The 56045-nt window shown below is 62.4% G+C and carries 60 protein-coding genes (2 of these 60 only partly in view); 27 read left to right on the forward strand and 33 right to left on the reverse strand.

The annotated features are described in order from the left end of the window. The 10 genes from mdh to ACESNB_RS11310 form a co-directional block, all read left to right on the forward strand. Window positions 1-924: the 3' portion of a malate dehydrogenase gene (mdh, locus tag ACESNB_RS11265; RefSeq protein ID WP_373007310.1), read on the forward strand. 39 nt of this gene lie to the left of the window's left edge; 924 of the gene's 963 nt are visible here — the last part of the coding sequence; the start codon falls outside the window, past its left edge; the stop codon is at window positions 922-924. Between the two features lie 9 nt (window positions 925-933). Continuing rightward, on the forward strand, window positions 934-1482 hold the full coding sequence (locus ACESNB_RS11270) for a GNAT family N-acetyltransferase (RefSeq protein ID WP_373007312.1): 549 nt from the start codon (window positions 934-936) through the stop codon (window positions 1480-1482). Window positions 1483-1556: 74 nt separating this feature from the next. Beyond that, window positions 1557-2177, forward strand: a complete 621-nt coding sequence (locus ACESNB_RS11275) for a peroxiredoxin family protein (RefSeq protein WP_373007314.1) — start codon at window positions 1557-1559, stop codon at window positions 2175-2177. Window positions 2178-2254: 77 nt separating this feature from the next. Further along, on the forward strand, window positions 2255-3673 hold the full coding sequence (locus ACESNB_RS11280) for a M28 family peptidase (RefSeq protein WP_373007316.1): 1419 nt from the start codon (window positions 2255-2257) through the stop codon (window positions 3671-3673). 2 nt (window positions 3674-3675) lie between these two features. Next, window positions 3676-4209, forward strand: coding sequence for a hypothetical protein (locus ACESNB_RS11285; RefSeq protein ID WP_373007318.1), 534 nt, complete (start codon window positions 3676-3678; stop codon window positions 4207-4209). Between the two features lie 36 nt (window positions 4210-4245). Next, a complete protein-coding gene (locus ACESNB_RS11290; protein WP_373007320.1) occupies window positions 4246-5469 on the forward strand; it encodes a murein hydrolase activator EnvC in 1224 nt (407 codons plus the stop codon). Window positions 5470-5496: 27 nt separating this feature from the next. Further along, window positions 5497-6819 carry a S41 family peptidase gene (locus ACESNB_RS11295; RefSeq protein WP_373007322.1) on the forward strand — a complete coding sequence of 441 codons (1323 nt, stop codon included), beginning with the start codon at window positions 5497-5499 and terminating at the stop codon, window positions 6817-6819. 81 nt (window positions 6820-6900) lie between these two features. Then, entirely contained in the window at window positions 6901-8211 is a 1311-nt protein-coding gene (locus tag ACESNB_RS11300) for a divergent polysaccharide deacetylase family protein (RefSeq protein WP_373007324.1), read from the forward strand. Next, a complete protein-coding gene (locus ACESNB_RS11305) occupies window positions 8208-8723 on the forward strand; it encodes an RNA pyrophosphohydrolase (protein ID WP_373007326.1) in 516 nt (171 codons plus the stop codon). Before ACESNB_RS11300 ends, ACESNB_RS11305 begins: the two co-directional genes overlap by 4 nt. A 29-nt stretch (window positions 8724-8752) precedes the next feature. Next, window positions 8753-9508 carry an alpha/beta hydrolase gene (locus ACESNB_RS11310; protein ID WP_373007328.1) on the forward strand — a complete coding sequence of 252 codons (756 nt, stop codon included), beginning with the start codon at window positions 8753-8755 and terminating at the stop codon, window positions 9506-9508. Between the two features lie 78 nt (window positions 9509-9586). Here the strand turns inward: ACESNB_RS11310 and ACESNB_RS11315 are convergent, their stop codons facing one another. The 3 genes from ACESNB_RS11315 to folE form a co-directional block, all read right to left on the reverse strand. Further along, window positions 9587-9913: a hypothetical protein gene (locus ACESNB_RS11315; RefSeq protein ID WP_373007330.1), complete on the reverse strand. Its 327-nt coding sequence runs from the start codon at window positions 9911-9913 to the stop codon at window positions 9587-9589. Between the two features lie 166 nt (window positions 9914-10079). Beyond that, the gene (locus ACESNB_RS11320; RefSeq protein ID WP_373007332.1) at window positions 10080-10325 is read right to left on the reverse strand and encodes a hypothetical protein; all 246 of its coding nucleotides are present in this window, start codon (window positions 10323-10325) and stop codon (window positions 10080-10082) included. A gap of 251 nt (window positions 10326-10576) precedes the next feature. Continuing rightward, window positions 10577-11191 carry a GTP cyclohydrolase I FolE gene (gene folE / locus ACESNB_RS11325; protein WP_373007444.1) on the reverse strand — a complete coding sequence of 205 codons (615 nt, stop codon included), beginning with the start codon at window positions 11189-11191 and terminating at the stop codon, window positions 10577-10579. Window positions 11192-11559: 368 nt separating this feature from the next. Between folE and cysS the strand changes: the two genes are divergently transcribed. From cysS to ACESNB_RS11355, 6 genes are all read left to right on the forward strand, one after another. After that, on the forward strand, window positions 11560-12945 hold the full coding sequence (gene cysS, locus ACESNB_RS11330; protein WP_373007334.1) for a cysteine--tRNA ligase: 1386 nt from the start codon (window positions 11560-11562) through the stop codon (window positions 12943-12945). 313 nt (window positions 12946-13258) lie between these two features. Beyond that, window positions 13259-13777, forward strand: coding sequence for an iron-sulfur cluster assembly scaffold protein (locus ACESNB_RS11335; RefSeq protein WP_373007336.1), 519 nt, complete (start codon window positions 13259-13261; stop codon window positions 13775-13777). A 2-nt stretch (window positions 13778-13779) separates the two neighbouring features. Further along, a complete protein-coding gene (gene yidD / locus ACESNB_RS11340) occupies window positions 13780-14118 on the forward strand; it encodes a membrane protein insertion efficiency factor YidD (protein WP_373007338.1) in 339 nt (112 codons plus the stop codon). A gap of 281 nt (window positions 14119-14399) precedes the next feature. After that, complete coding sequence (gene thrS / locus ACESNB_RS11345) at window positions 14400-16370, forward strand: threonine--tRNA ligase (RefSeq protein ID WP_373007340.1); 1971 nt, start codon at window positions 14400-14402, stop codon at window positions 16368-16370. Window positions 16371-16416: 46 nt separating this feature from the next. Then, entirely contained in the window at window positions 16417-17661 is a 1245-nt protein-coding gene (locus ACESNB_RS11350) for an O-antigen ligase family protein (protein WP_373007342.1), read from the forward strand. Further along, complete coding sequence (locus tag ACESNB_RS11355; RefSeq protein ID WP_373007344.1) at window positions 17616-18470, forward strand: glycosyltransferase family 2 protein; 855 nt, start codon at window positions 17616-17618, stop codon at window positions 18468-18470. Before ACESNB_RS11350 ends, ACESNB_RS11355 begins: the two co-directional genes overlap by 46 nt. On the opposite strand, the gene ACESNB_RS11360 is transcribed toward ACESNB_RS11355, so the two are convergent. Continuing rightward, on the reverse strand, window positions 18467-19453 hold the full coding sequence (locus ACESNB_RS11360) for a 2-hydroxyacid dehydrogenase (RefSeq protein WP_373007346.1): 987 nt from the start codon (window positions 19451-19453) through the stop codon (window positions 18467-18469). The two genes, ACESNB_RS11355 and ACESNB_RS11360, sit on opposite strands and share 4 nt — an antisense overlap. Before the next feature lie 130 nt (window positions 19454-19583). Here ACESNB_RS11360 and ACESNB_RS11365 point away from each other — a divergent pair, with 130 nt between their 5' ends. The 4 genes from ACESNB_RS11365 (at window position 19584) to ACESNB_RS11380 (ending at window position 22277) form a co-directional block, all read left to right on the forward strand. Further along, entirely contained in the window at window positions 19584-20087 is a 504-nt protein-coding gene (locus ACESNB_RS11365) for an SH3 domain-containing protein (protein ID WP_373007348.1), read from the forward strand. Window positions 20088-20168: 81 nt separating this feature from the next. Continuing rightward, window positions 20169-20699 (forward strand): bifunctional 3-hydroxydecanoyl-ACP dehydratase/trans-2-decenoyl-ACP isomerase, encoded by a 531-nt coding sequence (gene fabA / locus ACESNB_RS11370; RefSeq protein ID WP_340692217.1) that lies wholly within the window; start codon window positions 20169-20171, stop codon window positions 20697-20699. Window positions 20700-20777: 78 nt separating this feature from the next. Continuing rightward, the gene (locus tag ACESNB_RS11375) at window positions 20778-21593 is read left to right on the forward strand and encodes an enoyl-ACP reductase (protein ID WP_373007350.1); all 816 of its coding nucleotides are present in this window, start codon (window positions 20778-20780) and stop codon (window positions 21591-21593) included. Between the two features lie 102 nt (window positions 21594-21695). Continuing rightward, entirely contained in the window at window positions 21696-22277 is a 582-nt protein-coding gene (locus ACESNB_RS11380) for a nitroreductase family protein (RefSeq protein WP_373007352.1), read from the forward strand. 6 nt (window positions 22278-22283) lie between these two features. On the opposite strand, the gene ACESNB_RS11385 is transcribed toward ACESNB_RS11380, so the two are convergent. Beyond that, on the reverse strand, window positions 22284-23138 hold the full coding sequence (locus tag ACESNB_RS11385; RefSeq protein ID WP_373007354.1) for a CAP domain-containing protein: 855 nt from the start codon (window positions 23136-23138) through the stop codon (window positions 22284-22286). A gap of 112 nt (window positions 23139-23250) precedes the next feature. Between ACESNB_RS11385 and ACESNB_RS11390 the strand changes: the two genes are divergently transcribed. Together ACESNB_RS11390 and ACESNB_RS11395 are read left to right on the forward strand one after the other, a co-directional pair. Continuing rightward, window positions 23251-23505, forward strand: a complete 255-nt coding sequence (locus ACESNB_RS11390) for a hypothetical protein (RefSeq protein ID WP_373007356.1) — start codon at window positions 23251-23253, stop codon at window positions 23503-23505. 51 nt (window positions 23506-23556) lie between these two features. Continuing rightward, window positions 23557-23949 (forward strand): hypothetical protein, encoded by a 393-nt coding sequence (locus ACESNB_RS11395; protein WP_373007358.1) that lies wholly within the window; start codon window positions 23557-23559, stop codon window positions 23947-23949. Here ACESNB_RS11395 and udk read toward each other — a convergent pair. Then, window positions 23946-24653: a uridine kinase gene (gene udk / locus ACESNB_RS11400; protein ID WP_373007360.1), complete on the reverse strand. Its 708-nt coding sequence runs from the start codon at window positions 24651-24653 to the stop codon at window positions 23946-23948. The two genes, ACESNB_RS11395 and udk, sit on opposite strands and share 4 nt — an antisense overlap. A 141-nt stretch (window positions 24654-24794) precedes the next feature. On the opposite strand from udk, the gene ACESNB_RS11405 reads away from it, so the two are divergent. Then, window positions 24795-26189 carry an aspartate aminotransferase family protein gene (locus ACESNB_RS11405; protein WP_373007362.1) on the forward strand — a complete coding sequence of 465 codons (1395 nt, stop codon included), beginning with the start codon at window positions 24795-24797 and terminating at the stop codon, window positions 26187-26189. Window positions 26190-26244: 55 nt separating this feature from the next. Here ACESNB_RS11405 and ACESNB_RS11410 read toward each other — a convergent pair whose 3' ends face one another. From ACESNB_RS11410 to miaB, 19 genes are all read right to left on the reverse strand, one after another. Continuing rightward, window positions 26245-27039 (reverse strand): CAP domain-containing protein, encoded by a 795-nt coding sequence (locus tag ACESNB_RS11410; RefSeq protein WP_373007364.1) that lies wholly within the window; start codon window positions 27037-27039, stop codon window positions 26245-26247. 183 nt (window positions 27040-27222) lie between these two features. Next, complete coding sequence (gene pnp / locus ACESNB_RS11415; RefSeq protein ID WP_373007366.1) at window positions 27223-29352, reverse strand: polyribonucleotide nucleotidyltransferase; 2130 nt, start codon at window positions 29350-29352, stop codon at window positions 27223-27225. A gap of 72 nt (window positions 29353-29424) precedes the next feature. After that, window positions 29425-29694: a 30S ribosomal protein S15 gene (gene rpsO, locus ACESNB_RS11420; RefSeq protein ID WP_373007368.1), complete on the reverse strand. Its 270-nt coding sequence runs from the start codon at window positions 29692-29694 to the stop codon at window positions 29425-29427. Window positions 29695-29942: 248 nt separating this feature from the next. Then, window positions 29943-30905 carry a tRNA pseudouridine(55) synthase TruB gene (truB, locus tag ACESNB_RS11425; protein ID WP_373007370.1) on the reverse strand — a complete coding sequence of 321 codons (963 nt, stop codon included), beginning with the start codon at window positions 30903-30905 and terminating at the stop codon, window positions 29943-29945. Between the two features lie 120 nt (window positions 30906-31025). After that, window positions 31026-31682 carry a hypothetical protein gene (locus tag ACESNB_RS11430; protein ID WP_373007372.1) on the reverse strand — a complete coding sequence of 219 codons (657 nt, stop codon included), beginning with the start codon at window positions 31680-31682 and terminating at the stop codon, window positions 31026-31028. Between the two features lie 93 nt (window positions 31683-31775). Further along, complete coding sequence (gene rbfA, locus ACESNB_RS11435) at window positions 31776-32180, reverse strand: 30S ribosome-binding factor RbfA (RefSeq protein ID WP_373007374.1); 405 nt, start codon at window positions 32178-32180, stop codon at window positions 31776-31778. After that, on the reverse strand, window positions 32180-32707 hold the full coding sequence (locus ACESNB_RS11440; RefSeq protein ID WP_373007376.1) for a YcxB family protein: 528 nt from the start codon (window positions 32705-32707) through the stop codon (window positions 32180-32182). Before ACESNB_RS11440 ends, rbfA begins: the two co-directional genes overlap by 1 nt. 11 nt (window positions 32708-32718) lie before the next feature. Then, the gene (gene infB, locus ACESNB_RS11445; RefSeq protein ID WP_373007378.1) at window positions 32719-35289 is read right to left on the reverse strand and encodes a translation initiation factor IF-2; all 2571 of its coding nucleotides are present in this window, start codon (window positions 35287-35289) and stop codon (window positions 32719-32721) included. Window positions 35290-35342: 53 nt separating this feature from the next. After that, a complete protein-coding gene (locus tag ACESNB_RS11450; RefSeq protein ID WP_373007380.1) occupies window positions 35343-36020 on the reverse strand; it encodes an RNA-binding protein in 678 nt (225 codons plus the stop codon). Beyond that, the gene (gene nusA, locus ACESNB_RS11455) at window positions 35995-37758 is read right to left on the reverse strand and encodes a transcription termination factor NusA (RefSeq protein WP_373007382.1); all 1764 of its coding nucleotides are present in this window, start codon (window positions 37756-37758) and stop codon (window positions 35995-35997) included. The genes ACESNB_RS11450 and nusA overlap by 26 nt, the downstream gene beginning before the upstream one ends. Continuing rightward, a complete protein-coding gene (gene rimP, locus ACESNB_RS11460) occupies window positions 37755-38354 on the reverse strand; it encodes a ribosome maturation factor RimP (RefSeq protein ID WP_373007384.1) in 600 nt (199 codons plus the stop codon). The genes nusA and rimP overlap by 4 nt, the downstream gene beginning before the upstream one ends. Window positions 38355-38553: 199 nt before the next feature. Then, window positions 38554-38763, reverse strand: a complete 210-nt coding sequence (locus ACESNB_RS11465) for a cold-shock protein (RefSeq protein ID WP_373007386.1) — start codon at window positions 38761-38763, stop codon at window positions 38554-38556. A 189-nt stretch (window positions 38764-38952) separates the two neighbouring features. Beyond that, the gene (gene trmB, locus ACESNB_RS11470) at window positions 38953-39648 is read right to left on the reverse strand and encodes a tRNA (guanosine(46)-N7)-methyltransferase TrmB (RefSeq protein WP_373007388.1); all 696 of its coding nucleotides are present in this window, start codon (window positions 39646-39648) and stop codon (window positions 38953-38955) included. 33 nt (window positions 39649-39681) lie between these two features. Beyond that, window positions 39682-40098, reverse strand: a complete 417-nt coding sequence (locus tag ACESNB_RS11475) for a helix-turn-helix domain-containing protein (RefSeq protein ID WP_373007390.1) — start codon at window positions 40096-40098, stop codon at window positions 39682-39684. 41 nt (window positions 40099-40139) lie between these two features. Continuing rightward, the gene (lnt, locus tag ACESNB_RS11480) at window positions 40140-41783 is read right to left on the reverse strand and encodes an apolipoprotein N-acyltransferase (protein WP_373007392.1); all 1644 of its coding nucleotides are present in this window, start codon (window positions 41781-41783) and stop codon (window positions 40140-40142) included. 3 nt (window positions 41784-41786) lie between these two features. Then, window positions 41787-42650 (reverse strand): transporter associated domain-containing protein, encoded by an 864-nt coding sequence (locus ACESNB_RS11485; RefSeq protein ID WP_373007394.1) that lies wholly within the window; start codon window positions 42648-42650, stop codon window positions 41787-41789. A 12-nt stretch (window positions 42651-42662) separates the two neighbouring features. Further along, on the reverse strand, window positions 42663-43112 hold the full coding sequence (gene ybeY / locus ACESNB_RS11490) for an rRNA maturation RNase YbeY (protein WP_373007396.1): 450 nt from the start codon (window positions 43110-43112) through the stop codon (window positions 42663-42665). 8 nt (window positions 43113-43120) lie between these two features. Continuing rightward, window positions 43121-44098, reverse strand: coding sequence for a PhoH family protein (locus tag ACESNB_RS11495; RefSeq protein ID WP_373007446.1), 978 nt, complete (start codon window positions 44096-44098; stop codon window positions 43121-43123). 2 nt (window positions 44099-44100) lie between these two features. Continuing rightward, window positions 44101-45477: a tRNA (N6-isopentenyl adenosine(37)-C2)-methylthiotransferase MiaB gene (gene miaB, locus ACESNB_RS11500; RefSeq protein WP_373007398.1), complete on the reverse strand. Its 1377-nt coding sequence runs from the start codon at window positions 45475-45477 to the stop codon at window positions 44101-44103. Window positions 45478-45637: 160 nt separating this feature from the next. Here miaB and ACESNB_RS11505 point away from each other — a divergent pair, with 160 nt between their 5' ends. The 3 genes from ACESNB_RS11505 (at window position 45638) to ACESNB_RS11515 (ending at window position 48676) form a co-directional block, all read left to right on the forward strand. Then, on the forward strand, window positions 45638-47386 hold the full coding sequence (locus tag ACESNB_RS11505; RefSeq protein ID WP_373007400.1) for an alanine/glycine:cation symporter family protein: 1749 nt from the start codon (window positions 45638-45640) through the stop codon (window positions 47384-47386). A 144-nt stretch (window positions 47387-47530) separates the two neighbouring features. Continuing rightward, the gene (locus ACESNB_RS11510) at window positions 47531-48412 is read left to right on the forward strand and encodes a caspase family protein (protein WP_373007402.1); all 882 of its coding nucleotides are present in this window, start codon (window positions 47531-47533) and stop codon (window positions 48410-48412) included. A 42-nt stretch (window positions 48413-48454) separates the two neighbouring features. Beyond that, window positions 48455-48676: a hypothetical protein gene (locus tag ACESNB_RS11515; RefSeq protein WP_373007404.1), complete on the forward strand. Its 222-nt coding sequence runs from the start codon at window positions 48455-48457 to the stop codon at window positions 48674-48676. Between the two features lie 260 nt (window positions 48677-48936). Here ACESNB_RS11515 and rpmE read toward each other — a convergent pair whose 3' ends face one another. Continuing rightward, the gene (rpmE, locus tag ACESNB_RS11520) at window positions 48937-49155 is read right to left on the reverse strand and encodes a 50S ribosomal protein L31 (RefSeq protein ID WP_373007406.1); all 219 of its coding nucleotides are present in this window, start codon (window positions 49153-49155) and stop codon (window positions 48937-48939) included. Window positions 49156-49317: 162 nt separating this feature from the next. Between rpmE and ACESNB_RS11525 the strand changes: the two genes are divergently transcribed. Continuing rightward, on the forward strand, window positions 49318-51156 hold the full coding sequence (locus tag ACESNB_RS11525; protein WP_373007408.1) for an ABC transporter transmembrane domain-containing protein: 1839 nt from the start codon (window positions 49318-49320) through the stop codon (window positions 51154-51156). A 31-nt stretch (window positions 51157-51187) separates the two neighbouring features. On the opposite strand, the gene ACESNB_RS11530 is transcribed toward ACESNB_RS11525, so the two are convergent. The 7 genes from ACESNB_RS11530 to ACESNB_RS11560 all read right to left on the reverse strand — a co-directional run. Next, window positions 51188-51910, reverse strand: a complete 723-nt coding sequence (locus tag ACESNB_RS11530) for a DUF6624 domain-containing protein (RefSeq protein ID WP_373007410.1) — start codon at window positions 51908-51910, stop codon at window positions 51188-51190. 62 nt (window positions 51911-51972) lie between these two features. Then, entirely contained in the window at window positions 51973-52131 is a 159-nt protein-coding gene (locus ACESNB_RS11535; protein WP_373007412.1) for a hypothetical protein, read from the reverse strand. A gap of 76 nt (window positions 52132-52207) precedes the next feature. Next, the gene (locus ACESNB_RS11540) at window positions 52208-53695 is read right to left on the reverse strand and encodes a flavin-containing monooxygenase (RefSeq protein ID WP_373007414.1); all 1488 of its coding nucleotides are present in this window, start codon (window positions 53693-53695) and stop codon (window positions 52208-52210) included. Between the two features lie 73 nt (window positions 53696-53768). Then, window positions 53769-54593 (reverse strand): inositol monophosphatase, encoded by an 825-nt coding sequence (locus ACESNB_RS11545; protein ID WP_373007416.1) that lies wholly within the window; start codon window positions 54591-54593, stop codon window positions 53769-53771. Between the two features lie 12 nt (window positions 54594-54605). Next, on the reverse strand, window positions 54606-55172 hold the full coding sequence (gene efp, locus ACESNB_RS11550) for an elongation factor P (RefSeq protein WP_373007418.1): 567 nt from the start codon (window positions 55170-55172) through the stop codon (window positions 54606-54608). Window positions 55173-55240: 68 nt separating this feature from the next. Continuing rightward, entirely contained in the window at window positions 55241-55912 is a 672-nt protein-coding gene (gene thiE, locus ACESNB_RS11555) for a thiamine phosphate synthase (protein WP_373007420.1), read from the reverse strand. A 51-nt stretch (window positions 55913-55963) separates the two neighbouring features. Then, a protein-coding gene (locus ACESNB_RS11560; protein ID WP_373007422.1) for a DUF1272 domain-containing protein crosses the window boundary here: on the reverse strand, window positions 55964-56045 show its end. It continues 146 nt past the right edge of the window; only the last 82 of its 228 coding nucleotides appear in the window; its start codon lies off the right edge, out of view; it ends in the stop codon at window positions 55964-55966.

The raw sequence follows: 56045 nt of genomic DNA on the forward strand, positions 1-56045 counted from the left end.
ATTGGCGGCACGCTCGCCCATATCGCAGCCCGCGAGGAGCTTGGTGATGTCATCCTGTTCGACATTTTCGAGGGCCTGCCACAGGGCAAGGCGCTGGATATTGCCGAGTCGACCCCCGTGTTCAACGGCTCCGTCAGCCTGAAGGGCGCGAACGATTACGCCGATATCGCTGGTGCCGATGTCTGCATCGTGACCGCGGGCTTCCCGCGCAAGCCGGGCATGAGCCGCGATGACCTCGTCTCCAAGAATCTCGGTGTGATGAAATCGGTCGGCGAAGGCATCAAGGCGAACTGCCCGAACGCATTCGTGATCTGTATCACCAACCCGCTTGATGCGATGGTCTGGGCGCTGCAGCAATTCTCCGGCCTGCCCACCAATATGGTCGTCGGCATGGCGGGCGTGCTGGACAGCTCGCGCTTTGCTTACTTCCTGTCGGAAGCTACCGGCGTGTCGGTGGCCGACATTCACGCATGGACGCTGGCCGGGCATGGCGACAGCATGGTGCCGATGGTGCGCCACTCGACCGTGGGCGGCCTGCCTTTGCCGCAGCTGGTCAAGCAGGGTTGGCTGACCCAGGAGAAACTGGACGCCATCGTTGACCGGACCCGCAAGGGCGGCGGCGAGATCGTGGCCCTGCTGAAGACCGGTTCGGCTTTCTACGCGCCTGCCGAGGCAGCGATTGCGATGGCGAAGTCCTTCCTCAATGACCAGAAACGCGTCCTGCCGGCGGCCAGCTGGTGTGACGGCGAATATGGCGTGAACGGCATGTATGTCGGCGTGCCGACCCTGATCGGCGCCGGTGGCACCGAGAAGGTCGTCGAGTTCGATTTCACTGATGCTGAGCAAGCCATGTTCACTGCATCGGTCGCCGAAGTCCAGAAACTGATCGATGATTGCAAAGGGCTTGAGCCCTCGCTCGCCTAGGAGCCCGTCATGGCCATTGGGCCAAGCATAGAAACAGACCGCCTGATCCTCCGCCCGCCATGGGCGGAGGATTTTGATTCATGGGTGGCGTTTCACGCAGACGCCGATGTGATGACCCATCTGGGCGGCGTGCAGGGGCCGGAGCTGACCTGGCGCTCGATGTGCACGATGACCGGTGCCTGGACGATCCGGGGGTTCTCGATGTTCTCGGTGATCGAGAAGGCGAGCGGCGACTGGGTCGGGCGCCTCGGCCCGTGGCAGCCTGAGGGCTGGCCGGGCACGGAAGTCGGCTGGGGACTCGCCCGGGACGCCTGGGGCAAGGGTTATGCGACCGAAGGGGCTTCGGCAGCGATTGACTATGCCGTGGACATCCTCGGCTGGGACGAGGTGATCCACACGATAGACCCGGCGAATGCGGGTTCGATCAGGGTTGCCGAGCGGCTCGGCAGCCGGGTGCTGCGCCAGGCCAAGGCGCCGCCACCCTATGAAGGCACGCATTGGGATGTCTACGGCCAGAGCGCCGATGACTGGCGGTCACGCCGGATCAAAGACGCGTGAGGCAGGCCTGAATCGACTCGCCGGGCAGTTGATTTGCGGTTAGCATGCCTCTCAACTGTTCAAGGAGACTGCCCGTGTTGCGCACGCTTTCCCTCGCTTCCGTGATTGCCCTCTTGCCTGCCGCCGTTGGCGCGCAGGCCGGGACAGACACCGATCTGCACACAAAATCCGTCGAAGCGGACAAGGCTGTTGCGGAGTTGGCAGAGACGCCAGCAATCGGGCTCGCTGACGGCGTTCAGGCGCCGGCAGTTGCGCTGGTCGATACCAGCGGCGCGCAGCAAACGTTCGAAACGCTCGCGGGCACCAAGGGCACGGTCGTGGCGTTTGTACGCTCCGCCGACTGGTGCCCCTTCTGCAAGAAGCAGCTGATTGACCTCGAAGCAGCAGCCGCGCCACTGGCTGCGGCAGGCTGGACGCTGGTGGCTGTGTCCTACGACCCGGTCGAAACGCTGGCCGGCTACAAGGCGGACAAGGCCCTGTCATACGAGCTCCTGTCGGATGAAGGCTCGGTGGTGATCAAGGCATTCAACCTGCTGAACACGGACATGAAGCCCGGCTCGCGCTATGACGGCATTCCGCACCCGGCTATCGTGTTCATCGGTGCCGATGGCACGATCAAGCAGACGCTGCGCGAGGACGGCTTCAAGACGCGTCCGGCGGTCGACCTTGTGATCGAGACGGCTGAAGGCTTGTAGGTTTTCATGGTGGCCGTCCTTTCATGGGGCGGCGGGGTGGCTTAGCGTACCGGCATCAGACAGCCGGAGATAAAGCCATGTTGAGATCCCTGACCCCATTCGCGCTTGCAGCCATTGTCGCTGCAATGCCAGCCACTGCCGACCAAGCCGAAATCCTGGATCCGGCTATCAGGGCGCAGGCCGTGGCGTTGATGGAATCGGGGCTTCAGGACGATATCGGACTTGAGTTCACCGAAAGCCTGACGACCGAGATCGGCCCGCGAATGGCCGGTTCCGACGCCGAATGGCGTGCCCGGCAATGGGCCATGATCAAGCTGAAGGACCTGAACTTCCAGCAGGCCTATATCGAAGATTTCAACATTCCCTTTTGGGAGCGGGTGACGGAGACAGCGTCTGTGGTGGGACCGAACCCGCAGAAACTCGTCGTGACGGCACTGGGCGGATCGAAGGCAACTCCGAAAGGCGGGCTGGAAGCCGAAATTGTCCGGTTTGCGAGCCTTGCTGACCTGCAGGCTGCGCCAATGGACTCGCTAACGGGCAAGATCGCTTTCATCGACGAGCGCATGGTGCGTAGCCAGGACGGGTCCCGCGATGGGGCGGCAGTGGCGAAGCGCGGGGGATGTTCGGAGGTGGCCGCAGCCATCGGTGCCGTCGCATGCCTCATCCGCTCGGTTGGTGCTGATGATCATCGCATGCCGCACACGGGCGGCATGCGGCGGGACGGTGCCTCGGGTGCGCTGCCGACGGCTGCCCTGTCACCGCCGGACGCAGACCAGCTGGCGCGCCTTCTGGAACGCGGGCCGGTGACGGTCAACCTGAACATCCAGGTGAAGACATCCGCCTCGGCGGCCTCCGGCAATGTGATCGCGGAAGTGGAGGGCGCCAGCCTCAAGGACGAGATTGTTCTGATCGGCTGCCATCTGGATAGCTGGGACCTTGGCACAGGCGCAATCGATGACGCGGCCGGGTGCGGAATCGTCGTCGCTGCGGCGAACCTGATCCAGCAATTGCCGCTGAAGCCCAAGCGGACGATCCGGGTCGTGCTCTATGGTTCGGAAGAAGTCGGCCTGTTCGGGGGTCGCGCCTATGCCACAGCCCATGCAGACGAATTGGACAAGCATGTGCTGGCCGCTGAAAGCGACTTTGGTGCCGGGCGTATCTGGCGTCTGACAAGTGGAGTCGGGGAGGGCGCGCTGGAGTATGTCGCTGCGATGCAAGGCGTTGTCGCGCCGCTTGGTATTATTCCGGCCGACAACAATTCGACGGGCGGTCCGGATATCATGGTTCTGAGTGCATCAGGCGTGCCGGTTCTGGACCCCGGACAGGACGGAACAGACTATTTCGACCTGCATCACACGCCGGACGACACGTTCGACAAGATTGATCCGGCTGCTTTCCGGCAGAACGTCGCGGCCTATGCGGCACTGACATATATTGCTGCGCAGACGGATTGGGATTTCCGCAAGGCGGCGGCGCCAGCGAGCGAAGACCAGTAGGGATGACGGACCGGCGGGGACGGATCGCCGCCAGCCTGGACTCCGTCCACGAGGCCGTTCGCATGGCTCGGCGGGAATTGTCGGGTGGGGACGAGGATACAGCGCGGTGGCGCTGGGTGTCGGTGGGGCTGGTGATCGCGCTTCAGGGCGCGCTTGTCGCGGCGCTGAGCGGATACGAGACGGCGGCAGACGCAGATGTGGTCGATCCCTCCAATACGGAGCGGTATGCGCCGGTCACGCTGCTTTTGCGGCGGGCCCGGTCGACGGACTATCTCAATACACCGGAACGCGTTGAAATGACCGGTTCGACCCTCAACCAGATCGAGCGCCTGATCGCCTACCGCAATGCTGTCGTGCACGGGCTGGGCGCCGGTGACGCCGAGGGCGTGGCCAAGGGATGCCGGAAGGTGCTGGGCGTTGTGCGCCATCTGGTATTGTTGCATCCCGCGTTCGACGCATCGCCACATCACCTTGTTTGTACCCTGATCTCAGACGAGGTTTCGGGGATCGAGCGGCTGCTCGCGGACAGGTGTTAATATCCGGGTCATGCCGGCATGGCATGAATGCCGGTCATGCGACCTCTTCTGCGCCCGCTTCTTTTGTCATGTGCCGCCTTCGCGCTGATCGCGGCGGCACCGGACACCTTCACGCGCGAACAACTCGAAGCGCTGGAGGCCGAGCGGCAGGCTGCAGTGACCAGGATGGCGGCCCTGGAGGCCGCGGGTGAGGAGACCGAGACAGACCTTCGGCAGATCGACAGCAAGCTGATTTCCGCCGCGATGGAGTCGCGCCGCCGGGAAGAACAGGCTTCAGCATCCGAAAAGGCGTTGATCGATCTCGGCACACGACGCGCGGTCGCGCAGGAAAGCCTGCTAGTGGACCGCCAGGCGCTGGAAGACCTGCTGGCGGCACTCGCGGCCTCGAACCGCCGCAAGCCGCCGGCGCTGATCGTTTCGCCGGGCAAGGCGAATACAGCCGTGCGCCGGGCGATCCTGATGAGCCAGACGACACCGCGACTGGCGGCGCGCGCAAACGACCTGTCAGGCGAGATCGACGAGCTTAACCTGCTCGAACGCCAGATTCGGGGCGAACGCGCGCGGCTGGAAGCGGCCGAAGCGACGCTGGCGTTGAAGCGGGTGGAGATCGAACGGCTCGCAGCGGCCAAGCGCGGTAGTTTCGAAGATATTGCCGGCGACATTGATGTATTGCGCGCCCGGGCCGATACGCTGGGCCGTGAGGCGAAAACATTGCGCGACCTGCTGGCGGCCCTCGAGTCGGATGCGCCGTCCGCGCCAGGGATGAAGCCCACCCTGCGGCCGAAGCTCGCCTCGGCCTCTGTACCGTCTTCGCGACCGAAATCACCCGCTTCGACCGTGCGACGCACGCCGGTCTCGCGCCCGCTCGGCAAGGCAGCCCTAGGCGGCCTGATGCAGCCGACGGCCGGCAATATCGTGTATGGATTCGGCGACAAGATGCCGACCGGCGGCAAGACGGAATGGATCACGTTTTCGACACGGCAGGCTGCGCAAGTGGTGGCGCCGATCGACGGTACCGTCGAGTATGCGCGACCATTTCGCAGCTATGGATCAATGTTAATTTTGCGCACAAGCGACGGATACCATGTTATTCTTACCGGTATGAGCCGGATCTATGTCACCGAAGGCCAGACAGTGTCAGCGAAAGAGCCAGTTGGGCGCATGCCAGACCGTGCAGACCCGCCTCCGCAGCTCAATATGGAATTAAGGCTTGGCGACAAGGTAATGAATCCGGCACAGTGGTTGCCGAGTGACAAATAGAGGTCACGCATGACGGAGGATTGGAATATGCGTTCACTGCTGACAGGAGCCGCACTCGGGATTGTGCTGGGTGGCGCAGCGGTCGGGTTTTCCGCCCTTGCATGGCCCCAGGAAAAACCTGCCGATCCGCGCATGGTGACCTACCAGCAGCTGGAACTGTTCGCCGAAATCCTCGCGCGTGCCCGTCAGGACTATGTCGTCGAAGTTGACGAGAGCGCCGCAATGGAAGCGGCCATCAATGGCATGCTGACCTCGCTGGACCCGCATTCGGGCTATCTCAACCCCGACGATTTCCGCTCGATGCAGGTGCAGACTTCCGGCGAATATGGCGGTCTTGGCATCGAAGTGACGATGGAAGATGGTTTCGTCAAAGTCATCTCGCCGATGGACAATACCCCTGCCAGCCGCGCCGGCATTGAGAGCGGTGACTTGATCACCGCCATCAATGGCAAGCCGATCATCGGCCAGACCCTGAACGACGCCGTCAAGGAGATGCGCGGCGACAAGGGCACGGACATCCTGATCACCATCCTGCGCGTCGGGGAAGACCCGTTCGACGTGACGCTGACCCGCGAAGTGATCGAGCAGAAATCGGTCACGTGGAAGATGCAGAAGAACGATGTCGGCTACCTGCGGATATCCAGCTTCAACGAGCGCACGACCTTGCTGCTCGAAGAGGGGACCGAAGGTATTTCCAAAGCGACCGGCGGTCGTCCGAAAGGCCTGATTGTCGACCTGCGCAACAATGGCGGCGGATTGCTGGACCAGGCCGTGTCGGTGTCCGACATGTTCCTGTCGGGTGGTGAAGTCGTCTCCACGCAAGGTCGGCGCGCGTCTGACATCGAGCGCTACAACGCCCGCACGGGCGAGGTCTTCAAGGGCGTGCCAGTCGTCGTCCTGATCAATGGCGGGTCCGCGTCTGCATCCGAAATCGTTGCCGGCGCCCTGAAGGACCGGGGCCGCGCAACGATTGTTGGCACGACCAGCTTCGGCAAGGGATCGGTCCAGACTGTTATTCCGCTGGGCGCTGATCGCGGTGCCATTCGCCTGACGACAGCGCGCTATTACACGCCGTCCGGCCGCTCGATCCAGGCGCTGGGTATCGACCCGGACATCGAGATCGCCCAGTCGCGCCTGACCGAGGAAGAACTGGCCAAGATCAAGCGCTGGTCGGAAGCTGACCTGCCGCATGCCCTGGCCAATGAAGACGGTGAGCAGCGCCACGAAATGACGATGCCTGACGAGCAGCCGCCTGAAGACTACAAGGGCGAGGATTTCCAACTGGAACGCGCTGTTCAGATGTTGAACGAAGGCACTGGAACTGCCAGTGCATTTCGCCGCGCAGGTTAAGGTCTGTTTGCGACCTGTTAACCAGATTGCCGCATTCAAGGTCGTTCAGGATTCCACTTGTTGATCACATGAGGTCGCCGCATGCCGTACCGGAGAGACGTTGAACCGTCTCCCCTTCGAACCGGAATTGTCCATGCAGGCCTGAGCCTGCTGGTGTTCGGCGGTGTGGCGGGAGCTCTCGGCGTGGGTATCCAGTTTTCTGGTGACCCGTCCGCAGCAGGCCCGCGCCAGCAGCTTGCCCTGTTTGAAACGGTCGACGATGCCAAGCCAGCGCTCAAGTCGCGGCTGAAGACGGATACGTCTGATACGGTCATGGTCGCTGTCCTCGACGATGATGGCTATGCCGAAGTCGACAGCGGCGACGAGCCGAGCCTCGGCGTTGATTATGCCGACGGAGCTGAAGCGACCGGAACCGGCGGTCCTTCGGATGATCCGGTGGCCGACGCCGCCGGCTCTGGCGTGCGCATCAACGGCAAGCTCGTGAAGCCGGGTGAATCCTATGGCGAAGTCACGGCGATCGTCTCGCTTGGCTCGGTGCCGATCTCCGGCATGTCGGAAACCATCAATGGCGTGCGCCTGCCGCGCATCGCTGCGGACGGCCGGGCACCTGCGGACGCTTATGCGCGGCCATTCGCCAATCCGGGCCAGAAGCCGGTTGTGGCGCTTGTCGTCGGCGGCCTCGGCATCAATGCCACGCACACCAAATCAGCGATCGAGGAATTGCCGCCTGAAGTGACGCTGTCCTTCGCGCCGGACGCCCAGCGCCTGCAATACTGGATCGATCGCGCCCGCGCGTCCGGCCATGAAGTTCTGATCGAGCTGCCGATGGAGAACTTCGACTATGGGCGCATGAAGATGCACCCGCAGACCCTGCTCGCCGGCAGGGGCGCGGATGTGAACGTGTCGCGCCTTAATACATTGCTCGGACGCGCTTCGGGCTATTTCGGCGTGATCAATTACCAAGGCGCGAAATTCTCGGGCGATGCCGCCGCCGTGCGGCCCGTGCTTGAAGCCTTGAGCCAGCGCGGCGTTGCGCTGGTCGAGGATGGCAGCCTTGAAGACGCGAGTTTTGACGCGGTGGCTGATGAAACGCGTGTACGGTACGTCAAGGCATCTTCTCCCATCGACACCAAGCTGACAGCGGACGATATCAATCTGGAACTGCTTGAGCTGGAAACGCTCGCCAAGGAAAAAGGCGCGGCCATGGGGGCGGGCTATGCGTTCCCGATCACCATCGAGATGGCGAAGATCTGGACCAGCGAACTTGGCCAGAAGGGTATCCTTCTGGCACCCGTGTCAGCCCTTGTGGGCACGACGCCTGCAGAATTGGTCGAAGACGGCCGAGTCCACACTGGCAGCATTGCACCGGCTCCTGTAAACCCTGCCGGGTGAAACCATCGATTGTCGATCCTGAACGCTACCGGCCGAATGTCGGACTCGCCCTCTTTTCGAAGGCGGGCCATGTCTTCATAGGCCGCAGGATCAATGGCCGCGGCGCCTTTCAGTGGCAGATGCCACAGGGTGGCGTCGACAAGGGCGAGGCCGCATGCGACGGAGCATTGCGCGAGCTGGAAGAGGAAATCGGGGTTCCCGAGAAACTTGTCGATGTTCTCGAGGAGACCGAGGACTGGCTGTATTATGATTTTCCGCCGGACCTGAAGAAGCGTTTGCCGGGACCGTATATCGGGCAGCGCCAGAAATGGTTTGCGTTCCGTTTCAAGGGATCTGACAGCGATGTGCGGCTCGACCGGCACACGCCGGAATTCGATGCCTGGCGCTGGGCGCCGCTTGATGAGACCCCCGGACTGGTTGTGCCCTTCAAGCGTCTCGTCTATTCCGAGGTAGCTCAGCGGTTCCAACGCTGGACCGAGCCTGTGCAGGGCGGCAAGCCCTTGCAGGGTTGAGGGAGGGCAAAATAGCCAAGACGCTATTGATGATTCACGGCATTGGGTGCGGCGGCGACGCTTGGGACCGGATGCGGCCCGGGTTCGAGGCGGCGGGCTGGATCTGCGAGGCGCCGACCCTGTTTCCCGACCAGCGGACCCTTGACAATCCGCCGGCGACTCTCTCCGACCTTGGCTTTGATGACTATGTTGCCGCGATGGCGGAAACGGCCCGCAAGATTGCACTTGATACGGGCGCCAAGCCGGCTGTGATCGGGCATTCGATGGGCGGGCTGATCGCGCAATGCCTGGCGGAGCGCGGCCTGGTCTCGCAGGCTGTGTTCCTGACGCCGGCCCAGCCAAAAGACTGTTCTGAAGTCAGCTTTTCGGTCGTCTATACGTTCCTGAACATCCTCCTGACGCGCGACCGCAAGCGTGCTTACAAGGTCTGGCGATCGGGTTTCCGGTTCGGCGTTCTCAATCGCGTTCGGAGGCGGCGGCATGAGGCGATCTATGCGCGCGCGCGGTTTGATTCCGGCAAGGTGTACGGCGACCTGACCGACGGCATCGAGGTCGACGAAGGCCTCGTCACCGCTCCGACCCTGACGATAGCCGCCTCGCACGACCGCGCCACGCTGGCGCGCGCCGTGCGCAAGGTAGGCGAGAAATATGCCCGGTCGCCGGTGCCGGGGGACTTTTTCGAATATCCCGACAATGCGCACTGGATCCTGGATGAGCCGGGAACGGATTCCGTCGTGGCCGATATTGCGGAATGGCTGGACCAGCCGATCGGAGCCCACACCTGATCGTTACGGCCGCCGATATCGAAAAGGAGCGCTCGTAATTTACGAACGCCTCCTCGAATGTCACGTCTGACTTAGCGACTATTCGGCGACGGCTGTGATCTTGGCGGTTCCGGTCGCGCCCGCCGTATTCGAGTAGCCGGTGGAGAAGCCGACATCGGTGCCAGTCTCGTCGAACGTGGCGCAGAGGTCGCCGTCCGGGGTCTGGCCGCAAACCGTATGGGTCGCATCGTCCATTGTGTAGGGAATGGCTTCGCCGCCATCCATCGTCGCTGTGCCGTCCGTGTTGAACACGACGACCGAGGTCGTGCCGTCGGCGGCCGCGAATTCCACGGTCGTCGAGCCCGCCAGTGCGGGCATTGCCGCGAAGGCGAACGCCGCAGCGGTGCACAGGATTGTCTTTTTCATGTTCCAAACTCCCTTTGGTTTTTCATTGGCCATGTCTCTGGCGACGAATGAGTAGCAGCGCCCGGCGCGCCTGCAAAATGAATAGATTGCAAAAATTGTGCTGCGCGCGCGGCGCCTGTGAGGGCGCTTCGCGGGTGGGGCCGAGGTGTCGGACGGTGGATGCGGGTCAGGTGTCGGGGATGGGACCCACATATCCGTATTCCCGGCGCAGGCCGGGATTTCTTGCAACAAGTCCGGACAGGATGGCCTGAGGCCCCGGCATGCGCCGGGGACACGGAGATGGGGCGTCTGTGAGAGCCAGCCTCAGCTGGTCCGACACCGGTGCACGGAAGCAGCCTGGATGATGCCCGGACAGGTCATCCGACAGCTGGATGATCACGACACGGCCATTCCACAAAACGCCCCAGAGCATTTGGCTGCCGGGGCCGCCTGCTGCGCGGAACTATCACTTCAGGCGCTGGATGCGCCAGAAGACCAGCGGCCAGATCGGCAAGAGGTACCAGGGCAGGCCGGGCAGGGGCGTGAGGAGGGAGAAGGCTGGCATCGCGGCGCATTTTACGCTCCGCGTGGCGGGGGGTGGAAAAGTTACCCCTCACCCCCCCGTCGCACGGCGAAAGGAGGTGAGGAGAATGTTGGAGAGAGGCGATGCCTCCGCCGACCAGCCTATTGGTTGGCAACCCGCAGGAAGCGGTTGCGCAGGTCGGCGTCAGACTTGAACACGCCGGCAAACTGGGTCGTGATCGTGGTGACGTCCTTGTGGTGGATGCCCCGGGTCGACATGCACTCGTGCACGGCTTCGATCAGGACGGCGGTTCCCATCGGCGCGAGGCTGTCAGTGATCGCATCGCAGATTTGTGCGGTCATCGTTTCCTGCGTCTGGAGGCGCTTGGAGAAGATTTCGACCACGCGCGCCAGCTTGGAAATGCCGACAACAGCCGCCGATGGCTTGTAGGCGACATAGGCCTTGCCGATGAAGGGGGCCATGTGGTGTTCGCAATGGCTCTCGACGTCGATATTGCGCAGGATGACGATGTCGTCATAGCCCTGAACGTCTTCGAATGTCCGGGACAGGTATTTCACGGGGTCTTCATCATAGCCGGAGAACCACTCTTTATAGGCGTTGACGACGCGCTTGGGCGTGTCGAGCAGGCCTTCACGGCGCGGATCGTCTCCGGCCCAGGCGATAAGGGTGCGAACGGCTTCTTCAGCCTCTGCGACTGTCGGGCGAACCAGAGGCTCTCCCCGAGATGAGTCGTTCTTGGGAGTGATGGCATCCATGGCCATGGTTAAGTGTCCTTCGACTGAGGGACGGAGGTCGAGCCGAGGCTTGGTCTGGGAAACCGGATGGCCCCCTGCCCGGACTTAACGCCCGCCCGAGTTGTTACCCTCAGGGCGATAGTTGAGAAGATAGGCGCGCGAATGCGCTGTTTCCAGAGAATTCTACGGTTACGCCGAGTAAACGGATGTCGGAAATTTTATTGCCCGTCGCCGGGCCGGGTGATATTGCGCCGATATGGATATGAACCGGCGTGCCTGCAAATTGCCAAAAGGCTGTTGTTGTTAAGACGACAAGCGCCCATTAGGGCATCTCGCCCTCTCAATAGGGCAAATTCATTTCTTTTTTCCTCGTTCGAGCCCGAAATTCCATGACTCTTCGTATCTATGACACCGCGAAACGCGCGAAACGCGTGTTTGAACCGCAAGACCCTGCCCGGATCACGCTCTATGTCTGCGGGCCAACGCCGTACAATTATGCCCATATCGGGAATGCGCGGCCACCGATTGTGTTCGATGTGCTGCGGCGGGTGCTGGCCAGCCGGTATGGTGCCAAGGCGATCGTGTATGCCCGCAACATCACCGACATTGAAGACAAGCTCATCGCCGCGTCCCTGGAGACGGGCGAACCCATCGAGGCGATCGCGCAGAAGTTCGCGAAAATCTACAATGACGATATGGCCGCGCTGAACGTCGCGCCGCCGACGATCGAGCCCTGGGCGACAGAGCATGTGCCGGAAATGATCGAGATGATCGAGAAGCTGGTGCGCAAGAAATACGCCTATGTCGGCGCGCAGGGCGTCTGGTTCTCGGTCAGCTCGATGCCGGACTATGGCAAGCTGTCTGGCCGCAAGCCGGAGGATAATGAAGCCGGCGCGCGGGTTGGGATCGACACCGACAAGCGCGATCCGGCGGATTTTGCGCTGTGGAAATTCGCCAAGCCCGGTGAACCGGTCGATGCGATCTGGGACAGTCCGTGGGGCCGCGGCCGGCCCGGCTGGCATATTGAATGCTCGGCCATGGCGGCCAAGCATCTCGGCAAGACCATCGACATCCATGGCGGCGGGATCGACCTGCAGTTCCCGCACCACGAAAACGAGATCGCGCAATCAGAATGCGCGCATGGCGAAGTGATGGCGAATTACTGGATTCACAATGGTTTCCTCGACATGGGCGGGGAGAAGATGTCGAAATCGCTCGGCAATTCCGTGCTGATCCATGACCTGCTGCAGGCCTGGCCGGGCGAGGTGCTGCGCTTCGCGATTCTGAGCGGGCACTACCGCGCGCCGCTGGACTGGAACGAGGACTTGTTGAAGCAGGCCAAGACCACGCTCGACCGGGTGTATGGCGCACTGCGGCGTGTGTGGGACCAAGAGGGGGGGCATGGGGGTGAAAAGGGTTTGGCAAGGGCGTTGTCTGATGACCTTAACACGCCCGAGGCGCTGGCCGAACTGTCACGTCTTGCGAGTGAAGCGAACATGGCCGCCGACCACAAGGATCCTGACGCCATGGCAAATGCCCGGGCGAACCTGCTGGCAGCGGGTGATCTGCTGGGTTTGCTGACCCAGACTCCGAAAGCATGGGAGCAGGGCGTCGATGCCGGCGGAAACGCCCGGATCGATGCGCTGGTGCAGGGGCGGATCGATTCGCGCGCGGCGCGCGACTGGGCCGAGGCAGACCGTATCCGGGACGAACTGGCCGCTGAAGGCATCGAGATCATGGACGGGCCATCCGGCTCGACGTGGCGGCGGGCCTAGGCAAGCGTCAAATTTGGTCAAAATTCGCATGGCGGCGCGAACGCGATCTTTCGGTCTGTCGCCTATGCAGGTTTCCCCACCTCCCGTCGGGGCCCGGTTGTCATCAACCTTGGGCCGCGCGGAAATCATACAACCTGGGTCCCCCGATTCGTCGGGGGACCTTTTTTTGTGCCGGTGGTTCCTGTCTGATCGTTAAATTGACCCGGCCGGGCGGCGCATGGGACGAATAAGCCTCGGGCCTAGAACCCCCGTTTCAATGCACCCAATCTCCTTCAGGGCCGTCCTCTTCCAAGCTGTTGAGGATGGCTCCTTTTTGCCTGCGCCTGATGCGGCTGCTTGCGATCATGGCGGCCCGGGTCCATCTTTGCAGGCGATGAGCGACCTGTACCACAACCGTATCCTCGAACTGGCGGCGAACATTCCGCATCTCGGCACCCTTGAGGGCGCGGAAGCCTCGGTGCTGAAAGTGTCCCGGGTCTGCGGATCGACGGTCAATGTCGAGATCATCCTCGATGAGAGCGGCGACCATATCGCGGCCATTGCGGTGGACCCGAAGGCCTGCGCACTGGGACAGGCCGCAACGGCGATTCTGTCGGAATATGCTGTGGGTGCGTCCGTTGACGAGGTGATTGCCGCGCGCGATGCAATGAAGGCCATGCTGAAGGAAGACGGCCCACCGCCGGAAGGCCGGTTCTGGGAGCTGCGCCACCTCGAGCCTGTCGCCGACTATCCCCCGCGGCATACATCGACGCTGCTGGCCTTTGAGGCCGCTGTGGCGGCGATAGAGCAGGCGCGTGTGGCGCGAGGTCTCGCGCCCGCGACGGTGAGCTGACGGTGCCCGGGATACGCCGAAAGGCCGTCTACGGGCTGCTGCGCGTCTACAAGGCCAGTTTTTCCCTGATCTTCTATGCGGCGGGCGCGCGCTGCCAGCACAAGCCGAGCTGTAGCGAATATGGCGCCGACTGTATCGCCCGGCACGGCTGGTGGGCCGGCGGCTGGATGGCCTTTGCCCGGTTCATACGGTGCCGGCCCGGCGGCAGTTTCGGCGATGATCCGGCACCAGCGCAAAAACCCGACGTGCCGGCCTGGCAGCCGTGGCGCTATGGCGACTGGAAATCCGGCGGACGGTCCGTCCCGACATCGTCGGTGGTTGAAAATCCCCCGGAGGGATGAGATATAGGGGCTGATGATCTGTTCGTACCGTATCCAGCCCACAAGCGGCCTGACCATGCGAACCCGCCCGGGTGCATGACACCCCGCAGCGCGCCGCGGCGCTCCTGAGACTCATGTACCCCGCAAACTCCCCTCGACCTGGCCGCCCGGCCTGATGAGATCGCCCCCGTAATTGGGGTGGGATTTTCGGTGAACTCGCGTTATGCAGACTGCCGCAGGCAGGCCTTTCCGGACAAGACTTGCCGCGCCTCGTGCGCCAGACCGCTGAAGAAGACTGAAACATGATCAAAGTATCCCTGCCCGATGGATCGGTGCGCGAATTTGAAGAGGGCGCCAGCCCGTTCGATGTCGCCAGTTCGATCTCGAACTCCCTTGCCAAGAAGGCCATTGCCGCCCGTGTGGACGGCGAATTACGCGACCTGATGCGCCCGCTGGACGGCGATGCGCGCGTCGAGATCGTGACGCCGAATGACCCCGAAGGCCTTGAGCTGATCCGGCACGATGCCTCGCACGTGCTGGCGCAGGCCGTGCAGGCACTCTACCCGGACGCGCAGGTGACAATCGGCCCGGTCATAGATGACGGGTTCTATTACGATTTCGCCCGCGAAGCGCCGTTCTCTACAGAGGATTTTGACCGAATCGAAGCGAAGATGCGCGAGATTGTCGATGCCGATTACCCCATCGTCCGCGAAGTCTGGGAGAAAGACGCCGCCATCGCCGAGTTCAAGCGGATCGGCGAGGACTACAAGGCCCGGATCATCGATGACATCATCCCGCCGGGCGAGGCGATCACGCTGTACCGCCAGGGCGACTGGTTCGACCTGTGCCGCGGGCCGCACTTGCCCTCGACGGGCAAGCTGCCGAAAGCGTTCAAGCTGATGAAGCTGGCCGGAGCCTATTGGCGCGGCGATTCCAAGAACGAGATGCTGCAACGCATGTACGGCACGGCGTGGGGCAACGAGAAGGACCTCAAGGCCCATCTTGTGCGCCTGGAAGAGGCCGAGAAGCGCGATCACCGCAAGGTGGGCGCTACGCTCGACCTGTTCCACTTCCAGCCGGAAGCGCCGGGCTCTGTCTTCTGGCACCCGAAGGGCTTCATGATCTGGCGCCAGCTGGAGGCCTATATCCGCCGCCAGCAGGACGCGGACGGCTATGTCGAAGTGAAGACGCCGCAACTGTTGAACTCGGTGTTCTGGGAACAGTCTGGCCACTGGTCGAAATTTCGCGAGAACATGTTTGTCGTGCCGGACGAGATTCCGTCGATCGAGGATGAAGGCCCGATCCTGACAGGTGACAGCGACCTGATGGCGCTGAAGCCGATGAACTGTCCGGCGCACGTCCAGATATTCAAGAACGGGCAGCGCTCGTATCGCGACCTGCCGATCCGCATGGCCGAATTCGGCTGCTGCCATCGCAACGAAGCCCATGGCGCGCTGCACGGCCTGATGCGCGTGCGCCAGATGACGCAGGATGATGCGCACATTTTCTGCCGCGAGGATCAGATTGCCGACGAGACGCTGCGCTTCCTGAAACTGTTCGAGCGCGTCTACGGCGATTTCGGCCTGTCGGAGATTTCCTACAAGCTGGCGACGCGGCCGGAAATGCGCGCCGGTTCCGACGAGACATGGGACCGGGCCGAGAAAGCGCTGTCCGATGCGCTGACGGCGGCCGGCATGACATTCGAGATCGCCGAGGGCGAAGGCGCGTTCTATGGCCCGAAACTCGAATTCCACCTGACGGATGCGATCGGCCGGACCTGGCAGTGCGGCACGTTCCAGCTCGACTATGTGCTGCCGGACCGCCTCGATGCCGAATATACGGGTTCGGACGGCGCCAAGCACCGGCCGGTCATGCTGCACCGGGCCGTGTTCGGCACGTTCGAGCGCTTCATGGGCATCCTGATCGAGCACTATGCCGGCGCGTTCCCGCTCTGGCTGTCGCCTGTGCATGTCGTGGTGGCGGCGATCACGGACGCGGCCAATGACTATGCCCACGAGGCCGCCGCTGCCCTGCGCAAGGCGGGGCTGCGGGTCGAGGTCGATACGCGCAACGAGAAGATCAATTACAAGGTTCGCGAGCATTCGGTGCAAAAAGTGCCGATCATTGCTGTTGTCGGTGGCCGTGAAGCGGAGGAGCGCACGCTGGCGTTGCGCCGGCTCGGCAGCCAGGGACAGCAGATGATCAGCCTGGACGAGGCTTGTGTGAGCCTCGCCGAGGAAGCGCTGGCGCCCGATCTCAAGCGGGCTGAGTGAGCGACGCACCGTGACAAGCCGGGGCCTTGGCGACAGAGTGAAACCCATGTCCTACGCGCCCATCCTTGCAGCTGCGTTCGTGCTCTGGCCGGTGATGGGGCTGCTCGGCGCGCAAGGGTATGGCCCGTTGCTGGCCCTTGCCGCGCTGCCTGCGCTGGCCCTTGCGCGGCCGAAAATGCCGCCTGCAAACTATGCCCTGATGGCGCTGGCCTTCGTCGCATGGGCGGCGATCAGCGAGATCTGGTCGCCGGCATCGCGCGGCCTGATTTCGGGCAACCTGCTGGAAGGCAATTTTGCGATCCGCGCGTCGAGCGTGCGGATTGTCCTGACGGCGCTATTCGGGGCGCTGGCCGTGGCCGGCGCGCTGCGCATTGCGACCGGCACCGCCCAGATATCGACGCGGGTGATGCTGGGGGCGTTCGCGGTGCAGGGCTTGCTAGTGGCCGCGAGCGCCGTGTTCGGCGGTCCGGTCGTTGCGATGATTTACGGGCCGGACCCGATGGAGCAAGCCAAGGGCTTCCAGAATATCGGGCGCAATGCCAATGCCTTCATTCTTGTCTTGCCGATCCTCGCCGCCTATCTCGCCGCGCGTCCCGGATGGCGCTGGAAGGCGGTCGCGGGCGGCCTCGTCCTGGCGAGCGTTGTTGTCGTCGTGCGGGGAGATTCTCAATCGGCGTTGATCGGTGTGGTGTTCATGCTGATGGCTTGGGCGATTGTCTGGCTGATACCCCGCACGGGCTATCGCTGGCTGATCTGCCTGATGGCGGGATACGTGGCCTCTGCGCCTGTCCTGATCGGTTTTGCCATCAACCTGATGCGTCAGGCGCGGATCAGCCTGCCGGGATCGTTCCAGTCGCGGGCCTGGTCGTGGGAAGTGGTCATCGGCAAGGCCGTCGAGAAGCCCTTGTTCGGGCACGGGATCGCCGCGTCAAAGACTTGGCGTGAGACTTATGCCGACCACCCGGCCTGGCTGGCACAGCTGCCTGGCTTCTGGGCGGACTATCCGGTCGTTCCGGGGCATCCTCACAATATGGCGCTGCAGATCTGGGCGGAAACGGGTGTCGTGGGCGCGGTGCTGGCAGGGCTGACGTTGGTCGTCATTGCCTTCCGGCTGCCGACGCCGCAATCCCTGCGGCCTGACGTGCGGTATGCGATTGCGGGCCTCGTAGGCGCGGTCGCCAGCCTGTTCAGCTTTTCCTACAATGTCTGGAACGATTCCTTCTGGGCCAGCGTGATCCTGGCCGCATGCGCGATCATCGTCCTGTCGCGGCGGAACCGCGCGTCGACATGAATGGCTTGGCGACGGTCTCCGCAATCGTCGTTTCCTATAGGACCGGCCCGCGCCTGCATGAATGCCTTTACGCCCTGAAATCGGATCCGGACATTTCCGAGATCATCCTGGTCGATAATGGCAATCCGCCGGACGCCGAGGCCTGGATCGATGGCTTTCTCGCCCGAACCGACAAGGTGCGCCTCATCCGGTCCGGGACTAATCCGGGATTTGGAACGGCCGTGAACCAAGGCGCCGCGAGCGCGCTGGGCGAGATCCTGCTCGTGATCAACCCGGACGCCGTGATCCGTCGCGGATCCGTCGGGCCGTTGCTTGCTGCGAGGGAGGGGCAGTCGGAACCGGTTCTGGTGGGCGGCAAGATTTTCGATACAGGCGGCCATGAAGAGCGCGGGTGCCGGCGCAACACACTGACGCTGTGGCGCGCCCTTGGACTGGGCAAATGGACGCTGGAAGACCAACAGGCGCCGACCGGACCGATCTCCGTGGGCGCTGTGTCTGGTGCCTTTTTCCTGATGGGGCGAAAGGCATTCCGCAAGCTGGGTGGTTTTGACGAGAATTACTTCCTGCATGTCGAAGACATAGACCTCTGCCGTCGCGTGATCGATTCCGGCGGCAGCGTTATCTACCAGCCTCTGGCCGGCGCACTGCACTATGGGTCGACTTCGAAAGTGCCCTCAAGCCTGGTGCAGGCCCACAAGGCAAAGAGTCTCGCGCGCTATTTCCGCCAGTTTGCGAAAGGTCCGTCAGAGCGGGCCCTCGTCGTGCTGGCGACGCCCCTGATCAGCCTTGTGCTCAAGCTGCGCGGCTAGAGAATCGCCGGGATCACGCGGTCTGGCGGGCGGTGGCCGTCTGCGAACGTCTTGATATTAATGATGACCTTCTCGCCCATCTCGGTACGGCCCTCAATCGTGGCCGAGCCCATGTGCGGCAGGAGGAGGACATTCGGCAAGCCGAGCAATTCCTCGTTCACGGCGGGTTCGCGCTCGAACACGTCGAGCCCGGCGCCCGCGATCTTGCCCGCCTTCAGGGCGCGCGCGAGGGCGGCCTCGTCGATGACTTCACCGCGGGCCGTGTTGATGAGGTAGGATTCCGGCTTCATCAGATCGATACGGCGCGCGTTCATCAGGTGGAACGTGGCGGGCGTGTGCGGGCAGTTGATCGAGACGATATCCATGCGCGCGAGCATCTGGTCGAGGCTGTCCCAATAGGTCGCCTCGAGCAGCTCCTCGGTGCGGGGGCTGACCGGCTTGCGGTTATGGTAGTGGATCTGCAGGCCGAAGGCCTTGGCGCGGCGCGCGACGGCCTGGCCAATCCGGCCCATACCGATGATGCCGAGGCGCTTGCCGGCGAGGCGGCGGCCCATCATCCAGGTCGGGGTCCAGCCATCGAACCGGCCCTGGTCCATGACCTGCGCGCCTTCGTGCAGGCGGCGCGGCACGGCGAGGATCAATGCCATGGCGACGTCGGCGGTGTCATCCGTCAGGACGCCCGGCGTATTGGTGACGGTGATGCCGCGCTGAACAGCGCTCTGGACGTCGATATTGTCGACCCCGGCCCCGAACTGGGCAATCAGGCGCAATTGGTCTCCGGCGCGTGCCAGGACGCGCCCGTCAATCCGGTCGGTTACGGTCGGAACAAGGACGTCCGCCGTCTGGACGGCGGCGACCAGTTCTTCATGGGTGAAGGCATGATCGTCCTGGTTGAGGCTTGTATCGAACAATTCCTTCATGCGCAGCTCGACAGCGGCTGGCAGTTTCCGGGTCACGACGATCTTCAGTTTCTTGGTAGGCATGTGGCCCCTCTGCATGTCTCCCATCGGGCTTAGCAGAGCGATGCGCGAACGCCAACGCCTGTTGTTTTACACCCGATTCATCTGGATGTGAGAAGATGGTTCCCTTAACGTTACGTCAGGCCACCTGCACATGAAATGGGCACTTTTTGTCATTTCGGGAATTTTCCTGATGAGCGCCTCTGCTGCGGCTGAGGGGCCTCAGGTGACGCGGATCAGCCAGTTTTCCGGCAAGGCCGTACCGCGCTTCGAGACGCTGAAATACGCTGCGGTGAATGGCCGCTCAGGCCCCAGCCGCGAACAGTCGGTGGTCTGGCGGTATGAACGCAAAGGCCTTCCGCTGCTGATCATCAAGGAAACCCGCGACTGGCGGCGGGTGCGCGATCCATCGGGTGATGAGGTCTGGGTCCATGCGCGCATGCTGGAGCCCGGTGCGGCGGCGATGGTACAGTCGGTGACCGCAATCCATGAGGCGCCGAATCCGACGAGCGCTGAAGTGGCGTCACTGGAGACCGGGGTGCTGGTGGAACTCGGCGATTGCCGCGCCGACTGGTGTGCGGTCAAAGTCCAGGGTTTCCATGGCTGGGTTAGCCGCGCGGCGCTGTGGGGCGCCGATACGGGCGAGGCAGGTCTGTAAATCGGGGTGGGTCAGGCGGTTGACAAGCCGCGCCGGTCGCTGTGGTTAGGCGCTTACGTCTATTCTCAGGAGAGTTCGCCGATGTCCGGACCGCATGATTTTCACACCCCGAAATCCAGCTATTCCAAAGCCGACCTGCTGGAGTCCGGCAAAGGCGGCTATTTCGGCCCCGGGAATGCGCAACTGCCGATCCCGCCCATGCTGATGATGGACCGGATCACCGAGATCACCATGGATGGCGGCGCCTATGGCAAAGGCAGCGTGATTGGCGAACTCGATATCACGCCGGACTTGTGGTTCTTCGCGTGCCACTTCCCGGGTGACCCGGTGATGCCCGGTTGCCTCGGTCTCGACGCCATGTGGCAAGCCGTTGGCTACTGGCTCGGCTGGTCCGGCAGCCCCGGCAAGGGGCGCGCGCTCGGCGTTGGCGAAGTGAAGTTCACCGGAGAGATCACGCCCGACAAGAAGCTCGTGCGTTACGTCATCGACATCCGGCGCGTGCGCCGGGGCAAATTGAATCTCGGCATCGCTGATGGCCGCGTCTATGTTGACGACGAGCATGTCTACACTGCGCTCGACATGAAGGTCGGCCTGAAGAACGTCGCCACCTGAGGCTGACGGTGCTTGACGTATGGCGAGCTGCTGCCTAGCCCGTTGAGCAGAAAAACGCATAATTAGGAGGAGGCCCGCATGGCCGAAGACTGGAACCTGCCCGCTGGCGACCTGATGAAGGGCAAGCGCGGCATCGTGATGGGTGTTGCCAACCAGAACTCGATAGCCTGGGGCATCTCAAAGCAGCTCGCCGCGCAGGGCGCCGAGATCGCGTTCACCTATCAGGGCGAAAGCCTCGAGCGCCGCGTGCGCCCGCTGGTCGAGAGCGTTGGCATGGATACGATGATCCCGGCGGATGTGACCGACGATGCCAGCATGGATGCGGCGTTCGAGCAGGTCAAAGACAAATGGGGCAAGATCGATTTTCTCGTCCACTCCATTGCCTTTGCCGGCAAGGACGAGCTGCAGGGCTCGATGGTCGAGAACACGACGCGCGAGGGCTTCCGCCGCGCCATGGACATTTCCGTGTTCAGCTTCATCGATTCCTCGCGCCGAGCGGCGGCCCTGATGCCGGATGGCGGATCGATCATGTGCATGACCTATCTCGGCGCCGAGCGCACCGTGCCGTCTTATAATGTGATGGGCGTGGCCAAGGCGGCGTTGGAAGCGGCGACCCGCTATGCGGCGCGCGACCTCGGACCGCAGGGAATCCGCGTCAACGCGATCTCGGCGGGCGCGATGCGCACCCTGTCGCTGGCCGGTATCCGCGGCGGCAAGAGCCTGATGGGCACCGGGCGCGACTGGTCGCTGCTGAAGGAAGACACGAGTATGGAAGGCGTTGCTGGTTGCGCGCTGTACCTGCTGTCGTCGCTCGGCCGGTCGATCGCCGGCGAAGTGATCCATGTCGATGCGGGCTATCACGCTGTCGGCGTGCCGGATATGTCGGAGGATTAGGGGCGGAGGCAAGCATGAAGACGCGTGACGACACACACGTTCCGCTGCCTGATTTTCCGGCCTATACCGTGGACGAGATGCAGGCGCGGGCGGCAGCGTTTCATGCCGCCATGGTCCGTGCGTGCGTTTTCAGACACGCCCGTGGCGCGTGAGGTCCTCGAACATTGCGTCCTGACGGCAGGTTCTGCGCCGTCCGGCGCCAATCACCAGCACTGGTATTTCGCCTGCGTCGGTTCGCCGGAGAAGAAACGCGAGATTCGTGAGGCCGCCGAGGCCGAGGAGCGCGAATTCTATTCCGGCAAGGCGAGCGCGGAATGGCTGGGCGCGCTGGCGCTGATCGGCACTGATGCAGACAAGCCGTCCATGGAGATCGCGCTCTGGCTGATCTGTATCTTTGCGCAGCGACGCGGCGGTTTGCGCACGAGCGAAGACGGCAAGAATTACTATATTCATGAGAGTGTCGGGATCGCGACTGGGATGCTGATCTCGGCCTGTCATATGGCGGGCCTTGCAACGCGGGTGCATACGCCCAGCCCGATGAAATTCCTGAATGGCATATGCGGACGTCCGGAAACGGAAAAGCCCTTCCTGATCCTGGTGGCGGGCCATCCGGCCGACGATGCAATGGTGCCCCCGCATGCCCTCATCAAGAAACCGCTGGACGAAATTGCAGGGTTTTTCTGACAGCGCCTATTGGATCGTGATGGCCGGGCCGACGAGGCGGATCGAATAGATCATGTCCTTGCGCTCGCCCATCTGGATGCTGAAGGCGGCAAGTTCGATATCGCCTGACAGGCCCTCTGGCACGACGGCGCCCCGGGCCGTGTGGCGAAAGGGGGCGAACTGGTCCTTGCCAGTCTCGGCCTCGAAATGGCGAAAGGTCCAGTCGCGGATACGCGGGCGTGCCCTGAGCGACTGGCCCGCGGTCATGCGCAGGGGCACATCCTCGCTCAGCGTGCCGGACAGGTTGATGAAAACCTGCGTTGCCCAGACACCGGTCCTGGTGACCACGACGCCGATGGCGACATGGGTGAGATCCGGATTGAGGATGTTGGCGCGATGGCGGGGGCTGTTCATGAGGTTCTCGTGCAGCTGCGGCAGGCTTTTGGAGAAGTTGTAACGTCCCCGGACGATCTCCAGCATGGCCAGGTTTTCGGCTGAGCGCTGGATCAGGGCGCGCCGGTCGAGCGCTGTGACGCGGTCGCCGGGCGAGCGGCCATCGAGGCTTTGATGATCGAAGAAATGGTTGGCGGCCATGTCCAGGCTCTGGAACCGGGCCGGGCCGAGCAGTTCGCGGCGCAAGGCCAGTGGCGACAGGCCGCGCGTGGTGCGCTCAACATTGATACGTTCGAGGAAGGCCGCTTCCATCTTCGTGTCGAACTTGTAGCCGGCGGGCAGCTGACGGAGGCAAGGGCGAACGGCCTCCACATAATCGGCGGTTGTCTGTCCGCGCGCCGAGAGGCGCAGGTCGCAGGCAAAGGCTGCGCTGCCAGCAAGGCCGGAGAGGGAGAGGAGCGCCAGCCATCTTGAAAGGGTTTGCCTCATTCAGAAAACCTAGCGGGGTGGGGGGAAGGTGCCCAGTCCTTTGTGCAGCGGGAACCGATGGCTGAAATTGCATGTTACAGTTCCAGAGCCCTGTCGGCCCGGAGGTGCAAAGATGCTGATCATGCTGCTTGTTGTTGCCGTTGTGTCCGGCGCGTTGATTGCGGGCGCGGTGTGGGGTCTGTACGGCAAGCTGCCGAAACGGCTTGAAGGTTTCCTGATTGCCCTTGCGGGCGGTGCGCTGATCCTGTCGGTTGTGACCGAGCTGATCGAACCGTCCATCAGGACATCATCCCTGGTGCTGGCGCTGATCAGCACAGCTGTCGGCGCGATCGTCTTTACCGGTGCCGATTACCTGATCGACGAATAGTGCAAAAGCGATAGTGGCGGCGGCCTGCTCGCGGCGATCACGCTGGACGGCGTGCCGGAGAATCTTGCGCTCGGTTTGGCGCTGATTGGGGCGGGCCCGGCGCAGGTTGCGGCGCTCGCCGGGTCGATCCTCCTGTCAAACCTGCCAGAGGCGGCGGGCGGTGCGAAAGAGATGGAGGAGAGTGGCACGCCGAAAACCAAGGCGCTGATGCTGTGGGTGGGCGCGGCAGTGCTGCTGTCGCCTGCTGCCATCCTTGGCAACCTGCTGCTGGAGGGGGCGAGCCCGCACCGTCTGGCGGGCATAAGGTGCCTTGCGGCTGGCGCCGTGATCGCCTCCCTTGCCACGGAAGTCTTCCCCAAGGCCTACAAGGAAGGTGCCCATATGGCGGGAATGGCGACGGCGCTCGGTTTCATCCTGGCGCTGGTGCTGAGCGAAACAGGCTAGAGGCGGGCGCGGTCTTCGAGCACGCCGACCGAGCGGAGGCGTTCCAGCACTGGCGCGACCATGCGTTCGATGGCTTCGTTATTCGGACGGACATTGCCATAGGCCGGAAGGCCCTCATCCGCGATGACGAGATGGGCTTCGAATTTTGCGGGGTGCGTCCAGCGATAGTGCGCCGCGCGGACGGTGGACATGTATTGCTGCAGCACGCTATCGACGCTGCGGCCGCGATCGATCACATCCCGGCGGATACGGCGCGCGAGGCGCAGGTCGTCGGGCGTGTCGACATAGACCGAGAGGTCGATCAGCGACTTTATCTTCGGCATGGACAGCGCGTGGATGCCTTCGAGCAGGAGGATCGGCGCAGGTTCGATGCGGCGTGTCTTGTCGCTGCGATCATGGCGATCATAGTCATAGATCGGCTGGTCGACGCCCTGACTGGATTTCAGCGCCTTCAGGTCGCGCACCAGGTGGTCGACTTCCTTGGAGACGGGATCGTCATAGTTGACGCCGGCGATGATGGCTTGGCGCTCTGCCTCGGTCTTGTAGTCGCCGTAATAGCTCATCGGATGGTAATAGGCATCCTCGCCGAACATCACGGCGCGGCCGGGGCCGAGATGCGCGAGCAGCGCTTCGGCGAGCGTCGACTTACCGGAGCCGGAGCCGCCGGACATGGCAATCAGGAAAGCAGATTTTCGTTTCGTCATGCGGGTGAGTTTAACGGCAAACCTGCCCTGTCACCAATAGTAATTGTCCATCGGGCTGCTTCCTTTGCATGAGGGTGTGCACGCGTTTCGGGTGGCAAGGGCGCGGCCCATCGCTTATCCCTTTGTCAGGAGGATATTGCGATGACCGACCCGCTTGATCGCGCCATGCACCACGCCCGCACGTGGCTGGACGGCCTGGACACGGCCCCGGTGGGCGGGCGCGCCACCGCAGATGCCCTCAGGGACGCGCTGGGTGGCCCCTTGCCCGAAACGGGAGCAGACGCGGGCGACATCATCGACGCCCTTGCGGCTGGCGCTGGACCGGGCCTGCACGCCAATGCCGGCGGCCGGTTCTTTGCCTGGGTGATGGCAGGTTCGCTGCCTTCGGCGGTGGCGGCCGACTGGCTGGTATCCGCGTGGGACCAGAATTCCGGCATGTTTACGGTGGCGCCGTCGACGACGATCATCGAGGAAATCACCGGTGAGTGGCTGAAGGACCTGTTCGGCCTCCCGCCGGAATGCTCGTTCGCGTTTACGACAGGTTGCCAGCTCGCGCATGTCACGGCGCTGGCGGTTGCCCGACATGCCGTATTGGAGCAGGCGGGTTGGGATGTCGGACGTGACGGGCTTTACGGCGCGCCAGCAATCCGTATCTTGACGAGTGCCAACCGCCACAACACGCTGGACGCTGCTGTGCGTTATCTCGGCATGGGCGAGACGCACATGGAGAGCGTCGCCACCGGCGAATTCGGGAACATGCGGGCCGAAGACCTAGCGGAAAAGCTGTCGGATCCTATGCGGCCGACGATACTTTGTCTCAATGCAGCCGACCTCAATGTCGGGACGTTCGATGATTTTGCGACGCTGATCCCGATTGCGAAGGCGGCGGGCGCCTGGGTGCATGTGGACGGTGCCTTCGGGCTGTTCGCGCGGACATCGCCGGCCTATCGCGCGCTGACGGACGGGATCGACCTTGCCGACAGCTGGGCAACGGACGGCCACAAATGGCTGAACGTGCCTTATGATTGCGGCATGGCTTTCGTACGCGATGCGAGCGCGCACCGTGCGGCGATTGCGATGGGGGCGGCCTATCTGTCGCCCAGCCCGGATGTGCGGGATCCGTCAGACTGGAATTTCGAATTGTCGCGCCGCGCGCGTGCGGTTCCGGTCTATGCGGCGCTGCGGGAACTTGGCCGCGCCGGTGTCGCGGACCTCGTTGAGCGCTGCTGCAGGTATTGTGTGTCGCTGGTGAGCGGCCTCGGTGCCTTGCCGGATGCCCGCGCCCTGAATGTGCCGGTGCTGAACCAGGGGCTTGTCCGGTTTGAGCGCGCCGGTGCGACGGACGCGGAGAATGATGCCTTTACCGACGAGGTCATCCGCCGGACTAATGCGACTGGAGAGGCGTTTTTCTCGGGAACGACCTGGAACGGCGTCAGGGCGATGCGTGTCAGCGTGGTGAGCTGGCGGACAGATGAGCACGACGTGTCCCGGTCCATTGCTGCGGTTGCGCGTGTCCTGTTAGAGACTGCGACATGAAAAGCCCGGCCCCCGCGAAGGGACCGGGCACTGACTATGAGGTGCGTTGCTGCCGCTATTGGCCGGTGACAATCGGCCCGCGTATGGCGAATTCGGTATTGTTGCGGGCAATGTCCAGCGTGAGATAGGCCTGTTGGCCAGGCTGCAGCGAACCGGTCATTGTCGAGCCATAGCCGCGTGCGATCGTATCACCTGCGGGGGAGGTCAGGCGCCAGGCCACGGGCTGGAGCCCCTTGTCCTCGAAGGTCGCGCGGATGTTCTCGTTTCCGGAAATATGGACGGGCAGGGGCGCCTGGAGCTGGCCGTCGACGCGGGCGAAGAGCTGGACAATATAGGTCCGGCCATTGCCGGTTGCGACACCGATGCCGGTGTGCGTGAAGGCGCTGCGGGTCATGTTGTCTGCGTTGACAGGATCGTGCCGGAGGGCCCCGAACAAGTCAGGGGCGTCATGCTCCCCTTCGACGATGGCAATGTTGGCACCCGCAGCGCCGATCAGAACGGTGCGATCAATCATGCGAACGCGTTCGAGATGGCTGCGGCCTTCGGGATCGGCATGGCCGGCATAATCGCGGGCCGCCATGTCCATGGCGTGGATGCGTGCGGCCTGTTCGAGCGACGCGAGCGGCACGAGCGCGGCCTTGTTCTGGTCGGCGCGAACGCGGTCGGTGGCGTCGATCAGCTGGCGCTCAAGCCGGGCGTCCTGTTTCGAATCACCCTGGCTGTCGTAGCAGGCACTGACTTCCTGGTTGAAGACAGCTGGATCCAGCGGCAGTCCATCGGCGAGATCGCACGTGGAGGCTGCCGTCGCGGGCAATGTGAGCGCCGCAATGGCCAGCACTGACAATGACATAAATCTGTAACGGATCTGTAACATAATTGTCACAATACTTTTGCGACACTTATATGTCAATGAAATTTAGTCCGGATACAGAATTGTGTATCTTTCTTCGCTTTTGTTTCCGGACATTTGCGCAAAGAAAAAGGGCCGCCCCGAAGGACGGCCCTGATTGCTCACTTACACGAAACTGTAAGTCTATTCTTCGCCAGCGGCGCCTTCGAGCTGCTTGCCGGTTGCCTGGTCGACGACTTTCATCGACAGGCGGACTTTGCCACGGTCATCGAAGCCCATGAGCTTGACCCAGACCTTGTCGCCTTCCTTGACCAGTTCCTTCGGGTGACCGATGCGCTCGTTCGCCATTTGCGACACGTGCACCAGGCCATCCTTGGGACCGAAGAAGTTCACGAAGATGCCGAAATCTTTCAGGCCAACAACTGTGCCCTGATAGATTTCGCCGATCTCAGCTTCAGCGGTGATCTCCTTGATCATCTTCATGGCTTTCTCGATGGCCGGACGGTCGAGCGCAGAAATCTGCACAGTGCCGTCATCATCGATGTTCACCTTGGCGCCGGATTCTTCAACGATGCCGCGGATGACCTTGCCGCCGGAACCGATGACGTCACGGATCTTGTCGGTTGGCACTTTCATGATTTCCATCTGCGGTGCGTTTTCCGACAGGGCATCGCGCGACGTGTCGAGGGCTTTCGCCATTTCGGCGAGAATGTGCATACGCCCACCCTTGGCCTGCTCGAGTGCCGTCTTCATGATGTCCTTGGTGATACCAGCGATCTTGATGTCCATCTGCAGCGAAGTCAGGCCCTTTTCGGTACCTGCGACCTTGAAGTCCATGTCGCCGAGGTGGTCTTCGTCGCCGAGGATGTCGGAAAGGACGGCAATGCCATCGGCTTCCTTGATCAGGCCCATGGCGATGCCCGACACGGGACGGGAGATCGGCACGCCGGCATCCATCATCGCGAGCGAACAGCCACATACGGTTGCCATCGAGGACGAGCCGTTGGACTCGGTGATCTCGGAGACGAGGCGGATCGTGTACGGGAACTCGGCGTGGTCAGGCAGGACAGCCTGGAGCGCGCGCCAGGCAAGCTTGCCGTGTCCGGTTTCGCGACGGTTGGTACCGCCCATGCGGCCTGTTTCGCCGACCGAATAGGGCGGGAAGTTGTAGTGCAGCATGAATTTCGACTTCGACGTGCCACCGAGACCGTCGATGAACTGTTCGTCATCGCTGGTGCCGAGTGTCGTCACGCAGATCGCCTGTGTCTCACCGCGGGTGAACAGCGACGAGCCGTGCGTACGCGGCAGGAAGCCGGCGAGGGCTTCGATCGGACGGACCTGATCGAGCGAACGGCCATCGATACGCTTGCCGGTTTTCAGGATGTCACCGCGAACCACACTGGCTTCGGCTTCCTTGAAAGCGGCTTTGAACGTGTCGGCGGTCATTTCGCCCGGTGCGTCTTCGGTGCCGACGAGGGCCGCCTTGGCGGTGTCGCGGGCAGCGCCCACGGCCGACTGGCGTTCCAGCTTTTCGGTCAGCGAATAGGCCTTGGACAGGTCCTTGCCGACGAGCTTCTGGATGGCGGAGAGTTCCTTGGAATGGTCTTCCGCTTCGAACTCGAATGGCTCCTTGGCTGCTTTTTCAGCCAGGTCGATGATGGCATCGATGATAGGCTGAATGGCATCATGGCCAGCCATGACAGCGCCGAGCATGACGTCTTCCGACAATTCATAGGCTTCCGACTCCACCATCATCACGGCATCGGCGGTGCCGGCCATGACGAGGTCGAGTTCGGATTCTTGGAGCTCATCGATGGTCGGGTTGATGATGTACTCACCATCCTTGTAGCCAACGCGTGCGGCGGCGATCGGGCCCATGAAGGGGGCGCCGGACAGGACGAGCGCGGCGGATGCGCCGATCATGCCGAGGATATCGGGATCATTCTCGAGATCGTAGGACATGCAGGTCAGGACGACTTGGACTTCGTTCTTGAAGCCCTTGACGAAGAGCGGGCGGATCGGACGGTCGATCAGGCGCGAGGTCAGCGTCTCTTTATCGGTCGGGCGACCTTCACGCTTGAAGAAGCCGCCTGGGATGCGGCCTGAAGCGTAATATTTTTCCATATAGTTGACGGTCAGGGGGAAGAAGTCCTGGCCGGGCTTTGCCGACTTGGCGAAGCAGGCGGTCGCGAGGACCGTTGTGTCCCCATAGGTGACCATTACGGCGCCGTCAGCCTGACGTGCCACCTGGCCCGTCTCAATTGTCAGCGTGCGTCCCGCCCATTCCAGCGACACGGAGTGTTTGTTGAACATTTCGGTTTCTTTCTTTTCACATACGAAAAGCCCGCCGCGGCCCTATTGCCCGGCGGGCTTGTTTTTCCGGATCTAGCGGCGGATGCCGAGTTCCGTGATGAGCGCCTGATAACGCGCGTCTTCTTTGCCTTTGACATAGTCAAGGAGCTTCCGGCGCGTGGCGACCATGGTCAGCAAGCCGCGGCGGGAGTGGTTGTCTTTTTTGTTGGTCTTGAAGTGGTCGGTGAGGTTGTTGATGCGTTCCGTCAGGATAGCAACCTGCACTTCCGGGGAGCCTGTATCACCTGCCTTGATGGCAAATTTCTTGATCAGTTCCTGTTTCTTTTCAGCCGTAATCGACATCGGGTCTCTTTCGATAATATCGCCAAAAGGCGAAGGGTTTCAACGTGTTGCGGCCTAATGGACGCGGGGGTTTGGGGAGAGATCGGGGCCTGGTGTCCGGTGCCGGGATGTCGTCCAGCAGGGGATTCAGGACGATATTCGCCTCAAGGAGCGGCTTATGGCGGATTTAGGCCCCTTTGGGAAGGGGGCGGGGTGATATGGATGCGGGCGGGGCAGGGGTGCGCCGAGGGGGTGGCAGGCCCGGGCCCTCAGGCGCTTTGCACCTCGCGGATGTTGAACACGCGAACCGGCTCGAAATGGCCGGCGCGGACGTCGCCGAGGGCCACGGCGGTGCCGTTGCAGGTTGCCAGCGCCAGGCGATCGTCCTCGTCGGCTGGATTGCGCGCCTCGCGCCAGGCTTCGACCACATGTGGCATCAGCATGATGGTGCGGCCCTGGCGCAGGTTGGCGGCGTCGGCAGGGCTGACAGCGAGGTCGGGGATGCCGGTCAGGACCGACTGGAGCGGTTTGAGGGCGGCGAGCAGGTCCGGTTTCTCGGTCATTTCCTGCAGGGCGGAGATGGCAACGGCGTCGGGCGCGGAGAAGGCACCGACACGCGTGCGGCGCAGCTGGCTGATATGGCCTTCGCATTCAAGATCGAAGGCGATGTCGCGGGCCATGGCGCGAACATAGAAGCCCTTGCCGGACGTGACATGGATGACCGTATGGTCGGCATCGGGCATGCCGATGGCGCTGGCGGAATGGACCATGACTTCGCGCGGCTTCAGTTCGAAATCCTCGCCTTCGCGGGCCAGGTCATAGGCGCGCTTGCCATCGACCTTGATAGCGGAGAATTTCGGCGGCACCTGTTCGATCACGCCGAGATAGTTGGTGAGCACGGCTTCTACGGCCTCGCGGGTCGGACGGGCGTCAGATGTCGCGGTGACTTCGCCTTCGGCGTCCTGGCTGGCGGTCGAGACACCCCACTGGATGGTGAAGACATATTCCTTTTCGGAATCCATTGCCCATTGCACGGTTTTGGTCGCTTCGCCAAAGGCGATGGGCAGGATGCCGTCGGCGAGGGGGTCGAGTGTGCCGCCATGGCCGACCTTTTCGGCATTGTAGAGCCGCTTGAGGATGGCCACGGCCTGGGTCGAGGTCATTTCGACGGGCTTGAACAGGTTCAGCCATCCGCTGACCGGATCACCTTTGCGTTTTCTCTGGCGGGCCAAATCGTGTCTCCTGCAAGGCCGGGGGCGGTTCGAACGCCGGCGGGCCATGTTGATGCTGACATATCAAAAGGAAGGCGCGGCCTTAGGCTGGCTGGCTGGCGGCGTCAACCGCCGGGCCTGTCACGACGCGGTTTTGAGCCGTTCGGCCTCGGCGTCTTCTTCGTCGGCATCGAAGAGGAGTTCGGGCTCGCCGTGCGTTGTCGCGATGTCGTCATGTCGCGGGGGAGGGGAGGCCGCCCGGGCGGGTTTTGGCAGTTTGAGGTCGACGATGTCGAGATTGAGATCGAATTCGCCGACGGTTTCGGTGTCGCCGGTATCCATCTTGTGGCGGACCACGTCGCGAATCCTGACGAGGACGTCCCGATTGTCGTCAACAATGGGGATCTGGCGCCCGTCAGACGTGCCAATGGTGAGTCGGTGATAGGGTTCGCGCCGTTTGATCTTCGCGGCGATCATGGCGGCCCGTGTGCCAAGGAACAGGCCGAGCAATACAAGCACACCGCCGACAAACAGGGCGACCAGGCCAGATTGCTGGCCGGGGGCTAGCATCCACCAGGCAAGCGCGACGAGCCCGCAGAAAAGGTTTGCGACGCAGAGCGTGGCATGAAGGCTCTGGGACTTGCGGTTGCGCGGCATGTCCCAGGGCGCAAATTCCATCGATTCAATGGACATGGTGGCGATACGGCGAATGGCGATCGTGTCATCGCCCATCTGTAGCGATGCGGAGGAGATTTCGCCGTGCCGGGCGCCTTCCATGTCGAGTGTCTGGCGGTCCATCCGGCCCCTGTCCCTGTCGCAAGAAACGAACGGTCTCAACAGATCGCCGCCAAGTCAAATGACAAAGCGGATAAGGCGCAGGTGAGGTGAGGCCTAGTCCTGCTGCAGGTCGCGCTTCACGCGGGGATCGGCCAGGAGGCGGTCGATATGCGTGGCTTCGTCATAGGACTTGTCGGCAATGAAGCGGAGCTCGGGGGTGAACCGCATATCAATTTCGCGGCTGAGACGTCCGCGCAGGAAGGGCGCAGCACGGGTGAGGGCGTCGGCCAGTTTCTGGCGGCCTTCGTCCGTGTCGTCACCGAGGGGGGTGATGAAGACGTTGGCCCGGCGCAGGTCCGGTGAACAGCGCACTTCGCCGACCGTGATGATGACGCCCGTGAGATCCGGATCGCGCAAATCCTCGCGCGACAGGATGTCGGCGAGGGCGTGACGGATGATTTCCCCGGCGCGCAACTGGCGCTGGGACGGCATTTTGGCGGCGGCGGGTTTACGGGCCATCAGTGAGCAGCCTTTTCCTGTAGGCGTGAGACGAAAGCGGCGCGGGCGGACTTGTCCTTACCGAACCATGAGTCGGGGATGATCAGCGCATCAGCGCCGTTGACGAGAACGGCAACGTGGCCCCGCCCGGCTTTGACGGAGGCAATCGACGACCAGTCCATGCGGGTTTCGATGCCGCCGCGTCGGACAATGACCTGATCGTCGCCCAGCGTGATATCAGTGCTGAGGGTCATTTCCGTGCCGCGTCCGAACTTGTGCCGGTAAGACCAGCGAATGAAGATGAGGTACCAGGCGATCCCGGCAAAGGCCGCGACCATGGCCGAGATGAACCATTGCCAATAATCCGACAAGCCGGCGAGCCGCATGGCCTCGCGCACCATGACTGCCATGCTGGCGGAAATGATCGGTGCCGTGACACCGGCATAGTAAACCGCTGTAGGCCCGACCGATCCGCCGCGCGTCAGGCGCGTCAGACGCTTCACATCCTTCTCGCGCAGGAGGCCAGAGATGCGCAGCGGGTCTGACATGGTGCCTGCCTCTAGGCGAGGGTTCTCGCGATTTCCTCGACCTGGAAGCATTCGATCTTGTCGCCGACGCGGATGTCTTCATAGCGCTCGAAGGCCATGCCGCATTCCATGCCTCCGGACACTTCGTTCACTTCATCCTTGAAGCGTTTCAGTGTTTTCAGCTTGCCTTCGTGGATCACGACATCGTCGCGCAGGAGGCGGACACCGCAACCGCGAAGGACTTTGCCCTCGGAGATGCGGCAACCCGCGACCTTGCCGGTCTTGGTGATGTTGAAGACTTCGAGAATGTCGGCATAGCCGAGGAAGGTTTCGCGCTTCTCCGGTGCGAGCATGCCCGACAGGGTCGTTTTCACATCGTCGATCAGGTCGTAGATCACGGAATAGTAGCGGATCTCGATGCCTTCTTTCTCAGCGAGGTCGCGCGCCTGCTTATTGGCGCGAACGTTGAACGCGAAGATCGGGGCGCCGGACGATTTTGCCAGCATGACGTCGCTTTCAGAAATACCGCCGACAGCGCCATGAATGACGCGGGCGCGGACTTCTTCGGTCGAAATCGCATCGAGCGACATGGAGATCGCCTCGACCGAGCCCTGAACGTCGCCTTTGACGACGATCGGGAGTTCGGACGTTTCGATCGCGCCCTCTTTCAGGCGGCTGAGCAACTGGTCGAGCGAGACACGCGCCGCAGCGCCGGCCTTGCCGGAAATCTGGCGCTTGGTGCGCATGCGATAATCGGTGATTTCACGGGCGCGCGCTTCCGTTTCAACGACCACGAAGGGTTGGCCGGGATCCGGTGCGCCATCGAGGCCGAGGACTTCGACGGGCAGGGAAGGACCTGCATCGTGAAGCTGCTGGCCGCGTTCGTCGGTGATTGCGCGAACCTTGCCCCATTGGGCGCCGGCCACGACAATGTCGCCGCGCTTCAGCGTGCCGCGCTTGATCAGGACGGTGGCAACCGGGCCGCGTCCCTTGTCGAGCTGGCTCTCGATCACGACGCCGTCTGCGGCGCGGTCGGGATTGGCTTTCAGTTCGAGGATTTCAGCTTGGAGCGAGATGGCGTCGGTCAGCTCGTCAAGGCCGACTCCGGTTTTGGCAGAGACCTTGATGGCTTGGGTTTCGCCGCCCATGCTTTCGACTTGGATGTTGTGCTGGAGAAGGTCGGTGAGGACCTTGTCCGGAGCCGCGTCGTGCAAGTCGATCTTGTTGACGGCAACGATGATTGGCACGCCGGCCGCCTTGGCGTGATTGATCGATTCGATCGTCTGCGGCATGACCGAATCGTCAGCCGCGACGACGAGGATCGCGATGTCGGTTGCGTTGGCACCGCGTGCCCGCATGGCGGTAAACGCAGAGTGGCCCGGCGTGTCGAGAAAGGTAATCTTCTGGCCGGATTTCAACTGAACCTGGTAGGCGCCGATATGCTGAGTGATGCCGCCGGCTTCGCCTGCGACCACGTCGGTTGAGCGCAGGGCGTCGAGCAGCGAGGTCTTGCCGTGGTCGACATGTCCCATGATCGTGACGATCGGTGCGCGTGGTTTCATCGTGGCGGGATCATCCGCTTCGCCTTCAAGACCGATCTCGACATCGGATTCGGCGACGCGGCGCACCGTGTGGCCGAATTCTTCGGTGATCAGTTCGGCCGTGTCGGCGTCGATAATGTCGTTGCCGCGCAGCATTTCGCCCTGGTTGATCATGAATTTCACGACGTCAGCGACGCGTTCATTCATGCGGCCCGCGAGGTCTTGCAGGGTGATGGTTTCAGGCAGGGTCACTTCGACCGAGACCTTTTCGCGCTGGTCACCGCCGCCGAAGCGACGTTCGCGTTCGCGTTCGCGGGCGCGCTTGAGCGAAGCGAGCGAGCGCTGGCGATCTGCATCGTCGCCGAGGGCGGATGAGATGGTGAGCTTGCCACGACGGCGTTCGCCGCTGTCGCGGGTGGTGCGGGCGGCGGCTTCGCGCGAGCGATCGCGGTCATCCTTGCCGGCCTTGCCGCGCTTGCCGCGACTGGTCGATTCTTCTGCGGCTGGATCGGGCAGAGGCGATGCTGTTACGTCAGGCTTGGCGCGGCCACGGGCAGGGCGTTCACCTGCGACTGGTGCAGCCGGTGCGTTCGCGGCAGCTTCGGCTTCGGCCTTGCGGGCTTCTCCCTCGGCGCGGCGGCGGACTTCGGCCTCTTCGCGTTCGCGGGATTCTGCCGCCTTGCGTTCCTGTTCGGAGCGGAGGCGATCCTGGCCGTCAACGACGGCCTGATTTTCCTTGGCGCGATTGGCTTCTTCAGCCTTGCGTTCGAGCAGCACCTTCTGGCGTGCCTTGAGCTCGACAACCGTGATGCCCAGCTTGCGGGCCGTAGCGACGAGACGCGCCTCGAGCGTGTCTGTCTGCTTGGCCGGTGCATCACCTGACTGTCCGGCTGCGGGGCCTGCGCCGCCTGGGCCAACCGCCCGGCGCTTCTTGGTTTCCACCACAACCTGTTTCGAGCGACCATGGCTGAAGCTCTGCTTCACCGTGCCAGCTGATTTGCGGGCGACGGTGAGCGGCTTGCGGCCACCCGAATTATTACCTGTATCGTTCGTTTCGCTCATACGTCCTACATATCACATTTTCAGCCGAAGCGCCCATGCGTCCCGGCGAGTTTTCAAGTCCGATCCTGATCCTTGAACCAGTTCAATTCGGGCGCTTCGCGAAACCCGGTCAGCCGGCGATAGGCCAGAGTCCACGTCTTCGCAATGGCGCCCCTGCGGATGAGCCCGTGTATCACACGCTCCCGGCCAAACGCCATGCCCAATTCCACCGAAGACAGAGCCCCGGCGACGTTCACGCTGCTATATAACGCTTTGGCAAGGAAATACACCTTGTTACGCCCATCTTCTGCACCATCCGACGCCTCAAGCAGTATTCCATGGGTCTTCTTGCGCAGTGCGTCCTTGACCTGATCGTAGCCGAGTATGATTCCGCCCGCCTTTTTCGCCATTCCGAGGATGTTCTGGCAGCGCTTCAGCAATAGGTCTTCAACCTGGTCGACGAGCCCGTCGGGCACCTTGACCTTTTCCTTGAACCCGCGCGCGAAGGCGCCTTTCGTGGCGGCCAGGGCAACGGTGTCGCGATCCGCTTTGACCCAGACGCCGCGGCCCGGCAGTTTTGCATTGATGTCGGGCGTGACGACCATGTCGGAAGAGAGCACAAAGCGCACCATCTCTGTCTGCGCCAGACGCTCTCGCGTCACGGCGCACTGACGAACGGGGCCCTCCCCGTCCGTCGTGTTACCTGCCGTGCCGGCTAAGCGCGGATCACTCTTCCGGTGCGGCTTCGTCATCGCCGCCCTCCGCTGCCAGGGCATCGAGATCGAATTCGAGCTCTTCAAGGGCTGCATCTGCAGCATCTGCACCGCCGAGGTCGCCAAGGGCGAGCAGGGCGCGTTCTTCTTCAGTCAGGTCGGCTGTCGCGGTCTCGGCCGGTTGTTGGGCCGCAACGAGCTGTTCGATGGCGTCCTGTTCGATCCAGCCAGCGAGCACGCGGGCCTTCATGATGAACATCTGCGCGTCGTCCTTGCGCATTTCGCCCTTCTTCTGGATGCCTTCGACCCAGACCGGCTTGCCGTCAGGACCTGGTTCGCGGAAGCCGGTGATGTCGTCCGGCACGAGGCCGGCGACGTCTTCGACGGTCTTCACGCCTTCCTGACCAAGCTTCACAGCAAAGGCGGGCGTCATGCTGTCCAGCGCCATCACTTCGTCGTCGACGCCGAGTTCCTTGCGCTTCGCGTCGTTCTCGGCGGCGAGGCGATCCAGGAATTCGCGGGCGCGCTCCTGAAGTTCGGCAGCAACTTCCGTGTCGAAACCTTCGATCTGGATGAAGTCTGCAGGCGCCACGAAAGCGATTTCCTCGACTGTCTCGAAACCTTCCGATGCCAGCAGCTGGCCCAAGGTTTCGTCAGCATCTAGTGCTTTCATGAAGAGGTCGGTACGCTCCTGGAACTCGCGCTGGTAGCGCTCGGAATCTGCGCTTTCCGTGACAAGGTCGATCTGCCAGCCGGTGAGCTGGGAGGCGAGACGCACGTTCTGGCCGCGCCGACCGATGGCCAGCGGGAACTGGTCGTCAGCAACGACGACTTCGACACGGCGCTCTTCTTCGTCGAGCACCACTTTCGACACTTCGGCCGGCTGCAGCGCGTTCACGATGAAGGTCGCGTCGTCATAATTCCACGGAATGATGTCGATCTTCTCTCCCGAGAGCTCGCCGACAACAGCCTGGACGCGCGCACCGCGCATACCGACACAGGCGCCGACAGGATCGATCGACGAGTCGTTCGAGATCACGCCGATCTTGGCGCGGCTGCCCGGGTCGCGGGCACAGGCGCGGAGCTGGATGACGCCGTCATACACTTCCGGCACTTCCTGGGCGAACAGCTTGACCATGAAGTCAGGCGCGGCGCGCGACAGGAAGATTTGCGGGCCCTTCACTTCGCGGCTCACCTTGTAGAGATAGGCGCGCACGCGGTCATTGGGCTGGAAGTTCTCGCGCGGGATGCCGTCATTGCGACGGATAATGCCCTCGGCGCGGCCAAGGTCGACGATGACGTGGCCATATTCGACGCGCTTGACGATGCCGTTGATGATCTCGCCGACGCGGTCCTTGTATTCTTCGTACTGACGCTCGCGCTCGGCATCGCGCACCTTCTGCATGATGACCTGCTTGGCGGTCTGTGCGGCTACGCGGCCGAAATCAAAGGGTGGGAGCTCTTCCTTCAATTCGCTGCCGATCTCGAGTTCTGGATCGATGCGCTTGGCTTCGGTCAGGCGCAGTTCCTTGGATTCGTCTTCCAAGTCTACATCGGCCACGACGGTCTGGATACGCCACAGCGTCTGTTCGCCGGTGGTCGGGTCGATCTTGGCGCGGATGTCGTGCTCCTGGCCGTACTTGGCCTTGGCCGCCTTCTCGATGGCTTCCTGCATGGCTTCGACAACAATGCGCTGGTCGATCGATTTTTCCTCTGCAACCGCTTTGGCGATCTGCAGAATTTCCAGCCTGTTGGCTGAAACGCCGATTGTACTCATGTGACGTCTCCCGTCTTCTCGTTAGTGTCTGTGTCATCGTCGGATTCGTCGATCTCGAATTCCTCAAGACCGTCTTCATCCATTTGTGGCGGCAGGCTGCCATCGGCGCGTGCGGCATCAATCAGGGCGTCGGTGAGGACGAGCGTGGCGCGGCTCATTTCGTTGACATGTGCGACCAGTTCGGTCGCGTCGTCCAGTTCGATATGGGCGCCGGCATCATCTTCGCCGGTAATCGTGCCGGAAAATCTGCGGCGACCGTCAAGCGGCCGGATCAGTTCTATCCGGACTTCATGTCCGATCCAGCGGGCGAAATCGCCCGGCCGGGTCAGCGGTCGGTCTATGCCCGGCGTGGAAACCTCGAGCGTATAGGCTTCCTTGATCGGGTCGGATTCCTCGAAGACCGGGCTGAGGGCCCGCGAAAGCTTGGCGCAATCTTCCACGCTGGTGGGTGCGCCGCCTGCTCGCTCGGTCATAATTTGCAGTCCGGGACGGCGTCCGCCCATGACGCGCAGGCGCACGATTTCCAGCCCGAGGCCCGCTGCCACGGGGGCAGCGATCTCGAGAATACGGCGTTCCTGTTCAGTCAGGGCAATCATGGTATTGGGCAAATCCGGGCAAAGAAAAACGGCGGCCCCGTTGCCGGAACCGCCGCCGATATTTTTCGACTTGGCCCCATTATAGTCGTGTCGCGTGTCGATGTCGAGCGTTCAGTCCAGCGCGACGGGAAACAAACGGAAAACAGCGGCCCTGTTGCCAGAGCCGCCGTTCATTTCGCCGGGTCAGGCGACAACAGGACTAGAGAACCTTGAGGTCGATCGCAGAGGTCTTGCCCCGGCGCTCGACCTTGTAGAGTTCGCAGGAGATCGCCTGGTCTTCGGCCAGCGTGCGCAGGCCGGAGCGTTCAGCGGCGGAAATGTGCACAAACACATCTGTGCCGCCATCGTCAGGCTTGATGAAGCCAAAGCTCTTCTGGTCGTTGAACCATTTCACTTTGCCAGTTGCCATAATTGAATTCCTTCGCGCTTATCCAAAACGATCAGGCCCGGAGATGAGTCTGATCCGCCTATCGAAACGGGTAGGAAGAAAGTCATTGCTGTCGGTCTGACGGGGTCTTGATATTCAGACCGACCGAATTCTATGGCTATATGAAACGCATAAGTGCGACATTTCGTCAAGTATTCGCGGGGGCCGTGGCTACACGCGGAAGTCGAGCCAGACCGGCTCGCAATCCCCGAGGCGTTTGGCTTCGTAGCGGGTTGGCACGTGGTCTTCTGGTGGTGTGCGCCAGTCATCGGCGCGCTCTGCCTGCCAGGCAAAACCGCCATGGGCGAGAAAACGCGTGAGGGCTTCGTCGGCATAGCTCGCGACATCGGTAGCGAAGCGCACCCGGGCGCCGGGCGCAAGGATACGGTGGAGTGCAGCGAGGAAGTCCGGCTGGATCAGGCGTCGCTTCTGCTGTTTCTTCTTGGGCCACGGGTCTGGAAACAGGATGAAGGCCTGGTCAACGGAGTGATCTGCCAGGCTGGCCATCAGGGGCCGCGCATCGTCCATCCACAGCCTGACATTGGTGAGGCCATTCTCCTTGATGCCCGTCAACGCCTTGGCCATGCCTTCGATGAAGGGCTCGCAACCGATGAAACCGGTGCCCGGCGCCCGTTGCGCCTGTTCAATCAGATGCTCGCCGCCGCCAAAGCCGATTTCGAGGCAAACCGGTCCAGCCTTGGCAAAAAGGGCATGCGGGTCGAGCGCTGCGTCTGCCCCGACTGGGACGGTCAGGCCGGGCAGCATGTCATCGACCAGCGCCTGCTGGCGCACTGACAGGGCACGGCCTCCCGTTCGGCCGAATGTGCGAATGGGACGGAACTGGGGATCGGGTGTGCGGGAGGTCATGCGCCCGCGTCTTGCCTCAGCCGGTGGGCGCAATCAATCCCGTTGTTTCGGTTCGAAGGCCGAGGCAGCCGCGCGCACGGTACCGAGAAGCGATTTGCGCAGCGAATTGTCCTCGATTTTCTGGAAGGCCGCGATGAGTTCCAGCGTTTCCGAATTCATGACGGGCGCATGCGCCTTGCCATCTTCGATGGCCTGGGCGTTCTCATGTTCGACGAAGCCCTCGGCACCCTCGTAAAAATACGTGATCGGAACACCCAGTACAGATGCGATCTCGAAAAGGCGTCCGGCCGATACCCGGTTGACGCCCTTTTCGTACTTCTGGACCTGCTGGAATGTCAGGTTGAGAAGTTCGCCAAGTCGTTCCTGCGTCAGTTTGAGTTCGCGGCGGCGCCACCGCACGCGCTGGCCGACTACCCGATCAATCCCACTTGGTAGTTTGTTCTCTGACATATCCCACCCGGTGCACGCTTTGCCCGCAATTGCTGGACATGTTAACGCCGCCAGCTTGCGAAAGCTAGGCCTGCGAACAAGCAGAGAGTAAGCCAGAACAGGACAATTCCGATACGATGTTGGTAAATCGTGACGCTGGCAGGTACGGGCAACCGGCCGCGGCCATAGGCAGCGTTCCATCCTTCGGGGGCGTCTGCCACTGGTGCGCCGCGCAAGACTTCGCGTCCGTAACCGTCGAGAATCGCCGACGCGCCACGACTGGCAACCCGGGCCATGGGAAGACCAGTTTCGATCGCGCGGTACCGGTTCTGGGCATAGTGCTGGGCTGGTCCCATGCCGCCACCGAACCAGCCATCATTTGAAATCACCACGAGCCAGTCTGCGCGTCCGTTGAGGCTGGCGTCGCGCGGGATCGATGGATACAGCCCTTCGTAGCAGATCATGGCAACAAATGGCGGGACATTGTCCGCATAGATCACGGCCGGTCCGGGGCCGGGCCTGAATCCATCCGTCGCCATCTGCTGCATGGCCCCGGGCAGGATTCCCGAAATGTAGCGGCCGAAGGGAATGATCTCTGAAGCGGCCAGCTCGCCAAACGGCACCAGGCGGTGCTTGTCATAAAGCGCAAGCGGTCCGGAACGTGCGGCGCTCTGGTCGAGCACGGTCAGGCTGTTGAAATAGGCGCGCTGGCTGTCATCGGTGATCTCGTAGCGGGTCGTGCCGACAATCAGGACGCGCGGCCCGAGATAGGCGTCGATAATGTCGATGGCGTTCGGATCCTGAAGAAGGTTCACCGGTATCGCGCCTTCCGGCCATATGATGATGTCGCCCGGCGCGCCATCCTCGGTCTTCAGCATCTTGATGTATTCCTTGAGGATTGCGTCCTGCCCGACCTTCCACTTCTCGTCTTGCGAAACGCCTGAATCCATAAGAACGACAACCGTGTCGGAAAGCGGCGATGGCTCGGCAATGCGCTGAGCGCCCCAGGCCCAACCGAGCGCGATGAGAATGCCGGATGCAAAGGTCGGCAACATCCTTACGGCCAGTCCGCGCGCGTCGCGGGTATCGACAAGGGCGGCAGGCGCAGACACGACGAAAATGGTCAGCAGCGTGAGCCAGTAGACACCGCCGATCGAGGCGGCCTGGGACAGCGCCCCGCCGGGCATCCAGGTGGTGCCAGGCAGGTTCCACGGGAAACCGCCGAACAGGTGGCCGCGCACATATTCGGCGAGTGAGAAGAAGAGGGCAAAAACAAACACGCGTGACGGCGAGGCCGACCAGAACGCACCGGCCATGGCGCCTGCTGCGCCCCAGATCAGCGCCATGCCTGCCGGCAGGAGAATGAGCGGCATCCAGAGGAAAATCGCGTATTTTTCGGGTTCGACCAAAAAGGGCGACGCCGTCCAGTGCATGCTGATCAGGAAGAAGCCGACGCCGAAGGCCCAGGTCCGCATGAAGATGGCCTTGCCCCAGTTGCGGTGTCCGCGCGCGCCATCCAGCATCCAGACCAGCCCGGTGAACGAAATCACCAGAACGGCGCTGAAGTGGAAGGGGGCAAAAGCGACCGCCGAGAAGGCGCCAAGCAACAGAGCTGTGCCGGCTGCGGCCCAGCCTGTCAGGCGCGCGAACGCCTCATGCAGGGGGCCAAGGGCGGTGAACCCGTGGCTGCGCACTCCGTCTGTCATGCTTTACTCCTGGGGTTGCGGCGCGGAGCCAACCTCCGGTGTTCGCAGGCGAAGGCGACGAATGCGCCGCGCATCGGCGTCCATGATTTCGATTTCGACCCCTGATGGGTGCCGAAGGACCTCGCCGCGGACGGGCACTTTGCCAGCCAGCGCGAACACGACGCCGCCAAGCGTGTCGATGTCACTATCCATGTCGGCAAGATCAAGATCAATTCCGGTTTCCTCTGCGAAATCGTCGATTTCGGTCCGTGCGTCGGCCTCCCAGACGCGCTGGCTGCGACGCACGAACATGGGCTCCTCATCGTCGTGTTCGTCTTCGATGTCACCGACGATTTCTTCTACAAGGTCTTCGAGCGACACAAGGCCGTCGGTGCCGCCATATTCGTCGACCACGAGGGCAAGGTGTATGTGCGTTGACTGCATCTTTACAAGCAGATCTGTCAGCTTCATCGACGGCGGAACATACAGCACTTCGCGGTGCAATCGTTCTAGCGGTTGCTTGGCGGTTTCTCCACCTGCCGCCAGTTCCTTCACGACATCCTTGATGTGCACGAACCCGATCGGATCGTCGAGCGACTCGCGGAACACCGGTAGGCGCGAATGGGTCACTTCGGCGAAGTATTTCAGGAGTTCCGGAAACTCCATGCCGACTTCGACGGCTTTGACTTCGGCGCGCGCAACCATGACGTCTACGACGCGCATCTGTTCGAATTCCTCGATACGCAGGCGCATTTCGTGGGGGCTGGTGGCGGGTTCGCCGATGCCGGGCTCTGTCGCCAGTTCCGCGTTACGGTCCTTGCGGCCGAAGCCGAGCATCTTGCGTAATCGCCCGCTCGGGGTAGGGTCTGAAGGGTCTGGGTCACTCATGTCGTCGGTGCTCTAGTCTGAATCATAGGGATTGGCTATGCCGAGAGATGCCAGTGCGGAGATTTCCAGTGATTCCATGATGGCGGCTTCGTCTGGTTGCATGTGGTCATGGCCGAGCAGGTGAAGGTATCCGTGGATCAGCAGGTGGGTCAGATGGTCGGGCAAGGTTTTGGCCTGGGTGGCCGCGTCGCCCGCGCAAACGCCATATCCCACGGCGATATCGCCGAGCAGGGGGCGGTCCATTTCAAGCGCCGGAAAGGACAGGACGTCGGTCGCCTTGTCGATGCCGCGGAAGTCCTTGTTCAGCTGTCTGAGCACCGCGTCATCGGTCAGCAGGAGCGAAACGGTTCCTTCGGCAGGCGCAACGCTCCAGCCGGCGGCGAAGGCCCGGCGGCTCAGGGCTTCAAGGTCTCCGAGGGCGTCCCAGCTGTCCTCTTCCACGATCAGGTCGAGATTGATCATGGCGGCTGTCAGACCTCTCCTGCGGCGGCATAGGCATCGATGATGCGGCTAACGAGGCCATGGCGCACGACGTCTGCGGCCGTCAGGTGATAGGCATGGACGCCTTCGACACCGTCGAGAATCTTGAGTGCGTGCTTCATGCCGGATGGCTGGTGGGCGGGCAGGTCGACCTGCCCGGGGTCGCCGGTGACGACCATGCGGCTGTCGCGGCCCAGACGCGTCAGCACCATTTTCATCTGCGAGACGGACGTGTTCTGCGCCTCATCGACGATCACGAAAGCGTTCTTGAGTGTGCGGCCGCGCATGAAGGCAAGCGGGGCGACCTCGATCTCGCCGCGCGCCATGCGGCGTTCCATCTGTTCCTGGCCCATGAGTTCGCGCAGCGAATCCCAGATCGGCAGCATGTAGGGATCGACCTTTTCTTCCAGCGTGCCGGGCAGGAAGCCGAGTTTCTCGCCCGCTTCGACCGCCGGGCGGGTCACGATCAGGCGCTGGCGCAGGCCGGAGGTCAGCTCCGCGACGCCAGCGGCGACAGCGAGAAAGGTCTTGCCCGTGCCGGCAGGACCGACACCGAAGACAAGGGCATTGTCTGAATTGGCCAGCAATTCGAGATATTTCGCCTGTCCGCGCGTCTGGGGCTTGATCGGCTTCTTCAGGCCGACCAGTCCGCCGAAGGTCTGGGCTGGGGTGCGGGCGGCTTCAAGTGCGCCTTCGAGTTCCATATCATTGGCCTCGGTGCCGCTGCGGATGCGGCGCTCAAGCTCTGCGAGTGCCGCTTCGGCAATCGAGACGCCTTCCTCGGTGCCGACGAGAAGAATGCCGCCACCCTGGCTTTCGGCGCGCAGGTCGTATGCGGCGAGCCGGTTCTCGAGCAGCTGGAGGTGGCGGTGATGCGGGCCGCACAGGTCTTGCAGCCGCGCGGCATTGCGGACTTCGAAGATGCGGCTGACGGGCGCCGCGCGTGACGCCGGTTTGCGGGGCTTCAGAGTCACGCAGCCGCCTCGCGGGCCGAGACGAACTCGCCGGTCAGGGAATTGAGGCTGGAATCCACGACGTGCACGGAAGCGATCTGGCCGATCAGTTCGATGGGCCCATTGAAGTGGACAGCCTGCTGGTAGGGCGAGCGGCCATGAACCTGGCCCGGCTGGCGTCCTTTGCCGGTGACAAGCACGTCGAGAGTCTGGCCGATCTGGGATGCGTTGAAGGCCGTCTGCTGGTCGCGCAGCAAGGCCTGCAGCGCCTGGAGCCGGGTATTCTTCACGTCTTCGGGAACCTGGCCGAACATTTCAGCCGCCGGGGTCCCGGGACGCCTGGAATACTTGAACGAATAGGCGGTGGCGAACCCGGTCTGGCGAACCAAGTCCATCGTGGCGTCGAAATCCGCGTCGGTCTCGCCGGGAAAACCGACAATGAAATCCGAGGCAAGGGCAATGCCGGGGCGTGCCACGCGCACTTTTGCGATGATGTCATGGAAATCTGCCGCCGTGTGGCCGCGATTCATCGCCTTGAGAATACGGTCTGAACCCGATTGAACCGGCAAGTGCAGGAAAGGCATCATTTCCGGCGTGTCGCCGTGTGCGGCAATCAGGTCGTCGTCCATGTCGCGCGGGTGGCTGGTCGTGTAGCGGATACGGTCGATCCCGCCGATCTTTGCAATGTGGCGGCAAAGCTGGCCGAGGTCCCAGTCCGGCCCTCCTTCTATGGCCGGTGCTGCGCCATGGAAGGCATTGACGTTTTGGCCGAGGAGGGAGATCTCGCGCACGCCCTGTGATGCAAGGCTGCGCGCCTCGACGACAATATCATCGACGCTGCGGGAGAGTTCGGCGCCGCGCGTATAAGGCACAACACAGAACGTGCAGAACTTGTCGCAACCTTCCTGCACCGAGAGGAAGGCTGTCGGGCCGTCTGCGGCGCGCGCTTTGGGGAGCGCGTCGAATTTTTCCAGCGTTTCGAATTTGGTCTCCAGTCGGTCGCCGACGGCACGGCTGACGCGGGCGATCATTTCCGGCAGCTTGTGATAGGCCTGCGGGCCGAGCACGAGATCGACGGCGGGCTGGCGGCGGATCAGTTCCTCGCCTTCGGCCTGGGCTACGCAACCGGCCACGGCGATGGTCATGCGCCCACCGGACGCCTCTTTCATCCGCTTCAGTTGGCCAAGTTCGGAATAGACCTTTTCGGTCGCCTTTTCGCGGATGTGACAGGTATTGAGTACGACAAGGTCAGCCTGCTCGGGCCCGTCCACCGGCGCATAGCCAAGCGGGCGCAGCACATCGCGCATGCGTTCGGAATCATAGACGTTCATCTGGCAGCCATAGGTCTTGATAAACAGGCCTTTGGGCGGCTTCGCAGTATCGGTTGAATTCATCCGCGGGCTTATGCCTGAAAAGCGCCTGTCCTGCCAGAACCTTGTGCGCCTCCGCCTGTATCGCAGCCGGGGAACGGTCCGTCTGTGACAAAGCCTTCACACACGGGCAAACCGGGCTAGGGTGAGGCCAAGTCAATCTAGAAGGAGGCCGGGGAGGCCCATGGAAAATTTTGTAAACCTTATCCGGAACGTCAGCGGATTCATCTGGGGGGGCGCTTGGAACGGCGAAGCCATCCTTCCGATGGGGCCGCTGGCGTTCGTTTTGCTGGGAACCGGACTGTTCTTCATGTTCCGTTTGGGCGGCCGGCCCCTGCGACGCTTCTTCCCGGCCTTTAAGGAAGTATGGGACGGCCGGAAGGCGCAAGGCGAAGACGGCGCCATCACGCCCTGGCAGGCCTTGTCGACCGCGCTGTCGGGACAAGTGGGTACCGGCAATCTCGCGGGTGTGGCGACCGCCATCACGCTGGGCGGCGCCGGCGCAATCTTCTGGATGTGGGTGACCGCGATTTTCGGCATGGCGCTCGCCTTCTCGGAAAGCTCACTGGCCGTTAAATACCGTGAGACCGACGAATATGGCCGCATCAATGGCGGACCCATGTATTATATCAAGAACGGTCTTGGTAAGAACTGGGGCTGGCTGGCCGTCATTTTCTGTATCGGTACGCTGTTCTCGGCGATGGCGACGGGCTCGATGATCCAGGCGAACTCGATTGCCCAGACGGCCGTGGAAACCGCCCGGTCCAACTTTGGTGTCTCGATTCCGCCATGGTCTATCGGCCTTGTCCTGGCCGGACTGGTGTTTGCCGTCATTATCGGCGGTATCAAGTCGATCGGTTCGGTTGCCGGCAAGGTCGTCCCGGTCATGGCAGCAGCCTACGTGCTTGCCGCGCTGGTCGTGCTCATCCTCAATGCCTCCGAAATTCCGCATGCTTTCGGGACAATCTTCGCATCGGCCTTCGGCCTGCAGGAAGCGGTTGGCGGCGCAGCCGGTTACACGATGGCAGCGGCGGTTCGCGCGGGTGTCGCCCGCGGTCTGTTCTCGAATGAGGCCGGTCAGGGTTCGGCCCCGATTGCTCACGCCGCAGCGCAGACAAAGAATCCGACCCAGCAGGGTGAAATCGCCATGATCGGCGTGTTCATCGACACGATCGTGATCTGCACCATGACCGCACTGGTCATCCTGACGGTCTCGGGCGACTTCAAGCGGAGCCCGGCCCTGATTGCAGCAGAACAATGTGTTGCCACCAATGCGGCGGCGCTGCCCGATGGCACTAGCGTCGGAGACCTGTTCCCATCGGCGTATCAGGATGGCCGGGACGCCATCGTCGCCGCACGCGGCGCCGAGGCAGCCGGGTTCCTTCAGGCCTGCCGCGCTGGCGGTCTGAAGCTCGGGATCGACCTGCCGCATTCGGCAACCGAGGCTGATGAGGCAGCCTATTTTGCCAAGGCCCTTGCGTCGGCGTCTGATCCAGCCGTGCTGAACGAGGTTCGCTACGTGTATGAAACGGACGCGGAATCGTCCGGCATCACGGCGCGGGCCTATGGTGCGGCGCTGCCGTATGGCGAATGGGTGGTGACCATTGCGCTGTTCTTCTTCGCGTTCACCACGATCATTGGCTGGACCTATTATGGCGAACAGGCTGTGACCTATCTGCTCGGCGAGTGGGCGACCCATCCGTTCCGGTATCTCTGGGTGATCGTTGTCTTCGCCGGCACGCTCGTCACGGATACGGATGCGCTGTGGCTGCTCGGTGATATCGCCAATGCGTCGATGGCATTCCCGAACCTGATTGCGCTGCTGGCCCTGTCAGGGGTGGTGTATGCGATGCACAAGCGCAATGGCGATCCTGATGCAGGACACCCCGTGCATGACTATAGCGAAGAGCCCCGCCATCCCGAACAGGAATAGGCGCTGATCCCGATCAGGAAGCCCCGTTCCCGCTTGCCGGGGACGGGGCTTTTTCATGGGCACTCCCGCGAGAGGCGATTGACGCGTTCCGTCAGCGGCGAATTTCTGGCTTAATATGCTAGAATATGTGTGGGGACACCGAGCATGAAACTGAAAATCGCTTTCAGCCTGATCGCCAGCCTTGTCTGCCTGTCCAGTGCCGCCTTCGCGCAGGCGCGGGGATTGCTGATTTCCTATGCGACCGAGCCGGGTTTCACGGCGTTTGACGGCGAGAACCAGCACAGCCCGTTTACCGAAGCGCTGGCGGCGGTTCTGCCGGTGGAGTGGCTGATTGCCGAACAGGTGTTCAAGCGCGTGGCGGACCGCGTCAGCGCAGCCACGGAGGGCGCCCAGACGCCGTTCTACAATAGCGGCCTGACCGGCGAGGACATCTGCTTTTCCCGGTGCACGGCTGGCGGCTGCATTTCGAGCGCCGAGCAGACCGTGTTCGACCTGGCCGAGAGCCCTTGCGAATACGCCGCTTTCCTAGACCAGTATCCGGCGAGCCCGCTGACAACGCTGGCGAGGACGCGGGCAGAGGGCTGTAACGGCGTCGCCGGAGGAAGCGGACGGGATGTGACGTCCCTGTCGGAGGACATTCCGGGCGCACCTGCGGATTCCGCGCCGTGGACGCCCACTGTTGTCGCGGCCGGATCTGATCTCAGCGCCTCGCTCGCGTGCATTGCGGATCATGCGAAAGCCGACATGTGCAAGCCGGACGACTGGAGCCAGGTCTACGAGAACTGCAAGACCTACGAACACGCCTTGCTGGACGATGGCAGCCTGCTGCAGGCGGTCAGCGGCGGCATGTGCACAGCCGCCGGCTGGCCAGCGCTGATGAAGCGCTACACATGGCAAGCGCAGAACGAAGACGCCTTTCGCGACAAATACGCCGCCCAGCCGAACGATTTCCGTTCGGCGATGACGTGCCTCGATGCCTATGCCCGCACGGATCGCTGTACCGAGAGGCGCTGGAGCGATGTCTAGGAAACCTGCCGCACCCAAGAGCATGAGCGTCTGAATGACGGCGTGCTGCATGCGGCCGTGAAGGCTGGCCAGTGCTCGGCCAAGGGCTGGGGGACGCTGCAGATCCGGCTGGGGGCTGTCAGCGGCTATCTCGAGCAGAAATCGGTCGTGCCTGATGTGCAGGAGCAGATGAAGAGCAAGATGCCGATCCAGCAGCAGTCTCCCGACCTTGGCGACATGCTGAAGGACGACGGCTACACCAAGCAACAGGTCCAAAAGTACTGATTGTCGGGGCCATCGGGCACTGCATACGATAATCGGAACGATGCGTAGTGCTCTTGCGGCAGGGCTGTCTGTCGCGCCTCGGCGGGCCCTGAATCGGCCTGTAGCGGGTGAAATGCAAGGGTGTGGTCGTGGGGAGCCGGCGGTGCGGTCAGGGAGTGGCCAGGGTGAGGTCGGTCCGGACTCTGGCCCCAAAATGAGAAAAACCCCGGCCATAAGGCCGGGGCGTTCCCACTCTACGCATCATAGAAGACCCGTCGGTCTTACATGAAGCCTTTGAACTTGTCTTTGAAGCGCGACACGCGGCCACCGCGGTCGAGCATCTTGCCGTCGCCGCCAGTCCAAGCTGGATGCGACTTGGAGTCAATATCCAGAACCAGCTTGTCGCCTTCGGCGCCATAGGTTGAACGGGTCTGGTACTCGGTGCCATCGGTCATCACAACGTTGATGAAGTGATAATCGGGATGCCCTTCTTTTTTCATAGCCTGGGCCTCTCTATGTAGCCTGGTGTAACGGGTTGAATTCGCAGGAGGTGCGCTGGCATGTCTCAGCCATTTTTCGAAGCCCGGCGTGTAACTGAAACAGCGGCGTCCCGCAAGAGGGCGCTTGCATTGAATTGATGCGTGCGCGCAGAAAGAACTCCCATGGCCGATACAGAAACCAGCCTCGTCGAGGATCGCCGCACGACGCTTCCCGAGGGCGGGGAAGGCATGGCGCGCCCGAAGGGCCGCAGCCTGAAGCCCCTGACGCTGCTCTTGCCGTATTTCAAGAAACATTGGGTGACGGTCGGCGTTGCCCTGGTTTTCCTCATTCTGGCGGCTGCCGCCAGCCTGTTCATTCCGATCCTGCTGGGCCAAGCGGCTGATGCCGGCCGCTCGGCCGGCGGCAATACCGAGATGCTTCTGACCCTGATCAATGATGCCTTCCTGTGGGTGTTCCTTGCGGCGATTGCCTCGGGCCTGCTGGGCGCGGTGCGCTTCTACTTCGTCTCGCGCTTCGGCGAGCGGGTGGCGGCTGACCTGCGCCGTGACCTCTATGCCCATCTCCTGAAGCTCTCGCCCGCCTATCACTCGAAGATGCGCTCTGGCGAAGCCGTGTCGCGCCTGACGGCGGACATAACCCTGATCGAGACCTTCCTTGGCACGTCTGCCTCGCTGGCCACCCGTACGCTGCTGACGACGACGGGCGCGCTGGTCATGATGATGGTGGTGAACTGGAAGCTTGGCCTGACGCTGCTGGCCATGCTGCCGATCGCGGTCCTTCCGGTGATGGGGATTGGCCGTATCATCAGGAAAATGTCGAACCGGGCGCAATCACGTCTGTCGGATGCCGGAGCGGAGGCTGCCGAAGCGCTGGACGCGATCGAACTGGTGCAGGCCTATGGCCGCGAAGAAGGGCGGCTCGCCTCGTTCACGACTGCCATCGAGGCGACGTTCGATGCCGCGATGAAACGGATCGGTGCCCGCGCGATCATGATCGTGATGGTGTCGGTGTTGCTGTTTGGCGGCTTTGTGGGGGTGCTGTGGCTCGGCGCGCGCAGTGTGGCGACGGGTGAGATGACATTCGGCAACCTCGCCTCCATGGTGATGTATGCGCTCTATGCAGGGTCTGGCATCGGGATGCTGGCGGAAGTCTATGGCGAAGTGATGCGGGCAGCGGGCGCCGCCGACCGTGCCGCCGAAGTGCTGAACACCGCAATCGAGATCGAAGCGCCGCAACACCCGGTGGCGCTGCCCGCAAAGGTCGCCGGCGCGCTGGCATTCGATCATGTGACTTTCCGCTATGGCCACGAGACGCTCTCGGCGCTCGAGGATTTTTCGCTGTCGGTGAAACCAGGCGAGTTTGTTGCGCTTGTTGGTCCAAGCGGGGCCGGCAAGACGACCGTGTTCCGGCTGGCATTGCGCCTGTTCGATCCCCAGAAAGGGAACGTGACGCTCGATGGCGTGCCGTCAGTCGCGGCAGACCCGGCTGACTGGCGCCACCAGTTTGCCTATGCGCCGCAGGAATCCGCGCTGTTCACGGGGACGGCGGCTGAGAATATTGCCTTCGGCACGGACAATCCGGATAAGGCTTTGCTGGAACATGCCGCGCGCATGGCGGAGGCGATGGAATTCCTTGCCGAAAAGGACGGCCTGGCGACGGATCTTGGCCAGAAGGGCCGAAGCCTGTCGGGCGGCCAGCGCCAGCGCGTGGCGCTGGCGCGGGCTCTGGTCCGGGACGCGCCGGTCCTGTTGCTGGACGAGGCAACCTCAGCGCTCGATTCCGAGAGCGAAGCCGCTGTGCGCCGCGCAATTGCGAATGCTGCCGAAGGCCGCACGACGCTGGTGATCGCGCACCGCCTGTCGACGGTAAGGCGGGCCGACCGGATCGTGGTGATGGAACATGGCCGGATCGTGGAAGAGGGGACGCATGACCAGCTGGTTGCGCAGGGCGGGCTCTATGCGCGGCTGGCCGAATTGCAGTTTGCCAGCGAGACGGCCTGAACCTGCGCGCAGCGCGGCCCCGATTGGCAGTCTAGCAGTATTTGGACCCCATCGATGCTTCGTAACGCTCAATCGGCCCCATCCCTGCCGCAGCTCTTCGCTCGTTCAGCTGTTCTGGCCTAGACGAGGCGTGGGCCCTCCGGGTGCCATTCCCTGTGCCGAACTTTTGTAGCGCGCCCTCCTTGAGGGCAATGCGGTCAGACAGCATGGCGACATTCCGTGGGTTCGTTTCTCCGCTCGCCATACGACCAGTCAGGTCGGTAAGGGCCTGTTTCTGCCAAGCTTCATTTCCAGAGTGCTGAATCAAAAGAAATGCGGCGGCATCGGCGCTCTCGCCATATGTTCCAACGGAGAACCAGCCCATCTGGCGCATGGTCGCTTGGAGCCACGCATCGTTACTCGCGGAAATTGTATCGGCACTTTTCCTGAATTCCTCATAAGCCATGGCAAGGATTCGGATGTCGTTCGTTGACTGTCCGGTCACGGAAACGAGAAGCTGTGCGATATACGCATCGACGAAGGCGCGTTCATAGAGTTCACATTGGAATGGCAGATCGCCATCGCAGTCTGCGTACATCTTGAGATAATATTCCCACGTCGTATCCAGTTCGCCGTCAGGAGCAGAGGGCGGACTCAATACGTTCAGCGCTTTGACGTAGGCGTCCGTCTGTTCACCAGCCTTTGGGGCAAGGGTTGCACAGGCGGAAAGCGATGCCAGGACAAGTGACATCTCTACTGTTCGTAAGCGGGTCATATACATCCTTCCCTGTCTGGAAGACTGCATGCCAATATTCGAACGTTTGCCAGCGAGACGGCCTAGCCTTTACGCAGCTTCTTGACCTTGCCATCGATCGTGAAGGCGAAGGCGAGCGACAGGATCAGCGGCACCCAGATGGGCAGCTCACCAAGCCCGGGCGCGCCGAACGCCGCTGCGAGGTGATCGTCAACGCACCACCATAAAAGCCATAACCACATGATATTTCTCCGCTAACTCGAACACCTCACAGAGTTGAGATAGCGAAGGATGGCATGGATTGGCAGGGGCGGGGCCCTATTCGGCGGCCTGAAGGATCACGGTGGGCTCGCGGTCGCCCGAGAAAGTCAGCACACCATCTTCGATCGGCGCCTTGCGAAGGTTCTTCATATCCTCGCGATAGTTCATGTTGAGCTTCCAGGGCTTTTCCTTGTGCTGGCGGGGAAGCGAGTCGATCGCGCGCGCGAAATAGCCAGACGAGAAGCCGACCACGAAGGGGTCTGTTTCGGCCGGGAAGTGGTCGAGATAGGGCATGACGCTGGTGGTGCCTGTTTCGGTCATATGGTTCAGCACGCGGCAGACATATTCCGACGTGAGATCTGCCTTCAGGGTCCACGAGGCGTTCGTGTAGCCGAATGTCAGCGCCATGTTCGGGACGTTGGACAGCATCACACCCTTGTAGTTCAGAAGCTCTCCAGCATGGATCGGCTGGCCGTCGATGCTTGCCTCGATGCCGTTCATGTATTGAAGGTTCAGACCGGTGGCCGAGATAATGATATCGGCTTCCAGCGTCTCGCCGGATTTCAGGCGGATGCCGTCAGTGGTGAATGACTCGATATGGTCAGTGACAACGTCGGCCTTGCCCGATTTGAGGGCTTCGAACAGGTCGGAATCCGGAACGAGGCACAGGCGCTGTTCCCACGGCTTGTAGGTGGGGGTGAAGTGCTTCTCGACGTCATAGTCGGGGCCAAGTTCCTTGCGGACCATGCCGAGCAATTGCTCGCGAACCTTTTCGGGCTTCGTCTGGGTCTGGTTGTAGAAGAACTGACCCATCGTGACGTTGCGCCAGCGAATGACGTTGTAGGCCCAGCTCTCGGGCAGGATCTTGCGCAGGAAGGTTGCGAACTTGTCGACCGCCGGGCGCGACACGACATAGGATGGCGAGCGCTGCAGCATGGTGACATGCGCGGCCTTGTCGGTCATCGCCGGGACCAGCGTGACGGCTGTTGCGCCTGAGCCGATGATGACCACTTTCTTGCCGGTATAGTCCAGATCTTTCGGCCAGAGTTGGGGGTGAATGATCTCGCCCTTGAAGTCGGCTTCGTTCGGGAAGTCAGGCCGGAACGGCTTGTCGTAGCTGTAATAGCCGCCGCACAGGAACAGGAAGCGGCATGTCGTGAGTTCGGTCGTGCCGCCATGATCCAGGGTGACGTTCCAGAGATGGTCGGCGCTGGACCAGTCTGCGGCCACGACCTTGGTATTGAACTGGATCTTGTCGGTAATGCCGTTTTCGTCGGCGGTTTCCCGGACATATTTGCGGATATTGGGACCATCAGCGATGGCCTTCGCATCTGTCCACGGTTTGAAATTGTAGCCCAGCGTATACATGTCGCTGTCCGAGCGGATGCCGGGATAGCGGAACAGGTCCCACGTGCCACCGATCGCGTCGCGCGCTTCGATGATCCGGAAGGTCCGGTCAGGGCACTCCCGGGTGAGGTGAACCGCTGCGCCAATTCCTGAAAGGCCCGCGCCGATGATGATTACGTCTGTGTCTGTCTGGGTCATGCCCTGACTTTACAATGGCAATGCGAATGCCACAATACTTGACGCAGGTGTCACTTATCCAATTTTGCCGGGCTTAGTCGATCGCTGCGGCCTTGCCGAAAGCAGCCGCGTGGCGGATCTGCTTCTGGACGAGAGGGAGGATGTCCTCGTTGCCGGCGACGATTGAGCCTGTTTTCAGGATGTCACCGCCGTCGATCTCTTCGACATATCCGCCTGCTTCGCGCACGAGAACGACGCCAGCGGCGACGTCCCAGGACTTGAGGTCACGCTCCCAGAAGCCATCGAACCGGCCGGCGGCAACCCAGGCGAGGTCGAGCGCAGCCGAGCCATAGCGGCGGATACCGGCGCAGACGGGGGTCATCGCGGCGATCTCGCGCGCAAAGCCGATGTGCCAGGCTTCCGCCTTGCCGACCCATGGCGTGCCGGTGGCGATGACGGAATCAGCCAGCTTGCGGCGGGTTGCCACGCGCAGCTTGCGCTGTTCGAGCCAGGCGCCGCGACCGGTTTCGGCCCAGAAGATTTCATTTTTGGCGACATCGAAGACGACGCCGGCGAACAGCTTGCCTTCGCGCTCAAGGGCGATGGAGACGCAATAGTGCGGCTGGCCGTGCAGGAAGTTCAGCGTGCCGTCGAGCGGGTCGACGATGAACCGGTTGGACTTGTCGGTGCCCTCGATGATGCCGCGCTCTTCCATGACGAAACCATAGCCCGGGCGGGCCTTGGAGAGCTGGGAATAGATGATTTCCTCGGCGCGGTGATCGGCGTTCGAGACGAAATCGCCCGGGCCCTTCTTGGAGACCTGGAGATTTTCGACTTCGCCGAAATCACGCGCCAGCGCCCGGCCTGCGGCACGGGCGGCGGTGATCATCACGGAACCGACGGGGGAGGGCTTAGACATGTTTGGTCCTGACTAGTCTGCGCGGCGCAGATAGGTGCTGTCGGCGGTCTGGACGACGATGCGCTCGCCGACGCCAACGAAGGGCGGGACAAGGACGCGGATATCGCCGGTGCACATGGCTGGCTTGAAGCTGTTGGCGGCTGTCTGGCCTTTGACGACCGGTTCGGTATCGAGGATTTCGAGTGTGACCTGGTCGGGCAGGGCGACGCCGATCGGACGTTCGCCATAGAATTCGATCTGGACCATCATGGAGTCCTGAAGGAAGGCGCCTTGGTCACCGATGAAATCACGCTCGATCATGATCTGCTCGTAGGTCTCGGTGTCCATGAAGGTGAACGCGTTCTCGTCAGCGAAGAGGAACTGGAACTCTTTCTGCTCAAGACGCACGCGCTCGACCGACTCGTTGGAACGGAAGCGGGTGTTGGACTTCGACCCGTTGAATAGGTTGCGAAGCTCGACCTGGTTGAAAGCGCCACCCTTGCCGGGTTTGACGGCCATGGTCTTGATCGCGCGCCAGACGGTGCCTTCGTGCTCGATGACATTGCCGGGTTTGATTTCATTACCATTGATCTTGGGCATTGAAGTCGTCCTTGTTGGGGTTTGGCGCGGGTTAAGCCTTTGCCGCGCAAGGGTCAAGCGGCGGGTTGTTAACGCGGTTGCAGCTGATCCAGAAGGGCATTGAAGGCCATTACGGCTGCGGCGGCGCCTTCTGGATGGTTCCAGACACCAGAAGAGACGGCGAGGAAGTCGGCGCCAGCGGTGACCAGCGGCGCAGCGTTTTCGACCGTGATGCCACCGATCGCAACGCAGGGGAGTTCCATCGTCTCCTGCCAGAATTCGAGGAGCTCCAGCTCGGCGGGCACGGTGCCGGCCTTGGTGGTCGTCGGGTAGAAGGCGCCGAAGGCAACATAGTCAGCGCCCTGTTCGCCGGCCGCCATGGCGGCGTGCCGGCTATTCTTCGCGGTGGCGCCGAGAATGACGTCGGTGCCGACGATCTCGCGGGCCTGTTTGATGGACATGTCCTCGGGGCCGATATGGACGCCATCGGCGCCCAACTCTACGGCGAGTTCCGAACTGTCATTGATGATTATGGCGGCGCCATAGGCCTGGGCCATGACGGTAACGGCTTCGGCGACGGCCCGCGTTGCGGCGACATCGATCTTGCCGTCTTCACCTTTCAGACGGATCTGCAGGCAGGCGACGTCACCCGCTTCGAGCGCGCCTTCGAGCACGGCGGCGAATTCGGGCACATCATCAATGCGCGGCGGGGTGATGAGATAGAGGCGGGTGCGCTCGCGCAGGGGAATTTTGTCAGCCATGGGCGGGCTCTCTAGCCGAAGCAGGCCGGGGAAGGAAGCAGGCGGTGACGGTTACTTCGGGCCGACGCGCTTTGTGCTGGCGGGATTGCTGGCCAGCGTCTTGCCCTTGCGCATCGGGCGGGGCTCGAGATCA

The organism is Hyphomonas sp., assembly GCF_041689225.1.
In the GTDB taxonomy this organism is placed as follows: Bacteria; Pseudomonadota; Alphaproteobacteria; order Caulobacterales; family Hyphomonadaceae; genus Hyphomonas.

Coding starts and splice junctions, on each gene's coding strand:
- ACESNB_RS11285 (WP_373007318.1), top strand. CDS start 3,676: ATGACGGACCGGCGGGGACGGATCGCCGCCAGCCTGGACTCCGTCCAC.
- folE (WP_373007444.1), bottom strand. CDS start 11,191: ATGGATGCCATCACTCCCAAGAACGACTCATCTCGGGGAGAGCCTCTG.
- trmB (WP_373007388.1), bottom strand. CDS start 39,648: ATGACCTCCCGCACACCCGATCCCCAGTTCCGTCCCATTCGCACATTC.
- ACESNB_RS11320 (WP_373007332.1), bottom strand. CDS start 10,325: ATGCTCTGGGGCGTTTTGTGGAATGGCCGTGTCGTGATCATCCAGCTG.
- ACESNB_RS11390 (WP_373007356.1), top strand. CDS start 23,251: ATGCTGATCATGCTGCTTGTTGTTGCCGTTGTGTCCGGCGCGTTGATT.
- ACESNB_RS11290 (WP_373007320.1), top strand. CDS start 4,246: ATGCGACCTCTTCTGCGCCCGCTTCTTTTGTCATGTGCCGCCTTCGCG.
- ACESNB_RS11540 (WP_373007414.1), bottom strand. CDS start 53,695: ATGACCCAGACAGACACAGACGTAATCATCATCGGCGCGGGCCTTTCA.
- thiE (WP_373007420.1), bottom strand. CDS start 55,912: ATGGCTGACAAAATTCCCCTGCGCGAGCGCACCCGCCTCTATCTCATC.
- ACESNB_RS11355 (WP_373007344.1), top strand. CDS start 17,616: ATGCGCGATCATCGTCCTGTCGCGGCGGAACCGCGCGTCGACATGAAT.
- efp (WP_373007418.1), bottom strand. CDS start 55,172: ATGCCCAAGATCAATGGTAATGAAATCAAACCCGGCAATGTCATCGAG.
- ACESNB_RS11300 (WP_373007324.1), top strand. CDS start 6,901: ATGCCGTACCGGAGAGACGTTGAACCGTCTCCCCTTCGAACCGGAATT.
- ACESNB_RS11475 (WP_373007390.1), bottom strand. CDS start 40,098: ATGTCAGAGAACAAACTACCAAGTGGGATTGATCGGGTAGTCGGCCAG.
- ACESNB_RS11510 (WP_373007402.1), top strand. CDS start 47,531: ATGAAACTGAAAATCGCTTTCAGCCTGATCGCCAGCCTTGTCTGCCTG.
- rpsO (WP_373007368.1), bottom strand. CDS start 29,694: ATGTCGATTACGGCTGAAAAGAAACAGGAACTGATCAAGAAATTTGCC.
- ACESNB_RS11310 (WP_373007328.1), top strand. CDS start 8,753: ATGATTCACGGCATTGGGTGCGGCGGCGACGCTTGGGACCGGATGCGG.
- ACESNB_RS11440 (WP_373007376.1), bottom strand. CDS start 32,707: ATGTCAGACCCGCTGCGCATCTCTGGCCTCCTGCGCGAGAAGGATGTG.
- thrS (WP_373007340.1), top strand. CDS start 14,400: ATGATCAAAGTATCCCTGCCCGATGGATCGGTGCGCGAATTTGAAGAG.
- ACESNB_RS11530 (WP_373007410.1), bottom strand. CDS start 51,910: ATGACCCGCTTACGAACAGTAGAGATGTCACTTGTCCTGGCATCGCTT.
- infB (WP_373007378.1), bottom strand. CDS start 35,289: ATGAGCGAAACGAACGATACAGGTAATAATTCGGGTGGCCGCAAGCCG.
- ACESNB_RS11465 (WP_373007386.1), bottom strand. CDS start 38,763: ATGGCAACTGGCAAAGTGAAATGGTTCAACGACCAGAAGAGCTTTGGC.
- udk (WP_373007360.1), bottom strand. CDS start 24,653: ATGACGAAACGAAAATCTGCTTTCCTGATTGCCATGTCCGGCGGCTCC.
- rpmE (WP_373007406.1), bottom strand. CDS start 49,155: ATGAAAAAAGAAGGGCATCCCGATTATCACTTCATCAACGTTGTGATG.
- ACESNB_RS11350 (WP_373007342.1), top strand. CDS start 16,417: ATGTCCTACGCGCCCATCCTTGCAGCTGCGTTCGTGCTCTGGCCGGTG.
- ACESNB_RS11315 (WP_373007330.1), bottom strand. CDS start 9,913: ATGAAAAAGACAATCCTGTGCACCGCTGCGGCGTTCGCCTTCGCGGCA.
- ACESNB_RS11270 (WP_373007312.1), top strand. CDS start 934: ATGGCCATTGGGCCAAGCATAGAAACAGACCGCCTGATCCTCCGCCCG.
- lnt (WP_373007392.1), bottom strand. CDS start 41,783: ATGACAGACGGAGTGCGCAGCCACGGGTTCACCGCCCTTGGCCCCCTG.
- ACESNB_RS11360 (WP_373007346.1), bottom strand. CDS start 19,453: ATGCCTACCAAGAAACTGAAGATCGTCGTGACCCGGAAACTGCCAGCC.
- ACESNB_RS11535 (WP_373007412.1), bottom strand. CDS start 52,131: ATGTGGTTATGGCTTTTATGGTGGTGCGTTGACGATCACCTCGCAGCG.
- fabA (WP_340692217.1), top strand. CDS start 20,169: ATGTCCGGACCGCATGATTTTCACACCCCGAAATCCAGCTATTCCAAA.
- ACESNB_RS11295 (WP_373007322.1), top strand. CDS start 5,497: ATGCGTTCACTGCTGACAGGAGCCGCACTCGGGATTGTGCTGGGTGGC.
- ACESNB_RS11365 (WP_373007348.1), top strand. CDS start 19,584: ATGAAATGGGCACTTTTTGTCATTTCGGGAATTTTCCTGATGAGCGCC.
- nusA (WP_373007382.1), bottom strand. CDS start 37,758: ATGAGTACAATCGGCGTTTCAGCCAACAGGCTGGAAATTCTGCAGATC.
- ACESNB_RS11405 (WP_373007362.1), top strand. CDS start 24,795: ATGACCGACCCGCTTGATCGCGCCATGCACCACGCCCGCACGTGGCTG.
- pnp (WP_373007366.1), bottom strand. CDS start 29,352: ATGTTCAACAAACACTCCGTGTCGCTGGAATGGGCGGGACGCACGCTG.
- ACESNB_RS11545 (WP_373007416.1), bottom strand. CDS start 54,593: ATGTCTAAGCCCTCCCCCGTCGGTTCCGTGATGATCACCGCCGCCCGT.
- ACESNB_RS11385 (WP_373007354.1), bottom strand. CDS start 23,138: ATGAGGCAAACCCTTTCAAGATGGCTGGCGCTCCTCTCCCTCTCCGGC.
- ACESNB_RS11280 (WP_373007316.1), top strand. CDS start 2,255: ATGTTGAGATCCCTGACCCCATTCGCGCTTGCAGCCATTGTCGCTGCA.
- rimP (WP_373007384.1), bottom strand. CDS start 38,354: ATGATTGCCCTGACTGAACAGGAACGCCGTATTCTCGAGATCGCTGCC.
- ACESNB_RS11375 (WP_373007350.1), top strand. CDS start 20,778: ATGGCCGAAGACTGGAACCTGCCCGCTGGCGACCTGATGAAGGGCAAG.
- ACESNB_RS11380 (WP_373007352.1), top strand. CDS start 21,696: ATGCCGCCATGGTCCGTGCGTGCGTTTTCAGACACGCCCGTGGCGCGT.
- ACESNB_RS11485 (WP_373007394.1), bottom strand. CDS start 42,650: ATGAGTGACCCAGACCCTTCAGACCCTACCCCGAGCGGGCGATTACGC.
- ACESNB_RS11430 (WP_373007372.1), bottom strand. CDS start 31,682: ATGGACCGCCAGACACTCGACATGGAAGGCGCCCGGCACGGCGAAATC.
- ACESNB_RS11450 (WP_373007380.1), bottom strand. CDS start 36,020: ATGACGAAGCCGCACCGGAAGAGTGATCCGCGCTTAGCCGGCACGGCA.
- cysS (WP_373007334.1), top strand. CDS start 11,560: ATGACTCTTCGTATCTATGACACCGCGAAACGCGCGAAACGCGTGTTT.
- ACESNB_RS11410 (WP_373007364.1), bottom strand. CDS start 27,039: ATGTCATTGTCAGTGCTGGCCATTGCGGCGCTCACATTGCCCGCGACG.
- miaB (WP_373007398.1), bottom strand. CDS start 45,477: ATGAATTCAACCGATACTGCGAAGCCGCCCAAAGGCCTGTTTATCAAG.
- ACESNB_RS11505 (WP_373007400.1), top strand. CDS start 45,638: ATGGAAAATTTTGTAAACCTTATCCGGAACGTCAGCGGATTCATCTGG.
- ACESNB_RS11525 (WP_373007408.1), top strand. CDS start 49,318: ATGGCCGATACAGAAACCAGCCTCGTCGAGGATCGCCGCACGACGCTT.
- ybeY (WP_373007396.1), bottom strand. CDS start 43,112: ATGATCAATCTCGACCTGATCGTGGAAGAGGACAGCTGGGACGCCCTC.
- rbfA (WP_373007374.1), bottom strand. CDS start 32,180: ATGGCCCGTAAACCCGCCGCCGCCAAAATGCCGTCCCAGCGCCAGTTG.